General features: G+C 65.7%; 52 protein-coding genes and 2 tRNA genes (2 of these 54 cut by a window edge). 19 read left to right on the top strand and 35 right to left on the bottom strand.

The annotated features are described in order from the left end of the window. Positions 1 to 953, top strand: the 3' portion of a protein-coding gene (locus CMASS_RS01105; protein ID WP_156831817.1) for a hypothetical protein. Its footprint begins 154 nt before the window's first position; the window shows 953 of its 1107 coding nt (coding positions 155-1107); its start codon lies beyond the left edge, outside the window; the stop codon is at positions 951 to 953. A gap of 68 nt (positions 954 to 1021) precedes the next feature. Here the strand turns inward: CMASS_RS01105 and CMASS_RS01100 are convergent, their stop codons facing one another. The 5 genes from CMASS_RS01100 to CMASS_RS01080 form a co-directional block, all read right to left on the bottom strand. Beyond that, a complete protein-coding gene (locus tag CMASS_RS01100) occupies positions 1022 to 1642 on the bottom strand; it encodes an MBL fold metallo-hydrolase (protein ID WP_022863561.1) in 621 nt (206 codons plus the stop codon). 3 nt (positions 1643 to 1645) lie between these two features. Beyond that, positions 1646 to 2752 carry an S-(hydroxymethyl)mycothiol dehydrogenase gene (locus CMASS_RS01095; protein ID WP_027018783.1) on the bottom strand — a complete coding sequence of 369 codons (1107 nt, stop codon included), beginning with the start codon at positions 2750 to 2752 and terminating at the stop codon, positions 1646 to 1648. Between the two features lie 72 nt (positions 2753 to 2824). Further along, complete coding sequence (locus CMASS_RS01090) at positions 2825 to 3661, bottom strand: GDSL-type esterase/lipase family protein (RefSeq protein ID WP_084684443.1); 837 nt, start codon at positions 3659 to 3661, stop codon at positions 2825 to 2827. Positions 3662 to 3848: 187 nt separating this feature from the next. Continuing rightward, a tRNA-Thr gene (locus CMASS_RS01085) sits at positions 3849 to 3921 on the bottom strand. A gap of 123 nt (positions 3922 to 4044) precedes the next feature. Then, positions 4045 to 5301, bottom strand: a complete 1257-nt coding sequence (locus CMASS_RS01080; RefSeq protein ID WP_240482819.1) for a DNA polymerase III subunit delta' — start codon at positions 5299 to 5301, stop codon at positions 4045 to 4047. Between the two features lie 76 nt (positions 5302 to 5377). Here CMASS_RS01080 and CMASS_RS01075 point away from each other — a divergent pair, with 76 nt between their 5' ends. Together CMASS_RS01075 and CMASS_RS01070 are read left to right on the top strand one after the other, a co-directional pair. Further along, positions 5378 to 6910, top strand: coding sequence for an adenylate/guanylate cyclase domain-containing protein (locus CMASS_RS01075; protein ID WP_022863557.1), 1533 nt, complete (start codon positions 5378 to 5380; stop codon positions 6908 to 6910). Between the two features lie 59 nt (positions 6911 to 6969). Further along, positions 6970 to 8331: a DUF418 domain-containing protein gene (locus tag CMASS_RS01070; RefSeq protein ID WP_240482814.1), complete on the top strand. Its 1362-nt coding sequence runs from the start codon at positions 6970 to 6972 to the stop codon at positions 8329 to 8331. 21 nt (positions 8332 to 8352) lie between these two features. On the opposite strand, the gene topA is transcribed toward CMASS_RS01070, so the two are convergent. Continuing rightward, positions 8353 to 11358, bottom strand: coding sequence for a type I DNA topoisomerase (gene topA / locus CMASS_RS01065; protein ID WP_022863555.1), 3006 nt, complete (start codon positions 11356 to 11358; stop codon positions 8353 to 8355). Positions 11359 to 11648: 290 nt separating this feature from the next. Between topA and CMASS_RS01060 the strand changes: the two genes are divergently transcribed. After that, positions 11649 to 12278, top strand: a complete 630-nt coding sequence (locus CMASS_RS01060) for a DedA family protein (protein WP_022863554.1) — start codon at positions 11649 to 11651, stop codon at positions 12276 to 12278. Between the two features lie 9 nt (positions 12279 to 12287). On the opposite strand, the gene CMASS_RS01055 is transcribed toward CMASS_RS01060, so the two are convergent. Next, positions 12288 to 12491 carry a cold-shock protein gene (locus CMASS_RS01055; protein WP_022863553.1) on the bottom strand — a complete coding sequence of 68 codons (204 nt, stop codon included), beginning with the start codon at positions 12489 to 12491 and terminating at the stop codon, positions 12288 to 12290. 367 nt (positions 12492 to 12858) lie between these two features. On the opposite strand from CMASS_RS01055, the gene CMASS_RS01050 reads away from it, so the two are divergent. Beyond that, positions 12859 to 15258, top strand: a complete 2400-nt coding sequence (locus tag CMASS_RS01050) for a Zn-binding domain-containing protein (protein WP_022863552.1) — start codon at positions 12859 to 12861, stop codon at positions 15256 to 15258. A gap of 34 nt (positions 15259 to 15292) precedes the next feature. On the opposite strand, the gene CMASS_RS01045 is transcribed toward CMASS_RS01050, so the two are convergent. From CMASS_RS01045 to CMASS_RS01015, 7 genes are all read right to left on the bottom strand, one after another. Continuing rightward, entirely contained in the window at positions 15293 to 15646 is a 354-nt protein-coding gene (locus tag CMASS_RS01045; protein ID WP_022863551.1) for an Rv3654c family TadE-like protein, read from the bottom strand. Then, positions 15643 to 15984 (bottom strand): hypothetical protein, encoded by a 342-nt coding sequence (locus tag CMASS_RS01040; RefSeq protein WP_022863550.1) that lies wholly within the window; start codon positions 15982 to 15984, stop codon positions 15643 to 15645. Before CMASS_RS01040 ends, CMASS_RS01045 begins: the two co-directional genes overlap by 4 nt. Before the next feature lie 63 nt (positions 15985 to 16047). Next, complete coding sequence (locus CMASS_RS01035; protein ID WP_022863549.1) at positions 16048 to 16245, bottom strand: DUF4244 domain-containing protein; 198 nt, start codon at positions 16243 to 16245, stop codon at positions 16048 to 16050. A gap of 51 nt (positions 16246 to 16296) precedes the next feature. After that, positions 16297 to 16800 carry a type II secretion system F family protein gene (locus CMASS_RS01030; protein ID WP_051126870.1) on the bottom strand — a complete coding sequence of 168 codons (504 nt, stop codon included), beginning with the start codon at positions 16798 to 16800 and terminating at the stop codon, positions 16297 to 16299. Between the two features lie 114 nt (positions 16801 to 16914). After that, on the bottom strand, positions 16915 to 17763 hold the full coding sequence (locus CMASS_RS01025) for a type II secretion system F family protein (RefSeq protein ID WP_022863547.1): 849 nt from the start codon (positions 17761 to 17763) through the stop codon (positions 16915 to 16917). Continuing rightward, positions 17760 to 18929 carry a TadA family conjugal transfer-associated ATPase gene (locus tag CMASS_RS01020; RefSeq protein ID WP_022863546.1) on the bottom strand — a complete coding sequence of 390 codons (1170 nt, stop codon included), beginning with the start codon at positions 18927 to 18929 and terminating at the stop codon, positions 17760 to 17762. The genes CMASS_RS01025 and CMASS_RS01020 overlap by 4 nt, the downstream gene beginning before the upstream one ends. Next, the gene (locus CMASS_RS01015) at positions 18926 to 20236 is read right to left on the bottom strand and encodes a CpaE-like family protein (RefSeq protein ID WP_022863545.1); all 1311 of its coding nucleotides are present in this window, start codon (positions 20234 to 20236) and stop codon (positions 18926 to 18928) included. Before CMASS_RS01015 ends, CMASS_RS01020 begins: the two co-directional genes overlap by 4 nt. A gap of 287 nt (positions 20237 to 20523) precedes the next feature. Between CMASS_RS01015 and CMASS_RS01010 the strand changes: the two genes are divergently transcribed. Then, positions 20524 to 21408: an HAD family hydrolase gene (locus CMASS_RS01010; RefSeq protein WP_022863544.1), complete on the top strand. Its 885-nt coding sequence runs from the start codon at positions 20524 to 20526 to the stop codon at positions 21406 to 21408. Positions 21409 to 21418: 10 nt separating this feature from the next. Here CMASS_RS01010 and CMASS_RS01005 read toward each other — a convergent pair whose 3' ends face one another. Then, positions 21419 to 22141, bottom strand: a complete 723-nt coding sequence (locus CMASS_RS01005; protein ID WP_022863543.1) for a hypothetical protein — start codon at positions 22139 to 22141, stop codon at positions 21419 to 21421. A gap of 108 nt (positions 22142 to 22249) precedes the next feature. Between CMASS_RS01005 and CMASS_RS01000 the strand changes: the two genes are divergently transcribed. Further along, positions 22250 to 22753 (top strand): phage holin family protein, encoded by a 504-nt coding sequence (locus CMASS_RS01000; protein ID WP_022863542.1) that lies wholly within the window; start codon positions 22250 to 22252, stop codon positions 22751 to 22753. A gap of 113 nt (positions 22754 to 22866) precedes the next feature. Next, positions 22867 to 23784, top strand: coding sequence for an alpha/beta fold hydrolase (locus tag CMASS_RS00995; RefSeq protein WP_022863541.1), 918 nt, complete (start codon positions 22867 to 22869; stop codon positions 23782 to 23784). Positions 23785 to 23815: 31 nt separating this feature from the next. Here the strand turns inward: CMASS_RS00995 and CMASS_RS00990 are convergent, their stop codons facing one another. From CMASS_RS00990 to nth, 4 genes are read right to left on the bottom strand one after another with little or no spacing between them, the layout of a single operon-like run. Further along, positions 23816 to 25012, bottom strand: coding sequence for a MarP family serine protease (locus CMASS_RS00990; RefSeq protein WP_022863540.1), 1197 nt, complete (start codon positions 25010 to 25012; stop codon positions 23816 to 23818). A 19-nt stretch (positions 25013 to 25031) separates the two neighbouring features. Next, entirely contained in the window at positions 25032 to 25763 is a 732-nt protein-coding gene (locus CMASS_RS00985; protein WP_022863539.1) for an NUDIX hydrolase, read from the bottom strand. A 13-nt stretch (positions 25764 to 25776) separates the two neighbouring features. Continuing rightward, positions 25777 to 26397 (bottom strand): TlpA family protein disulfide reductase, encoded by a 621-nt coding sequence (locus CMASS_RS00980; protein ID WP_022863538.1) that lies wholly within the window; start codon positions 26395 to 26397, stop codon positions 25777 to 25779. A gap of 42 nt (positions 26398 to 26439) precedes the next feature. Then, on the bottom strand, positions 26440 to 27105 hold the full coding sequence (gene nth, locus CMASS_RS00975) for an endonuclease III (protein ID WP_022863537.1): 666 nt from the start codon (positions 27103 to 27105) through the stop codon (positions 26440 to 26442). Positions 27106 to 27418: 313 nt separating this feature from the next. Here nth and glxR point away from each other — a divergent pair, with 313 nt between their 5' ends. Then, positions 27419 to 28102, top strand: a complete 684-nt coding sequence (gene glxR, locus CMASS_RS00970) for a CRP-like cAMP-activated global transcriptional regulator GlxR (RefSeq protein ID WP_022863535.1) — start codon at positions 27419 to 27421, stop codon at positions 28100 to 28102. A 95-nt stretch (positions 28103 to 28197) separates the two neighbouring features. Here the strand turns inward: glxR and CMASS_RS00965 are convergent, their stop codons facing one another. The 4 genes from CMASS_RS00965 to CMASS_RS00950 are packed head-to-tail and all read right to left on the bottom strand — an operon-like array spanning position 28198 to position 30036. Continuing rightward, the gene (locus tag CMASS_RS00965; protein ID WP_022863534.1) at positions 28198 to 29013 is read right to left on the bottom strand and encodes an MBL fold metallo-hydrolase; all 816 of its coding nucleotides are present in this window, start codon (positions 29011 to 29013) and stop codon (positions 28198 to 28200) included. An 18-nt stretch (positions 29014 to 29031) separates the two neighbouring features. Beyond that, the gene (locus CMASS_RS00960) at positions 29032 to 29463 is read right to left on the bottom strand and encodes a RidA family protein (protein ID WP_033399677.1); all 432 of its coding nucleotides are present in this window, start codon (positions 29461 to 29463) and stop codon (positions 29032 to 29034) included. A gap of 27 nt (positions 29464 to 29490) precedes the next feature. Then, on the bottom strand, positions 29491 to 29646 hold the full coding sequence (locus tag CMASS_RS00955; RefSeq protein WP_022863532.1) for a Sp36 family protein: 156 nt from the start codon (positions 29644 to 29646) through the stop codon (positions 29491 to 29493). A gap of 51 nt (positions 29647 to 29697) precedes the next feature. Further along, positions 29698 to 30036: a WhiB family transcriptional regulator gene (locus CMASS_RS00950; RefSeq protein WP_022863531.1), complete on the bottom strand. Its 339-nt coding sequence runs from the start codon at positions 30034 to 30036 to the stop codon at positions 29698 to 29700. Positions 30037 to 30233: 197 nt separating this feature from the next. On the opposite strand from CMASS_RS00950, the gene CMASS_RS00945 reads away from it, so the two are divergent. Next, complete coding sequence (locus CMASS_RS00945; RefSeq protein ID WP_022863530.1) at positions 30234 to 32726, top strand: transglycosylase domain-containing protein; 2493 nt, start codon at positions 30234 to 30236, stop codon at positions 32724 to 32726. Between the two features lie 45 nt (positions 32727 to 32771). On the opposite strand, the gene CMASS_RS00940 is transcribed toward CMASS_RS00945, so the two are convergent. Next, on the bottom strand, positions 32772 to 33242 hold the full coding sequence (locus tag CMASS_RS00940; protein ID WP_022863529.1) for a GatB/YqeY domain-containing protein: 471 nt from the start codon (positions 33240 to 33242) through the stop codon (positions 32772 to 32774). A 60-nt stretch (positions 33243 to 33302) separates the two neighbouring features. On the opposite strand from CMASS_RS00940, the gene CMASS_RS00935 reads away from it, so the two are divergent. Both CMASS_RS00935 and CMASS_RS00930 read left to right on the top strand, forming a co-directional pair. Further along, positions 33303 to 34205 carry a metallophosphoesterase gene (locus CMASS_RS00935; RefSeq protein ID WP_022863528.1) on the top strand — a complete coding sequence of 301 codons (903 nt, stop codon included), beginning with the start codon at positions 33303 to 33305 and terminating at the stop codon, positions 34203 to 34205. 104 nt (positions 34206 to 34309) lie between these two features. Continuing rightward, positions 34310 to 34383, top strand: a tRNA-Pro gene (locus tag CMASS_RS00930). Between the two features lie 106 nt (positions 34384 to 34489). Here CMASS_RS00930 and CMASS_RS00925 read toward each other — a convergent pair. Further along, entirely contained in the window at positions 34490 to 35677 is a 1188-nt protein-coding gene (locus CMASS_RS00925) for an IS481 family transposase (protein WP_273665898.1), read from the bottom strand. A 68-nt stretch (positions 35678 to 35745) separates the two neighbouring features. Here CMASS_RS00925 and CMASS_RS00920 point away from each other — a divergent pair, with 68 nt between their 5' ends. Then, on the top strand, positions 35746 to 37095 hold the full coding sequence (locus CMASS_RS00920) for an IS256 family transposase (RefSeq protein ID WP_273665896.1): 1350 nt from the start codon (positions 35746 to 35748) through the stop codon (positions 37093 to 37095). 55 nt (positions 37096 to 37150) lie between these two features. On the opposite strand, the gene CMASS_RS00915 is transcribed toward CMASS_RS00920, so the two are convergent. The 3 genes from CMASS_RS00915 to CMASS_RS00905 form a co-directional block, all read right to left on the bottom strand. Next, positions 37151 to 38377, bottom strand: a complete 1227-nt coding sequence (locus CMASS_RS00915; RefSeq protein ID WP_022863783.1) for an Nramp family divalent metal transporter — start codon at positions 38375 to 38377, stop codon at positions 37151 to 37153. 326 nt (positions 38378 to 38703) lie between these two features. Further along, complete coding sequence (locus CMASS_RS00910; RefSeq protein WP_022863782.1) at positions 38704 to 40236, bottom strand: membrane protein; 1533 nt, start codon at positions 40234 to 40236, stop codon at positions 38704 to 38706. Between the two features lie 77 nt (positions 40237 to 40313). Next, on the bottom strand, positions 40314 to 41915 hold the full coding sequence (locus tag CMASS_RS00905) for a catalase (RefSeq protein WP_022863781.1): 1602 nt from the start codon (positions 41913 to 41915) through the stop codon (positions 40314 to 40316). 156 nt (positions 41916 to 42071) lie between these two features. On the opposite strand from CMASS_RS00905, the gene CMASS_RS00900 reads away from it, so the two are divergent. Beyond that, positions 42072 to 42650 carry an RNA polymerase sigma factor gene (locus CMASS_RS00900; protein WP_022863780.1) on the top strand — a complete coding sequence of 193 codons (579 nt, stop codon included), beginning with the start codon at positions 42072 to 42074 and terminating at the stop codon, positions 42648 to 42650. A gap of 44 nt (positions 42651 to 42694) precedes the next feature. Then, complete coding sequence (locus tag CMASS_RS00895; protein WP_022863779.1) at positions 42695 to 44017, top strand: YkvI family membrane protein; 1323 nt, start codon at positions 42695 to 42697, stop codon at positions 44015 to 44017. Positions 44018 to 44044: 27 nt separating this feature from the next. On the opposite strand, the gene CMASS_RS00890 is transcribed toward CMASS_RS00895, so the two are convergent. From CMASS_RS00890 to CMASS_RS00865, 6 genes are all read right to left on the bottom strand, one after another. Continuing rightward, positions 44045 to 45079: an aspartate-semialdehyde dehydrogenase gene (locus CMASS_RS00890; protein WP_022863778.1), complete on the bottom strand. Its 1035-nt coding sequence runs from the start codon at positions 45077 to 45079 to the stop codon at positions 44045 to 44047. Positions 45080 to 45206: 127 nt separating this feature from the next. Beyond that, positions 45207 to 46931 (bottom strand): phospho-sugar mutase, encoded by a 1725-nt coding sequence (locus CMASS_RS00885; protein WP_022863777.1) that lies wholly within the window; start codon positions 46929 to 46931, stop codon positions 45207 to 45209. 2 nt (positions 46932 to 46933) lie between these two features. Beyond that, the gene (gene deoC / locus CMASS_RS00880; RefSeq protein WP_022863776.1) at positions 46934 to 47596 is read right to left on the bottom strand and encodes a deoxyribose-phosphate aldolase; all 663 of its coding nucleotides are present in this window, start codon (positions 47594 to 47596) and stop codon (positions 46934 to 46936) included. Positions 47597 to 47622: 26 nt separating this feature from the next. Beyond that, entirely contained in the window at positions 47623 to 49008 is a 1386-nt protein-coding gene (locus CMASS_RS00875; RefSeq protein ID WP_022863775.1) for an MFS transporter, read from the bottom strand. A 24-nt stretch (positions 49009 to 49032) separates the two neighbouring features. Beyond that, positions 49033 to 49767: a purine-nucleoside phosphorylase gene (deoD, locus tag CMASS_RS00870; RefSeq protein WP_022863774.1), complete on the bottom strand. Its 735-nt coding sequence runs from the start codon at positions 49765 to 49767 to the stop codon at positions 49033 to 49035. Beyond that, positions 49768 to 51033 carry an aspartate kinase gene (locus CMASS_RS00865; protein ID WP_027018830.1) on the bottom strand — a complete coding sequence of 422 codons (1266 nt, stop codon included), beginning with the start codon at positions 51031 to 51033 and terminating at the stop codon, positions 49768 to 49770. Positions 51034 to 51190: 157 nt separating this feature from the next. Between CMASS_RS00865 and CMASS_RS00860 the strand changes: the two genes are divergently transcribed. Then, the gene (locus CMASS_RS00860) at positions 51191 to 52033 is read left to right on the top strand and encodes a DMT family transporter (protein ID WP_022863772.1); all 843 of its coding nucleotides are present in this window, start codon (positions 51191 to 51193) and stop codon (positions 52031 to 52033) included. Between the two features lie 27 nt (positions 52034 to 52060). On the opposite strand, the gene CMASS_RS00855 is transcribed toward CMASS_RS00860, so the two are convergent. Further along, positions 52061 to 53251: a mannosyltransferase family protein gene (locus tag CMASS_RS00855; protein ID WP_022863771.1), complete on the bottom strand. Its 1191-nt coding sequence runs from the start codon at positions 53249 to 53251 to the stop codon at positions 52061 to 52063. 386 nt (positions 53252 to 53637) lie between these two features. Between CMASS_RS00855 and leuA the strand changes: the two genes are divergently transcribed. From leuA to CMASS_RS00840, 3 genes are all read left to right on the top strand, one after another. Further along, positions 53638 to 55482: a 2-isopropylmalate synthase gene (leuA, locus tag CMASS_RS00850; RefSeq protein ID WP_022863770.1), complete on the top strand. Its 1845-nt coding sequence runs from the start codon at positions 53638 to 53640 to the stop codon at positions 55480 to 55482. A 43-nt stretch (positions 55483 to 55525) separates the two neighbouring features. Next, positions 55526 to 57013, top strand: coding sequence for a DNA polymerase III subunit epsilon (locus tag CMASS_RS00845; protein ID WP_022863769.1), 1488 nt, complete (start codon positions 55526 to 55528; stop codon positions 57011 to 57013). A 65-nt stretch (positions 57014 to 57078) separates the two neighbouring features. Then, positions 57079 to 57169 carry the start of a Mur ligase family protein gene (locus tag CMASS_RS00840; protein WP_022863768.1) on the top strand. It continues 1208 nt past the right edge of the window, so the window shows 91 of its 1299 coding nt (coding positions 1-91); it begins with the start codon at positions 57079 to 57081; its stop codon lies off the right edge, out of view.

The following is a 57169-nucleotide window of genomic DNA, read 5'->3' as shown; positions in this document are numbered from 1 at the left end:
CCGAGCTGCTGCGCATCAGCGCTGATGACACGACCGGCAACCGGCAGGCTCGTGTCTTCCGCGACGGCTACGCCGACGGGAACGCCGCCGGCAGCGCGGACGCCGACGGGAACGCCGCCGGCAGCGCGGACGCCGACGCGGTCATCCTGCACACCGAAATGCCGCGCCACGACGGCCAGGCGCTTATCGCCGTGGAGGAATTCCCCGACGAGCACGTGGCAATTGTGAGCAACCCGGTCTTCGGCGCCGCGGGCTCACGCAATCGGCTACGCGAAAGCCTCACCGAAGTCAGCAGCGCGCTGCTCGCACCCGATAACGGCCGCGGGGACGGCTCCAATGCCAATCACCGCGACGTGCACCAACGCTCCGCCTACCGCCGTTCCGGCCCCGGCGCGCTGGTGCGCACGATGGTGGGGATGGTGAAGCAAAACGAGCCGTGGTCGACGTTGCCCAAAATGTCCGGCGCGCTCGCCGCGGCGATGGGCACCGGCGCTTTCGGTGTGTTTTATAGCTCCATCTGGCAGATGGCGTCCTTTTTAAGCCCGCTGCGCATGGCGGTTATCACGGTGGTGTCCATCTGCATCATGGTCGCCTGGCTCATCGTGTCGAACAAGCTGTGGGACCGGCCCCGCAACGACTCGGCGAAAGCAGTCATCGCGCTGTACAACGGCTCGACGCTATTGACCCTCGGGATGCTGGTGGTGGGCCTGTACGCAGTGCTGTTCGTGGCCATCCTGCTCGGCGGCGTGGCGGTCATTGACCCGGAATTCCTCGCCCAGCAACTGGGGCAGCCGGCCGAGTTCACGCATTACCTGCGCATCGCGTGGCTGTCCACGTCCATGGGCGTGGTGGCCGGCGCGCTCGGTGCCGGCTTCGACTCGGATGCCGATTTGCGGCGCATCACCAATGGCGCCCGTGACCGGCAGCGCGAGTACGCCGCGTCCGCCGACTAAGCCGCGTCGACGGACTCACCTGGGAGGAGACGCTACCATCCTAAGCGTAGACGAGTATTCGTCTGCGCCTAGTAACCGCGCTCGATGTACTCATCGATACGCGCGGCCTCCGCCCCCACGGTGGTGGAGTCGCCGTGGCCGGGCAGCACCTTGGTGTCTTCCGGCAGCTTGAACACGACGTTCTGCAGCGACTGGATGATGGTGTCGAAGTCGGAGTACTTCCGGCCCGTTGCCCCGGGGCCGCCGGAAAACAGGGTGTCACCGGACAGCAGGGTGTCTTCGCTGGGGAGGTAGAACACCACGCACCCCGGCGAGTGTCCCGGGGTGTGCAGCACCTGAATGGGCTCGCCGGCAAGAAGGATGCGCTGGCGGTCTTCCAGTTCGGTGAACTCCGCGTCGCCGTTGGTCTCTTCCCACAGCTGTTTGTCGTCCGGGTGCAGGTAGATTGCGGTGTCGTAATGCGCGGCGAGCTGCGGGGCGATCTCGCAGTGGTCGTTGTGCGCGTGGGAGAGCAGGATGCCCTCGACGGGGCGGTTACCCACGGCATCGATAACCGCCTGCGGGTCGTGGGCGGGATCGACGATGAACACGCCGGTGTCGTCGCCCACGATGTAGACGTTATTGTCCACGTCCCATTCCTTGCCCTCGAGGCGGAACTTGCCGGACGTAGTGAAATGCTTGATGTCCATTTTTTACACCTCCACGACGGAGCGCAGGACCTTGCCCTGCTCCATGGTCTCGAATGCCTTTTCCACATCGTTTAAGCCGATGCGCTCGGTGACGAACTTATCCAGCGGGAACGTGCCGTTGAGGTGGAGAGCCACGTAGGCCGGGAAATCGCGTTCCGGCAGGCAGTCGCCGTACCACGCCGGGCGGATGGAGCCGCCGCGGCCGTAAAGATCGATGGCCGGCACGTCGATGTGGTCGGTGAGGTTGGGCACGCCGACCATGACGAGGCGGCCGGCGTGATCGCGGGAGTAGAAAGCCTGGCTCCACGTCGGCATGATGCCCACCGCGTCAATGGCCACGTCCACGCCGAAGCCGTCGGTGAGCTCGCGGACCTTGGCCACGACCTCGGACTCGTCGCCCTCACCGGACAGGTCCTTGGAGTTGATGGTGTGGGTGGCGCCGAACTCGCACGCGGTCTCCAGCTTGGCATCGTCGATGTCGACGGCGATGATCTTCGCCGCGCCGCGCAGCTTCGCGCCGGCAATGGCGGCGGTGCCCACGCCGCCGCAGCCGAAGACGGCGACGGATTCGCCGAGCTGAATTTCGCCGGTGTTCACCGCGGCGCCGAGGCCGGCCATGACACCGCAGCCGAGCAGGCCGGCCGCGGCCGGATCCTCGCGCTCATCCACCTTGGTGCACTGCTTTTCGTGCACGAGGGTCTTCTCCGCAAACGCGCCGATGCCTAAGGCCGGGGTAAGTTCCGTGCCGTCCTCGAGCGTCATGGCCTGCGAGGCGTTAAAGGTGTCGAAGCAGTACTTCGGCTCGCCCTTCTTGCAGGCGCGGCACTCGCCGCACACGGCGCGCCAGTTCAACACGACGAAATCGCCCTCGGCGACGTGGGTGACGTCAGAGCCGACACGCTCGACGATGCCAGCGGCCTCGTGTCCTAAAAGGAACGGGTACGCATCCTCGATGTCGCCGTTGCGGTAGGCGACGTCGGTGTGGCAGACGCCGCAGGCCTGGATCTTCACCACGACGTCGTTCGCACCGGGATCCGGAATGACGATGGGCGCGGATTCCACCTCCGCGCCCTTGGAGCGGGCAATAATTGCGTTCACTGTTTCAGTCATGGCGCCCAGCGTACCAGCATTCGTCGACACCATATGTCTTTTTTACGCCATCACATGTGCCGGCACGTGTGGCTAACTACCCGCTACAAGGTTGGCCAGATGTTCGTGGCCACGTTCGTTAACATGAATGGGAAGATTACCTGCGCCCGCATCAAAGTCAACCAGACCAGCGTATTTCCGGACGTCGTCGGCCCCGCACTGGCCCGCATCAGCAGTAGACGGTTTGGCATCGACGAATTCGGTTCCGGTAGCCACCGCTAAGTCAACTTGCATCCACTGCGCTTTATTTTCCCAATCCTGTACCCACGGCATGTACGTCGCATCCCACGCACGACCACCTGCATGGATTAGACAATAGGTCCCATTCGAACCAATGGTCGGGTAACCGACAATCTGAATACGTGCGTGTGGTGCCGCTGCTCGGATGCGGTCAATCTGAGGACGGTTAGCCCCTACGAAGTGATCACGCATCGACTGCATATCCCAATCAAGATGGTTGTACGTATCGTTAAAACCAGCACTGAGAACCACTCGATTCGTTTCTGAATTCAGAGCTCCCGATCCGAGCGCCTGGTCGATCTGCTGAGACAACTGGGGGCCAGGCGACATGGTCGCCATACCAGCGCACGAGAAATCACGAACCACCAACCCAAGTTTTGCCCCGGCCCGCTTGGCATAATTATTGGAAGTAGGACAGTTAACGCCCACGGAGCCATTCGGATCAAAACGATGGGCGAGATAAGTTCCCACATCCGGATCAGCCAGAACTGAATCCCCGAACGCAACCAAGTTACGTTCGTCGGCTCGTGCGGTAGGGATGTGCCCACTTGTCACAGAGGCACCAGCGATAAGAGCAAGTCCGGTAAGCAGGGAGGCACAGCGGGAACGCCAGGGACGACGCGACACAATAGTTCCTTTCTAGGAATGGGTACACAACTAGTTAACAAAGTTAACACTAGTGCACATCCGCAACACTTTACGAATGCGAGTAAGCAGGCCTACATCCTCATTCGAAAAATGGCGTTCCCCGTTACATACGGTGGCGATACCTCTACTACACGCGGTGTACCAACACGCGACCACCAGCAGTTAATTGAGCCACTTGCGAGAATCGAACTCGCGACCTTTCCATTACGAGTGGAATGCTCTACCGACTGAGCTAAAGTGGCACGCTGCACGCACGCAACGATTAGCAAGCTTAACTTAGGACCGCCGCCGCAACGAAATTGGCTGCCCGATCCGATAAACCCCGGCGGGATCCCAGCGAGGGTAGCTGTGGGATAACCAACATTTCACTTCGCCCCGCACGCGCGACGCAGGCGCCCCAGCATCCCGTCGAAAGCGACCTGCGGCGAGGCGTTTTGTACCAGCTGCTCGCGGCACGTGGTGATCGCCGCCTGGCACGCGATGAGCCCCTCCTCGCCGACGCGGCCGGCCAGTTCCTCGGCGAGCTTGGAGAAGTCGGGGTGGATGAGCTGCACGTCGGCGCCGCAGGCGAGCACGAGTGCGTCGCGGTAGACGCCGGCGAGATCAATAAGCGCGATGTCTAGCAGGTCGCGCTGGCGCCGGGTGGCGCGCTTTTTCTGCAGATCCTTTAGCTCTTTGACCGCCGAGTTCACGTCGCGCTGGATCTTCTGCGTGCCCTTGCCGCGCCCGCCGGCGCCGAAGGCCTGCTCGAGTTTGTCTATCTCCGCCTGGTCTTCCTCCGCGTGCGCGTCCTTGGCTTCCTTTTGCACCGCGCCGATGAGCGCGGAGGCGGACTGGAACGCCAGCGATCCACGGAAGACGTCCTCGGCCAGGTTGATGGACACCGCGCGGCGTTTTTGCGCCGCCGCGTCGGCGACGAGCCGGCGGGCACGCCCGATGTGGCGCTGCGAGGTGATGGCCGCGAGGCGGGCGTCGCTTTCCGATGCCCCGGCATCGACAAGCTCCTTCACAATCGCGCCGACCGAGGGCGCCGGGATGTAGAGGTGGCGGCACCGCGAGCGCAGGGTCTGCGAGAAGTCTTCCGGATCGGCGGACGGCGAGCACATGACGATGACGGTGCGCTCGGGCGGCTCCTCGACGGTTTTGAGCAATGCGTTCGCTGCGCCGTCGGTGAGCCTGTCCGCCTTGTCGATGACCACGACCCGCCACGCCGCCACCGTCGGCCGGGTGGCCGCGCGCGTGATGATGTCGCGCACCGAGTCGACCGAGATGGATAGCTCCTGCGGCTGGATGAACACGAGGTCGGTGTGGCTGTGTTGCTCGAGCACCTGGCGGCACGCCGCACACTCGCCGCAGCCTAGCGGCCGGCCCTCCTCTACCCCGGTGCACATCAGCGCCGCGGCGAGGTCGAGCGCCGCGTACGAGCGCCCGGAGCCCGGCGGGCCGGTGAACAGCCACGAGTGCGACATCGCGCGCGGATCATAGCCGGGAAGGCCGCGGGCGGCGCCGGCGGCGTTGAGGATGGCGTCGCGGACCTCCGGGGCATCGGCAAGCCGGTCCGCGACCCCCACGCCCCGGGAGGTGGCTGCAGGTGCGGCGGCGTTCGCTGGTGCGGCATTCACCTGTCCCACCCTACTGCGCACGCGGCGCCGAAAACTACACCCCCGGGCGGGGCGGGTGCGGTTAAAGTGTTGAATGATGAAACGACTTCTACGCGGCGTGCGGTGGCTCATGGGAACCCAGTGGCCGGTCTATGCCGCCTTGGTGCTCGGGGCGAACATCGTCGGCGCCATCGCCGTCATGACGTTCGTCTTCTACTTTTTGCCCATGCCCGAAATCGACGGGCTGACCAAGCAGCTGCCCAACCTGGTCATGGTGGGCGCGCTCTACCTGGTCTTCGCGGTCATCGTCGGCATGATTGTGACCTTCCTGCTGTTCCGCCCCGTGCTGGACTGGCAGCGCAACCCCCGGGCACACGACAGGAATATGGTGCGCAACCTGGTCATGCGCATCCCCGTCTACCAGGCGGGCGTGGCTGCGGCGGTGTGGCTTATCGGCATCATCATCGCCGTCTCCTCCATCGCCTCCTATTCGGGGCGGCTGTCTTTGGCCATCGGCATCTCCACGGTGCTGGCGGGCATGGTCGTGGTGCTCATTACCTACCTGCAGGCCGAGCGCCTCGTGCGCCCAGTTGCCGCGACCGCCATCTCGCGCCGCTACGAAGATTCCACCCTGGAACCGCCCATCAGGCAACGCCTGCTTCTGACGTGGGCCATGACCACCGGCGTCCCCGTGCTGGGAATCCTGCTGCTCGTTGCCGGGCAGCGGGCGGGCTACTTCACCCCGCACATCGAGGACCTCACCCCGGCGCTGGTGGCCCTGGCGCTGACCGCCTTGGGCACCGGTCTTTTGGGCACCGTGTTCGTGGCCATGAGCGTGGTCGATCCCATCGTGGAACTGCAGGAGGCCATCAACCGCGCCCGCCGCGGCGACGGCTCCGTCGAGGTGGACATTTACGACGGCTCGGAGCTCGGCGTGCTGCAGGCGGGCTTCAACGAGATGATGCGCGGGCTGGGCGAGCGCGAGCACATCCGCGAGACGTTCTCCCGGTTCGTGGGCACCGAGGTCGCCGACCGCGCGCTGGAGGAGCGCCCCCAGCTCGGCGGCGAGGACCGCAAGGTGGCGGTGCTGTTTATCGATGTCATCGGGTCCACCGACTTCGCCGTTAGCCACGAGCCGGAGGAAGTGGTCGAAGAGCTCAACAAGTTCTTCCAGCGGGTGGTGGCCATCGTGCACCGCAACGACGGGATCATCAACAAGTTCTTGGGCGATGCGGCACTCGCCGTCTTCGGCGCGCCGAGCAACGTCTACGACTCGACGTCCATGGCCCTGCAGGCCGCCCGCGAACTGCGCCGCGAGCTGCGCGGCCTCGAGCTGCAGGCAGGCATCGGCGTTGCCTCCGGGCACGTCGTGGCCGGGCACATCGGCGGCCACGACCGCTTCGAGTACACCGTCATCGGTGACGCGGTCAACGAGGCGGCGCGCCTGACCGAGCTGGCCAAGGACACCCCCGGCCGCGTGCTGACCAACGCCGCCACCTTGAAGACCGCGAACGAGGCCGAGCAGGCCCGCTGGACCTTCATGAAGTCCATCGAGCTGCGCGGGCGCCACCGCATGACCCAGCTGGCCCGGCCCATCCGCGCCACGCTCGCGGATCGCGCCGAACAGTAGCCGGAAATCCTCCCTGCGGAGGACTCCCCCGCCGAGCGGGTTGTCCTACGTTGAAGGGGATGAATTCTCCAGACTCCCCCTTAAACCCGCCCCACCGCCCCGAATTTTCCGAACGGCCAGTGCCGTCTGCGTCCCCCGCCGCCAATACACCCGCTCCCGGCAGCGAACGGGCCGTCGCACAGACTCAAAAGCGCCCGCGCATGGTGGTGCCCGACGTGGCCCGCGGCCTGGCGCTGCTCGGCATCGCGATGGCGAACCTGCCCACCGCGTGGGTGCCGGACGCGAACGACGGCGCCCCCGGTGACTACTTCGGTGGCGTGCTCGACGACAGCCTGTGGGACAAGGCCGCGGTCATCTTCGAGGCGATGTTCGTGCACGTGCGCGGCCTGCCGATGTTTTCCACGCTGCTGGGCTTTGGCATCGGGCTTATCACGATGAGCCTGTGGCGTCGGCAGTTCCCGCTCAAGCGCACCCGCGCAGTCCTCATCCGGCGCTACGCCTTCCTTGCCTTCTTTGGCATACTCCACGGGATTTTCCTGTTCACCGGCGACATCATGACGCTCTACGGCATTTCGGGTGTCATCATTGCGCTGATGGTCCCGCTGCGGGACAAAACGCTGCACATCATTTCCGGCATCATGTTGGCGTTGTGTGCCGGCCTCGGCTCCGTCGGCTCGCTTGTCTTCTTTTTCTGGCAGCCGGATACGGGCTCCGCGGGCGTGGATGCGGGCACGGGCTCAGCCGCGGACATGCTGCCCGCGGACACGTTCGGCCAGTTTGTTGGGGAAAACGCCGTGGACGTGGCAGGCACGATCCTTTTGTATGTCATCGTGGCGTTCCCGTTCTTTCCGCTCATGCTCATCGGTTTCACCTGGGCCCGCCGCGGGGTGCTCGCCCACGTGGAGCAACACCGCCGGGAGCTCAGCATCTGGGCAGGCGTGCTGGCGGCCATCGTGCTCGCCGTCGGCGTGCCGTGGGGCCTGGCCGCCCTGGACGTCGTGCCCGAAAAGTACGGAACCGCCCTGTTCTTCCTCAACATGTGCGTCGGTCCGCTCACCGGACCCGGCATCCTGGCGGAGCTGGCGTTGCTTCTCGATGCCGTGCAGAAACGCACCGAGCGCGGCGCCCCGCTGCCGGGGTGGCTGTACCCGTTTGCCGCGCTGGGCAAGCGTTCGATGAGCGGCTACTTGTGCCAGTCGATCATTCTCTTCGTTCTTGTTTACCCGTTCACCCTGCACCTCGGCCACGAGTGGAGCGCGGCCACCCAGATGCTCGTCGCCTTCGGCATCTGGCTGGTCACGGTCATCCTCGCCTGCGTGCTCGAGGCCGCGGGCAAGCCGGGCCCGTTCGAGTGGGTGCACCGCCGCCTGTCCTACGGCCGCACCGGCCGCGCGCAGCTTGATCCGAAGGCCAGGAAGTAGCGCCTCCACACGGCGCGCTAGCTACTTCCGGGAGCCTGCCTTTACCACGTTCTTGGTGCCCGGGGAGGGCTTCTTCCGCGCGGAAGTTTTCCGCGTGGATTTCTTCGCGGACGACTTCTTCGCCGTCTTTTTTGCGGTCTTCTTGGTCGTCTTCTTCGTCGCCTTGGACGTCGACTTCTCCGCGTTCTTGGCGCGGCGCTCGGACAGCAGCTCGTTGGCGCGGGCGTCGGTCATAGCTTCCGGCTTATCGCCGCGGCGCAGCGACGCGTTGGTCTCACCGTCGGTGACGTACGGGCCAAACCGGCCGTCCTTCACCGTCATTGGCTTGCCCGACACGTCGTTGTCACCGAGCTGCTTGAGCGGCGGCTGCGCGGCCGCGCGCCCGCGGCGCTTCGGCTCCGCGTAGATGCGCCGCGCCTCATCGAGCGTGATGGAAAAGATCTGCTCCTCGTTGGCCAACGAGCGCGAATCGTTGCCCTTCTTCAGGTACGGGCCGTAGCGGCCGTTTTGTGCGGTGATCATCTTCTCATCGCTCGGGTCGACGCCGACCTCGCGCGGCAACGAGAGCAGCTGGAGCGCCTCGTCCAAGGTGACCGACGCGGGATCCATGGACTGGAACAGCGACGCGGTCGCCGGCTTGAGCTTTTCCTCCACCAGCTGCGCGATCCGCTTTTCCTTCTGCTTCGCCGCGGTCTTGGTCTCCCAGTTCTTCTTGCGCTTGCCCTGCTCGGCGCGCTCGGCATCCTCGGCCTCGCGTTCCTGGGCGACGATCTGCTCGGCATCGGCCTCGGCGCGCTCGCGTTCATCGTCACGCACCTGCTCGGTCACATACGGGCCGAAACGGCCCTCCTTGGCCACGACGGTGCGGCCATTGGCCGGGTTCTCCCCCAGCTCGCGGCCGCCCTGCGGGGTGGCGAACAGCTTTTCCGCCAGCTCCTCGTTGAGCTCGTCCGGGCTGGTGGACTCCGCCAGGTTGGCGCGCTGGTAGACCGGCTCGCCGTTCTCCTCGCCCACGCGGCGCTCGATGTACGGGCCGTAGCGGCCCACGCGCACGAAGACGTCGCGCCCCTCGGAGTCGGTGTAGAGCTTCAGCGAGTTCACCTTGCGGGCGTCGATCTGCTCCAAGTTCACGTCGATGACTGACTTCAAGCCGCCGTGGCGTGCGATGGACACCGCAGCGCTGTTGTCGTCGTTGGAGCCGAAGTAGAACCCGTTGAGCCACTGGGTGCGGTCGCGGTTGCCCGTGGCGATAGCATCCAGCTCGTCCTCCATGAGCGAGGTGAAGTCGAAGTCCACCAGCTCGGAGAAGTTTTCCTCCAAAAGCCCCACGACGGCGAAGGCGACCCAGGAGGGCACCAACGCGTTTCCGCGGGAGACCACGTAGCCGCGATCCTTGATGGTCTTGATGATCGACGCGTACGTCGACGGGCGGCCGATACCCAGATCCTCCATCTTTTTGACCAGGGAGGATTCGGTGTAGCGCGCCGGCGGGTTGGTGGAATGCCCCTCGGCGGACACGGAATTGGCCGTAAGAGCAGCGCCCTCGGACAGCCGCGGCAGGCGGGCCTCGGAGTCCTTCTTCTTGCCACCTTTCGACCCTGTTGCCGAGTCCTCGTAGGCGCGCAGAAAGCCGGGGAAGGTGATGGTGCGGCCGGTGGCGGTGAACTCGACGCGCTGGGCGGAGTCATCGCCCCGCGCGGAGGTCTCCCCCGTGACCGTCACCTTCATGGACGTGCCCTTGGCGTCGGTCATCTGGGAGGCCACGGTGCGCTTCCAGATGAGGTCGTAGAGCTTGAATTCCTCGGCATCCAGCTGGCTGGACAGCTGGCCCGGGGTGGCAAAGTTCTCGCCCGCCGGGCGAATGGCCTCGTGGGCCTCCTGGGAGTTTTTGACCTTCCGGTCGTAGATGCGCGGCGAATCCGCCACGTATTCCGCGCCGTAGATGTTGGTCGCCGCGCTGCGCGCCGCCTTCAGCCCCTGCTGGGACAGCGAGGTGGAGTCTGTACGCATGTAGGTGATGTAGCCGTTTTCGTACAACCGCTGCGCGATGCGCATCGTGCGCTCGGACGTAAAGTGCAGGCGGCGGCCGGCGTCCTGCTGCAGCGTCGAGGTCATAAACGGCGCGAAAGGCTTGCGGGTATACGGCTTCTCCTCGACGGAAGCGACGGACATCTCCGCGCCCTGCAGCCCGCCGGCAAGTTGTTCGGCCTGCTGCTTGCCCACTACGACGACGTCGCCGCCGTCCCGCGAGGCCTTCAGCTCGCCGTCGTCGCCGAAGTCACGTCCGACGGCCACGCGCTTGCCGTCCAGGCCGGACAGGCGGGCCTCAAAGGTGCGCGGGTTCTCGGCGCTCGCGTTGGTGTTTCCGGTATCGAGCTCGGCGAGCAGATCCCAGTACTCGGCGCGCTGAAACGCCATGCGCTCCCGCTCGCGCTGGACGATGACGCGGGTGGCCACCGACTGCACGCGGCCGGCGGACAGCCGCGGCATGACCTTCTTCCACAACACCGGGGACACCTCGTAGCCGTAGAGGCGGTCGAGGATGCGGCGGGTCTCCTGGGCATCGATAAGATCGGCGTCGAGCTCGCGGGTGTTTTCCGCCGCCTCGAGGATGGCGGACTTGGTGATCTCGTTAAAGACCATGCGGCGCACCGGCACCTTCGGCTTGAGCACCTCCAGCAGGTGCCACGCGATGGCCTCGCCTTCGCGGTCGGGGTCTGTGGCGAGGTAGAGCTGATCGCACTGCTTCAGCTTCTTTTTTAAGTCGGCGACCTTTTTCTTCTTATCCGGGCTCACCACATACAGCGGGGTGAAGTCGTCGTCCGGATTCACGCCGAGGCGCGCCCACGACTCCTTCTTAAACTTGGCGGGCACGTCAGCGGCGCCGCGGGGCAGATCGCGGATGTGGCCCACGGAGGCCTCCACGATGTAGTCGTCGCCGAGGTAAGGCTGAATTTTCTTCGCCTTCGTCGCAGACTCGACAATGACCAGCGTCTTTCCCTGGCCGGCGTCGGATTCTTGCGCCACTTCGAGTTCATCCCTTCCCGATGATGCGAGCGTCAATGCCTTGACCGTTCAGAGGGCCGCGTTGTCCCAGCGGATGCAGCACCGCGGGAAGCGGGCACGCACGTATTTCCAGCGCAACGGCGAGCCGTAAGTGCCTACTATCGCAGCCCATTCGGTGATCAATTGCCACTAGGGTACACAGAACAATCACATTTTCTAGAACGCGGTATTAGATAGGCCCCACTGCGCGGGGTAGGCCGCGCAATTACACTGTGCAGTCTGGGAGACCAAGGGAGAAGGAGGACGCGCGCGTGGTAGAGGCGTTAACCGGATTCTTCGAGTCCTTGATGGGCACTCCCTGGATCTACCCGCTGGTCGCCCTTTTGGTCTTCATCGACAGCGTCGTGCCGGCTTTTCCGGCGGAGGTCTCGCTCAACCTCGCGGGCGCGTGGTCCGGCGCGCGGGGCGTACCCCGGCTCAGCACACTCATCTGGGTCACGTGCGCCGCCGCGCTGGTGGGCGACAACCTGTGCTTCTTGTTGGGCAAACGGCTGATGCCGCAGCTCAATCGGGTGCGCCGCGGCACCAAGGCGCATCGGGCCTTGATGTGGATCAAGCGCAACATGCGGCGCGGGGCGGGCCCCACACTCATCATCGCGCGGTTCATCCCGTCCGCCCGATTCTTCGTCAACATCCTTTTGGGATCAATGCGCTACCCGTGGGGGCTTTTCCTGCTGTTCGACACCGCCGCGGTGCTGCTGTGGGCCCTGCAGGCGCTTTTGACCGGGTATGCCGGCGGCGCGCTATTTTCCGATAACCCGCTCCTCGGGCTCATCACCGGCGTGGCGATGGCGTTCGTGGTCGGCGCCCTCATCCAGAAAGCGCAGAACCGCTTCTGGGACTGGCGGGACGCCTCGCGCGGATACGCGGAGACGCCCTAGAAAGGCGAACTACTCGCCGACGACGTTCTGCGCCTGTGGGCCCTTCGGGCCCTCGCCGACCTCGAAAGTCACGCGCTGGTCTTCGGTCAGGGTGCGGAAACCCTTGCCCTGGATTTCGGAGTAGTGGACGAAGACGTCCGCGGAGCCATCGTCCGGGGCGATGAAGCCGAAGCCCTTTTCGGAGTTAAACCACTTCACGGTTCCTTGAGCCATTTCTTTTACCTCGAATCTTGGTCGTTCCTGGGCCACCCAGGATGTATCTGTTGTGCCAATGTGGGCGGCTGATCTTCTGGAGGCCCTCGACAGGTCGCGGGCGCTCGCCGTAATCCCCTCGCGAGCACACCTGCTAGTGGTAAAACTGCGCTAAGAAACCATCAACCTCGCCCCACAGTCTGGCACGTTTTATTCCCCAGCGGTAGGCCGCCGCACTAACGTGACAAAGTTAATGAGCACCATCCGCACAGCTGTCACCTAGAAAGGGGGTAACCCGGCGGTGGCTTACGACCCGACCCCGGACCCCGCCCCTACACCAGCAGCGGGGACGGCGAGTGCTGCCGCGAACGCCCTCGCCGACGAGTTGATGGAATCGGTCGAGCGGCGCTTTTCCGAATCGGAGTGCACGTATTCGACCACGCTGCCCCCGCGGGGTTCGCAGACCACCGACTGGCCCGAGTGGGTGCTGCCGGAGCTCATCGCCACGCTTGCCGATGCCGACATCGCCCGCCCCTACACCCACCAGGCCGCCGTGGCGGAGGCCGCCTGGGCAGGGCGCGACGTCGCCGTGGCCACCGGCACGTCCTCGGGCAAGTCGCTGGGCTATCAGCTGCCCATCCTCACCCGGCTGACCGAAAACCCCACCGCCTGCGCGCTGTACCTTACCCCGACGAAGGCGCTGGGCTCCGACCAACTGCAGGCGGCCACGCGGCTCATCCAGGCGATGGAGCGCCAGCGCGGTGGGAACAAGCGCGGCACAGCGCCCATCGTTCCCGCCCCCTACGACGGCGACACCCCCACCGAAGCCCGCGCAGGCATCCGCGAGCAGTCCCGGTTCATCTTCACTAACCCGGACATGCTGCACATGTCCGTCCTTTCCGCGCACCAGCGGTGGGCACGGGTCCTGCGCCACTTGGAGTTCATTGTCATCGATGAGGCGCATTCCTACCGCGGGGTGTTCGGCGCCAACGTCGCCCTGGTCTTGCGGCGCCTGTTGCGGCTGTGCGAGCACTACGGATCCCATCCAGTGGTGATTACTGCCTCGGCCACGATGCGCGCTCCCGCCGCCCACGCGCGGCGGCTGACCGGCCGCGATGGCGCGTCCAGCGCCGGCGGCGCATCCGGCACTGAATGCGCGGTGGAGGTAACCGAGGACGGCGCCCCCACTGGGGCTCGCACCGTGGTGTTGTGGGAGCCGGGGTTTATCGAGGGCGCAGAAGGCGAAGGCGGCGCGCCGGTGCGGCGCGCGGCAACCACGGAGGCAGGCGGCATCGCGGCCATCTTTATCGCCCAGGGCGCGCGCACGCTAGCGTTTGTCCGCTCGCGGCGTTCCGCCGAGACTGTTGCTCTGCGCATGGCCGAGGAGCTGAGCTCAATGGGCCGCCCCGACTTCGCGCGCCGCGTGGCGTCCTACCGCGCGGGTTATCTGGCCGAGGACCGGAGACGCCTAGAGGCAGCGCTTGACGATGGCTCGTTGCTCGGCGTGGCCACCACCTCCGCGCTGGAGCTGGGGATCGATGTCGGCGGGCTCGACGCGGTGGTCACCGCCGGTTTCCCTGGCACAGTGGCCAGTTTTTGGCAGCAGGCTGGCCGGGCAGGCCGCCGCGGCCAAGGCTCCGTGGTCGTGCTCGTCGCGCGCGACGAACCGATGGACAACTACCTAGTCCACCACCCGGAAGCCCTGCTGGGCCGCCCGGTGGAGGCGAGCGTGTTCAACCCGTCCAACCCGTACATCTTGTTCGGGCACGTCTACTGCGCGGCGATAGAAAAGCCGCTCACCGATGCGGACGTAAACGCCCTGGGCGCGCGGGAGGTCATCGCGGAGCTGGAGCACCAAGGGTTAGTAAAGCACCGCTCGCGCGGCTGGTACCCCGTGCCTCGGCTGGACGCCGCGCCCGGGGAGCTCACTCCGGACACGGCCCACGCGCAGGTCTCGCTGCGCGGCGGGGCGGGCCAGGAGGTGATGATCGTCGACGCGAGCGATGGGCGCCTGCTCGGCACGGTGGACGCGGCGCGCGCCACCAGCCAGGTGCACCCCGGCGCGGTGTATCTCCACCAGGGCGAGTCGTTTGTCATCGAGGACCTGCAACTGGAGGACTGCGTCGCCCTCGCCCACCCGGAAGAGCCCGACTACACCACCGTGTCCCGGTCGACGACCTCAATCCGGATCTTGCACAGCCCGCCCGCCGACGGTCTAGTGAACTACTCACCGGGACTGTGGGCGGCGTACGTCGATGTCGAGGTGATCGATCAAGTCACCGGTTACATGGTGCGCTTTGCCGACGGGACCGTGGGCGAGGACGTTCCCCTCAACATGCCGGAGCAGCGCTTAGTGACCAAGGCGGTGGCCTACACCGTGGATCCCGCGGCGCTGAAGGAGATGGGGATTTCCGCCGGGGACATACCCGGTACGCTGCACGCGGCGGAGCACGCCGCCATCGGGTTGTTGCCGCTTATCGCCACCTGCGACCGGTGGGATATTGGCGGCGTATCCACCGCGTTGCACGAGGACACGCAGATGCCCACGGTCTTCGTCTACGACGGTCATCCCGGTGGCGCGGGGTTTGCGGAGGAGGGGTTCCGCCGCTTTCCTGAGTGGATTGAGGCGACCTTTGACACAGTGCGGTCCTGCCCGTGCGAGTCGGGGTGCCCGTCGTGTGTGCAGTCACCGAAGTGCGGCAACGGCAACAACCCGTTGGATAAGGCGGGCGCGATCAAGCTCCTGGGTGCGCTGGTCACGATGACGGCCGGCCACGCGGCCTCCTGAACCCGTACTGCGCCCCTAGCCGCGCTGCACGTCCCTAGATCCGCCCGGCCCGTGCGGCAGCTTCCCTCCCGCGCACGACGGCAGTGACCACCACGTCGTCGCCTTCCGGCACGCACGCTTGCAGTTGACCGTCGTTCATGCCGGCGGTGTGCCGGGCCGCGCTGCACGCGTCCTCGCCGTAGGCCAGCGCCCACGCCCCGGCGACCGCGGAGAGATCCGCGGCCACCTGAGTGCGGTGCTGGGCGACGGCCTGGCTAGACGCCGCGGCAACGACGAGCAGGAGCCCCGAAATCGCGGCGAGGATCCCGGCCGTCGCCACTGTGGCGTAGCCGGCCTCGGCGTCCGCGCCGCGGACTATTCGCACCTTGCCCGTCCACGCCTTTATCACCGGGTGCTCCCGACGTTTTCGGCGGGAAACAGTGCTTCGGCGTGCAGCGTGCCCACCATGGTCTTGACCCCCACTGTGGCGCGGACGACTCCGCCCTCTTCGCCCACGTGGACGTTCATGGTGTCGCGCGGCGGCTGGAACTCAACGCCGATGGCGTGCGCGCGGGCCGCCGCCCCCGCCGTGTCCACGGCGGAGATGTATGCGGCCAGCGTGGCAATGGCACCGATCACTGCAGCCGCCACGATGACCAGACTGCTAAGCGCCAGTGCCGCCTCGATGGTGACCGATCCTTCGTCGTTTCCCAGGCGCTCCAGTCGTTCCAGTCGCCGCACCGTCATGGTTCCTCCTTTCCCGCGCTTAAGCGCGCTGTTGCGTCCCGCCGCCGTGTGCGGAAGCGCGGTTTAGCGTGGCGTGTTGGACAGGGCGTCGGTGATGATGGACTCGATTGCGTCGGAGACGCCGCCGGAGTTGATAACGACGTACAACACCGCAGCTAGTGCGGCCGCCGCAAGCGAACCCATGGCGTACTCAATAGTGGACATACCGTCATCGTTGTTCAGTTCCATCATTTTCTGACGCAGGCGAACGTAGGTGTACATGGCAGATTTCCTCTCTCGATGTGTGTTTTTCGGTGTGTTTCAGGTCTGTTGTTAAAGCAGTTGTGAACTCAGGCTGATGATGATGGGGACAAGCCCCAGGACAATGAATGCGGGTAGGAAGCACAGGGCTAGCGGCAGCGAGATGAACACCCCGGCGCGCTCGGCGGCGACTGTCGCGGCGGCTTCGGCGTCATCGCGCAGCTTGTCCGCTATGGCCGCGCACCCGGACGCCACCGCGGCGCCGGACTGCCCGGAGAGCGTGACCGTGCGCGCGAGGTCTTCCAGCCCCGGGATGCCTTTGGCGGGAGCCCACGCTTGGTGGTCGGTGGTTCCGACCCGCAAAAGCGCAGCGATGTCCCGCCAGGGGCTGTGTTCGGGGTCTGCGACTTCGCTGACCGCCGCGGCCGCTTGCTGGGTAGACAACCCAGCCTGCAAGCATGCAGCGAACAAGGCGATGTCCGCGGCCGTACCCAGCGGATCCGAATTGGCGGCGCGGGTGCGCTTCAGCCACCCGGCCCATGGGCCGGCTCGTACCCGCGCCCACGCTGCGGCCATGAACCCTCCTTGCGGGGCAGGGCCGCGATTGCTCCGCGTCCGCGCCACCGGAGGCGGAACGGGGATAAGGAAAGTGGCGGCAACAGATAGAACGGCGAGAACACTGAAGCTCATTTATCCCGCCGCCTTCCGCATGATGGCCTGCGACCAAGCGAATCCACCGCAGCTCAGCGCCACCCCGAGGACCAGGAGCAGACCACCTATCCCGCCGCCGAAGAGCAGCGCGAACGGGCGAGCGCCCATCGCACCTCCCAGCGCGAGGCCCGCGAGCGGCAGCGCGGTGAGGACAAGCGCGGTAGTCTGCGGGCCCTGCAAGCTCGCGGACGTGGCCTGCCGGTGCCGCCGTTTATCCGCCAGCCGCTGTTGGTACTGCCCGATAAGCTCCGCCAAGGCGATGCCGTGGCTTTCCCCCATCGCGCACATGCGCGCGAACCCGTCCAGATATTCCCCTGCCCCAGTCAAGCTCTTAGCGAACGACCCGCCGCGGTTCGCCACGATGGCCGCGGTGTGCAGCTGCTCGTACAGCCGTGCTGTCGGACCGGCGCCACGGGAGCCGCGTTCCACCGGGCCCGCGTCGTCGGTCAAGACCTCTAGTGCGCGTGTCAGTGCGCGCGGCAGGCTCGTCCCAGCCCGCAGGTCGGAGCCCACCGCGCCCAAATAAGCGATCATCGCCCGTTCTTCCTGGCGCCGCTTCCGGTCGCGAGCGAATCCACGCACGGTCCACCCGATGGTGCCCACCGCGAGCGCCGCGGCCACCACGATGCTCACACGCCCGATGAGGAGGAAAGCGAAAACCACCACGAACACGGCTGTAATCACCACTGCCCCGCGGCCGGCGACACTGTCCGCACCCGTAAGACCGCGAGCCCGGTCGCGGGCAATGCTGCGCGCTGGTTGTCCGCACAATACCGCGGCGGCTAAAAGGCACAGCGCTATCACGGGCGCGGCTAACGAGGCGGTCATGACGCCACCTCCCCATCGGCACCTAACCCGGCTCGCCGAGCAAGCTCCGCGAACCCCGGCTGCGGCCCATTGTCGCGTGACCACACCACAGCCGCGGTGACCGGATTGCCCGTCAGCACCCCAATTTCTGCCAGGTGCCGCACCCCTTCCCGATCACGCTCCATCGTGAACACGACGTCCACCGCGGCCGCGAGCTGCGCGTGCAGCGCGTCCCTGTCCATTCCCCCGAGAGCGGCGAGCGCCTCCATGCGCGCGGGGACTTCCTTGAGGGAATTCGCGTGCAGGGTTCCAGCGCCGCCGTCGTGACCGGTGTTGAGCGCCGCGAGGAGGTCGCAGACTTCCCGGCCGCGGATCTCGCCGACCACGATGCGGTCGGGACGCATACGCAGCGACTGCCGGAGAAGTTCCGCCATGGTGATCTCCCCCTCGCCCTCCGCATTCGCACCGCGCGAGATGAGTGAGACCGTGTGCGGATGCTGTGGGCACAGCTCCGAGGTGTCTTCGATAATGAGGATGCGCTCGGTATCCGGAACTGCGCCCATAAGTGCTGATAGCAACGTCGTCTTCCCCGAACCGGTTCCGCCGATGACGAGGAAGGAGATGCGCGCGCGGACTATGCCCGCGAGCAGTTTGGCGATGTCGTGGGGAACCGTCCCGTTATCCGCCAGCGCCTGCAAGCTCGCCCGCTGTTGGCGCAGTACGCGCACGCTCAGGCACGTCCCGCCTTCCGCGGGTGGTGCCAAGACTGCGTGAATGCGCAGGCTCGTCCCGTCGGGCCGCGGCATGCGCCCGTTCGCGAACGGCTGGGCATCGTCAAGCCGGCTCCCGCACCCCACCGCAAGCCGGGTGGCCAAGCGGCGCACCTCCGCGTCGTCCTGAAAGGTCACCCCGGCCGGCTGCAACCCCTGCCCGCGGTCCACGAACACGTTCTTCGGCCCGTTGACCACGATGTCGGTCACGCCGGTGCCAGACAGTAAACCGTCCAGCTGCCCCAGCCCGTGCGTCTCGTTGCGCAGCTGCCGGAGGATGGAAAGGACCTCCGCGTTGCTGATGACCCCGGCTTCTTCCCGGATGCGGGCGACTAAATCGTTCGGCGAGTCAGCCAGCTCAGGCTCCGCGGCGAGGACGTGTTGCAGCCGGTCGAACAGCTCAGTGGAGGTGGTCATGCCGCGTACCCCACCGTCTCCAGGACGCGCTGGGCGGCAGTGTGCAACCCACGCGGCAGGCGCTCCGGCAGGCCCGCAGTCTCCATCGCTTTGGGCAGACGTTTGAAGTGCGGGATGACGGCGACCGCATCGACCCGCGTGAGCTCTTCTACTTCGGCAACGCTCATGCCCGACCATCCGCGGTGCCGCACGACCAGGCTGCACGGGATCTTATGGGCTTCTAGTTGCGCGATGAGCTGCGCGGCCCGGGCGGTCGGGCGCACCTCACTCGCCGTGACAACGATGACGTGCTGGCACGCTCCCGGCACCATCGACCCCACTGCGGCCGGATCGAGCGCGGGCATATCGATCACCGCTCCGGCGCCACCTTCAGCCAATGAGGTCACCACCGCGTCCACGGCGCTGCGGTCCAGCCGGAAAGAGTCGGCCACCCCGCCGCTCGCCCGCGCGGCGGAGAGCACCGCGATGCCATCGGCAGTCGTGGGCAGGGCAGCCCGTAAGTCCGCCGCGCTGATAGCGGCTCCGCCGGACTTTGCTTGCCCGCCCACGTTGAGATCCGGCCACCGCGCGCCGGCGGCGTATTCGACCCCGAGCAGCAGGTCGAGGCCGCCGGAGGCGTCGACCGCGTCCACCAGCGTGACCGTTGACTGCCGGGCCATCACGCGAGCGAGCGCCGCGGCGAACGTGGAGGTTCCCACCCCACCGCACGCGCCGACGACTGCCACCGGGCCGCAGGCAGCAGCGCGCCACGCCGCGGGCTCCGCGCCTGCCGCACCCGCAGCTTCCACACGTGCGGAGCAAGCACCGGCAGATGCCCCGCCTTCTCCACGCTCCCCGCCGCCGAGCCGCGCTCTCCCGGGCCTCGCACCGTCCGTCACGCCGCTGGCGTTCGTTCCCCGCCGCCCCGCCGCGGTAGCAGCGGCGAGTCCTGCAGATCCGCCATCGGCCCTTAAATGCTGGGCGCTACCTAGCTCTTTGAGAAAGTCCTCCGACTCGGCCGGCAAGAGATACGCCTCCTGTGCATGGGCGCGCATGGCGGCCTCGAAGTCGATCGCTTCCGCGTCGGTGGCGACGAAGTAGATGCCGTCGTGCCGTCCAAGGCTGGATACGTGCGCGGCGGTGTTTTTATCCACCACGACGGCGCCCGCGCGCGTGACAAACGCCGCGATCTCCCGCGGGTCCTCACAGGCGATGACCTCCTGGCCCGTCGCGGCAACGACGTGGGAGGCCTCCGCGCGCAGACTCGCGTCGGTGACTGCGACGAGAGCGAACTGCGGGCTGGCGGTGGCGAAGTGTTGTGCGTTCATGTCTCACAGCGTTGCCTACTCGGCCCGCCCTGCCTAGGCTTCCCGCGACTGCCTGTGGATAACCCTCCGCAGGACTCACTTTTTTATTGATACATCACCTAAAACCGGCGGTTTTCGGCCAACTTATCCACAGGGCGTGACAAATCCGCGCCCCACAGCGATAGATCCCTACAGAAGCCTCCCCGCCTCACAGCCAGCAGCGTCCAGCACACGCCAATGCCACATTGGCCACATTAGTAACTTGAGACAACCTACGACCCAGGATTTCGGTCTAGAATTCGACACGTATGAACCCCCAGAACGAAAACGCCACCACCGCCGGCAGCGCCGCGCCTGCCCCCTCACGCGGTGACGCCTCCACGCGCGTTGGTGCCTTTTTCGATCTGGACAAGACCATCATCGCCACCTCGTCGGCCTACGCCTTCGGCCGCGAGTTCCTGCACAACGGCCTCATCACCCCGACGGAGGCCCTGCAACTGTCGCTGGCCAAGACGAGCTATATGTTCGCTGGCCAGTCCAGCGAGCAGATGGACGCCACCCGCGATCAGCTCATGTCGATGGTCGCCGGCTGGTCGGTGGAGCAGGTCCGCGACATCGCCAAGGACACGCTCCACAACGTGGTCACCCCAGCGATTTACGCGGAAGCCCGCGACCTCATCGCGCAGCACCAAAAGGCGGGCCACGAGGTGGTCATCATCTCCGCCTCCGCACGCATCTTGGTCGAACTCATCGCCCAGGAACTCGGCGTGGAGCACGTCGTGGCCACTGACCTGGAGACCGCCGATGGCCGCTTCACCGGCAACGTCCTCTACTACTGCAAGGGGCCGGCGAAAGCGGCGGCCATCGCCACGCTTGCCCGCGATCGGCACATCGATCTGTCCGCCAGCTTCGCCTACTCCGACTCCGCCACCGACATCCCGATGCTCGAGGGCGTGGGCCACCCCGTGGCCGTCAACCCGGATCGGGCGATGAAGAAGCATGCCTTAGAACACGGCTGGGCCATCGAGAGCTTCCGTAACCCCGTTCCGCTCTTTACGATGCCGAACGCCAAGGAGGTAGGCATCGGCGCCTCCGTTCTCGCCGGCGTCGCGGCACTCATCGCCGGTGGCATCTGGCTCGCGCGCAACCCGCAGCACGCGGTTCTGCCGTGGTTTAAGCAGCGCCCCGCGTAGACGGGAGAACTTACGCAGCCTTCGCGATCCCGTCGGCCTCTTTCGCACCCGCCGCCCAGGCGTCGAGCTGCTGGGCGAAGAAATCGACCTGGTGTCCCGCCACATACCCGGCGAGCAACCGGCGGTACTCCGCGCGGTGGCGGTTGAGGTAGGTCTCCGGGACCGCGATGCCGCGCGGGTCGAAACCGGTGGCCACCGCGGCCAGGCGTGCCGCCGCGTGCGCAATCACCACGCTGCGCGGGCCGAACAGCTCCCCGCCGGCGATCTCGGCGTGCACAACCGCCGGCAGCAGCGCATCGTAGGCAGGCCCATCCGGCCGCGTGACGATGATCCGCGCCACCTCCTGCAACCGCCCCGTCTCCCGGCTGGGCAGCCCGGTTCCGCCGGCGAGCACGTCGAGGCGGGCGATTACCTGCAGTGGCGCGCGCACGAACGTCCGCACGCTGTCGTCGAGGCGATCCGGCGCCAGCACGCTGTAGGCACTGATCGCCCGCGCGAGGGAAGAATCGGCGGCTGGCTCGGCATCGGCAAGCGGAATGCCCCCGCCCTCACCGAGGGCGACCGCGGCCCGCGCTCCCCGCAGCACCGACTCCGAAGAGACCACATCCCCGCGGCGCAGAACCGCCGGGCGGCGATGCGCACGGGCGATGGCGCTGCGGGCGGCATCGACTCGGTCCTGCAACTCCGGGAACGTGAGTAATGTGCCGAACGGATCCTTTCCTGACATATCCATTAGGATATCCGTGTATACCCCTAACGGCCGTGTCCTTATCGGCCGCGTGAGCGTGGTCGTTATGCTGTAAAGCGCGAGAGTTTATTTAACGCGAGGAAGGTTTTACCCGTGAGCAACGACGGACTTTTCACCGACGGTTCGGACAAGTTTGCCCCGAAGGTCGACGCGATCCCGCTGAGCGACGTCGATACGTCCAAGGCCGGTGAAGCTTCCATCGGCCAGCTGGTGTCCAACGCAACGGAGCAGATCTCCAGCCTTATCCGTTCCGAGGTGGAGCTGGCCAAGACCGAGCTGGCCGAAAGCGCGAAGAAGGGCGGCATCGGCGCAGGCCTCTTCGGCGCGGCCGGCACCATCGCTTTGTACAGCACCTTCTTTTTCTTCTGCTTCCTCGCAGCCCTGCTGGCTATTTGGCTGCCGCTGTGGGCCGGCTTCCTTATCGTCTTCGCCATCATGATCCTCATCGCCGGCGGCTTGGCGATGATGGGCCTCAAGCAGGTTAAGCAGGTCAAGAAGCCGGAAAAGACCATCGAGTCGGTCCAGGAGCTCAAGCAGCTGAAGCCGGGCAAGGCCCAGCGCGCCGTGGAGAAGACCGACCACGGGCTGTACACCTAAGCCCGCCGCGCTTACTTAGCCTTAACACTCCCCCCTCCCCGCCTTCCCACACTGCAGAAAGTGTGATGGGGAGGGGATTTTTTCATCTCCCCGCAGAAGGAAGGTCACACGCGATGAGTACTGGCTCCGCGCCGCTGCCGCCCTCCGTGGTGGAGCTCGCCGGCCCCTTCGAGCACACCTTCCTCCACGTCCGGGGCCTGCGCCTGCACGCCGCGACCGCCGGGGATCCGAGTGACCCGCTGGTGGTGTTGTTACACGGTAGCTTCGGCGGCTGGTTCGACTACCGCCACGCAATCGGCCCGCTGGCGGAGCGCGGCTTCCACGTGGCGGCGTTGGACATGCGCGGATTCGGCATGTCGGACAAACCCCCGGTGGAGGCCGGCCAGGACATCCGCACCCTTACCGGCGATGTGAGCGGGGTGATCACTGCGCTGGGCCACTCCGCGGCGTTTGTGGTCGGCGCCGATACCGGAGCGTCCGTCGCCTGGTCGCTGGCCACCGAGCACCCCGAGCGTGTCCGCGGGCTGGTCTCCGTCTCCGGCGCGCATCCGGTCGATCTCCGCCGCGCCATCGCCGCGCGCCCGTGGGACTTCATGTGGATCCTGCTGCGCTCCGGCCTCGCGCGCCTGCCGCGCCCCGTCGTGCGCGCGCTCCCCAGCCTCAAACAGTGGGCCTTCCACACCTACGTCAACCGCAACTGCGCGCCGGCCACCGCGAAAGACGTAGTAGACGACGAACTCTTACTCCGCCTCCGCGCCGCGGCGATAGGCAAGACGCAGCGTGGGTTCCTCTGGAACAACCGGCAGCTCCTCGCCGCGACCCCGCTGCGATGGGCCGATGCACTTATCGATGCCCCCGTGCTCTTCCTCACCTCCAGTCAGCGCCTCTGGCGGCCGGTCATTCAACGCGCGCACGCCCGCACCGCCGGCGCTTTTGCCGCCTCGAGCATCCCCGGGGCGAAGAACCTGCCCATGGTGGAAAACCCGGCTGCGTTCACGGAGATGCTCGCCAGCTGGTTCACCTCGCCCTAGGTGCAAGTTCGGTGCACCTTACGGCCGGGTGCTACTGGGCCACGCACTCGCCGGTGTCGGCCGGCGCGGTCAACTGGGTGAAGTCGCCAATATGGCTGCGCACCTCGTCGGCGGTCAGCGCGTAACCGGTGTCGGCATCGTCCACCGCGGCGCCGAAGACGACGCCGATGACGTCACCGTGGGCATCGAAAAGCGGACCGCCCGAATTGCCCTGCTGGATGTGGCCGCGCAGGGTGTAGGCCTCGCGCTCGATGCGACCCGCGCTGTAGATGTCCGGGCCGGCGATCGTGATGCGGTCGCGCACCCGGGCAGGGCTCGCCTTGAACGGACCGGACTGCGGAAACCCCATGACGATCGCGTCGTCGCCGGTCTGCGCCGGGCTCGGCGCCCACTGCAGCGGCTTGAGACCCAGGCCGGGGCTGTGCAGCACCGCGAGATCCACGTCCGGGTTGTAGTAGACAACGTCCGCGTTCTTGATCCCCAGGACGGTGTCGAGGTTGACCGTCTCCGTGCCGGCCACCACGTGCGCGTTGGTGATGACGTAATCGTCTGCGGCGACGAACCCGGATCCCAGCAGGCGGCGGCGGCACTCGCTGGCATCGCCCAACACGTGGATGACCGACGGACGAATCGCATCGACCATGTCCTTATCGGCCACGTCCACGTCCGGGGCGTCCACCTCCGCGCCGGTGTCCTGGCCGGGCACGGGCGCAACCAGCGGGGGCAGACCAGACTCGTTGAGCATCGCGCCGATGGAGCGCGGCAGGCGCTGCAGTGGCGCGGGCGCGGCCTTGTTCAGGTTGCGCAGGATCGTCGAATCCCGCAGCCCGTTGCCCACCGGACCGGTGATGCTCGCCGATAGCGGGATGGACACCAGCCACACGACGAGCAGGAGCGCAACCGCCTGGAACAGCGCGCCGATGAGCGAATCCACCCGCTGCGACGAGCGCTGCCGCATCCGATCGCGCAGCTGGGCCCCGAGCACAGAGCCGACCAGGTGGCCTACCCCGACCAGCAGCACCAGCACGGCGGTGACCAGCAGGAAGCGCAGCCCGATGTTGTCGGTGACGCGCATGAGTGCGGGCGCGATGCCCAGCCCCAAGATGAGCCCGGCGACGACGCCGACGAACGACAGAAACGACGACACCGCGCCATACCTGTAGCCGCTCCACAGGCCGAGGCACACTACCCCGATGATCACACAGTCAACAATCAACGCGGCAGTCACGGGCAAATATCCTACCCGCCTAGTCCATGCGTTCCCGGTTCCGGGACTGCTTAAGGGTGTCGTAGAGGTCGACCGGTTCATCCATACCCCACGGCTTGGCCCACCTCGCCGCGTCGAGCAGCGCGTCGAGCACGCTCGCGGTAAACCCCCAGACCACGTAGCGCTCCACCGCAAAGGCCGGCCCGACCCAGCCGCGTGCGTGGACACGCAGCCGGTTCGCCGGATCCGCGAGGTGGCTGATGGGCACGCTGAACACGTGGTCGGTCTCCGCGGGGCTGGCCACGCCGAAATTGTCCGGGGAGGGCGCCGCCCAATGCGCAAGTACCGGCACCACGGCCTTCTTCTTGGACCGCACGCTGATTGCCGGCCATACGGCCAAGGGAGTGACCTGCGCGCGGTTAAGTCCGATCTCCTCCCACGCCTCGCGCAGGGCGGTATCCACCGGACCGCGGTCGCTGGGTTCCACGTGCCCGCCGGGGAAGGCGATCTGCCCGGAATGCGATCGCAGCGAGGGCGAGCGGTGGGTGAGGATCACGGCGGCATCGGCGAGCGTGTGCCCCGTTACCACCACGAGCACCGCCGAGGTGGCCGCCCCATTCACGCGGCGGGAGGGATCTACCGCGTCCCCGGCGCGCAGGGCGGGCCGCAGCCACGCCGGCGCAGCGGTGGGGCGCAGCGTGACATTCGTTCCCGGCGCGTCCTCCCACGGTGGGTGGAACACGTTCGAGCTGGGCTCCTTCGGCGAAGTCATGACCCTTCACATTTTAGGAGGCGATGGCTCCTTCAACCGCATCCGTGATGTCGGTGGCCTTCGCAAACGGCTTGGCGATGGTCTCTTTTACCTCACCGTCGACCAGCACCACCGTGATAGGCACGACCCGGGGCAGTTCTAGGGCGCTGGCGAAGGCGTTGGAATCGTCCTGGTAGCTGGGGAGATCGACCCCGAGATCGTTTAAGAGGTCGGCGCCGGCCGCCGCGTTCTGGTCGGCGTGCACCCCCACCACGGTCCAGTCGGGGTGGGTGTCCGCGACCTCCTGCATGGCGGGGAGCTCGGTGCGGCACGGGACGCACCACCACGCCCACACGTTGACCACCGTGATGCCTTTGTCGGCGGCGTGGTCGTCCGTGTCGTCGGCGCCGAGGCACGGCAAGTCCACCCCGGCGACGGGGCCGGCGGGGCACTCCGGCCGCGGCGCGGTATCGGTCTCGGTCTCGTTATCGGAATCGGGGCTGGAGTCAGCGCCACCCGCTCCAGTGGCTTCGGCAGATTCGCGCGTTGGTGTAGCGTCTTCTGCTCCGCCGCGGAGCAGAAATAGCGCGCCCGCCACCACCGCGATGGTCAGCACCACCGCTACCGCCGCGGAAAGGACGATAGACTTTCGCATTTCGTATTCTCCTTACTTTGCCCCGGCTTATTTCGCCCCGTCTTACTTCGCTTCGGCCGTCTCCGCGGTGGGACACAGGCTCGCGACCGCGCACTCCGCGCACCGCGGCGACCGCGCCCGGCAGACTCGTCGGCCGTGGAAAATCAGCCGGTGCGAAAACATCGTCCACTCGTCCGCGCTGATCAGCGCGGTGAGGTCCTTTTCCACCCGCAGCGGGGACTTTGCGGCGGTGAGCCCGAGGCGGCGGGCGACCCGCCCGACGTGGGTGTCCACCGGCAGCCCCGGGATGCCGAAGGCGTTGCCGAGGACCACCAGCGCCGTCTTGCGGCCGACGCCGGGGAGGGCGACCAGGGCATCGAGATCCGCGGGCACCTCGCCGTCATGGTGCGCGCACAGGGCCTCGCCGAGCCCCAGCAGGTAGCCCGCCTTGGAGCGATAGAAGCCCAGCGGGCGCAGGATCCGCTCGACTTCTGCCCTCTCCGCCCGCGCGTAGTCCGCCGCGCTGGGGTAGGCGGCGAACAGCTCCGGGGTGACCTGGTTGACGCGCTCGTCGGTCGTCTGCGCCGACAAAATGGTCGCCACCAGAAGCTCCAGCGGGGACTCGAAGTGCAGCGCGCAGTGCGCATCCGGGTGCTCACGGGCGAGGATCTCGTTGATGCGCGGGGCGCGAAGTGCCGCGGCGGATGCTGAGGTCGACGAATTCGCCATAGCCGCAGCTTAGTATCCTGGGCAGCATGATTTCACTTGTGCCGTTTACGCCCATCACCCTCGCCCTGTTTGCCATGCTGATGGAAAAACTCGAGACCGCGGTCTTGGGCGACTAGCCCGCGCTGACGCGGGTAGCACGAAAACGGGAAACTACGGACAAAAGTGACGAACTCCACGGTAGAATAAATCCCGTTCGCTATTGACTAGCAGCATTGTCCGTGCTTATGGGCTCTTTGCGCAGGCTTATGCGCAGCGATTACACCTTTCGGTTAGCCCCTCCCACGGACGGCTAGAACAGACCAAGGAGTGAGTAGTGGAAGGCGTTCAGGACATCCTCTCCCGCGCTGGAATCTTCCAGGGTGTGGACTCGGAAGCCGTCAATAACCTCATTGAGCAGATGGAAACGGTCCGCTTCCCGCGCGGCACCACGATCTTCGATGAGGGTGAGCCCGGCGACCGCCTCTACATCATCACCGCGGGCAAGATTAAGCTCGCCCGCCACGCGCCGGACGGACGCGAGAACCTGCTCACCGTCATGGGCCCGTCCGACATGTTCGGCGAGCTGTCCATCTTCGACCCGGGCCCGCGTACCTCGTCCGCCGTCTGCGTGACCGAGGTGCAGGCCGCGACGATGAACTCGGACATGCTGCAGAAGTGGGTCGAAGACCATCCGTCCATCGCACAGCAGCTCCTCCGTGTCCTCGCCCGCCGTCTGCGCCGCACGAACGCCAACCTCGCGGATCTCATCTTCACGGACGTGCCGGGCCGCGTGGCTAAGACGCTCCTGCAGCTGGCCAACCGCTTCGGCGTCCAGGAGGGCGGCGCGCTGCGCGTCAACCACGACCTGACGCAGGAAGAGATCGCCCAGCTGGTCGGCGCCTCCCGCGAGACCGTGAACAAGGCGCTCGCCACCTTCGCTCACCGCGGCTGGATCCGCCTCGAGGGCAAGTCCGCTCTCATCGTGGACACCGAGCATTTGGCTAAGCGCGCCCGTTAAGCAGCTCCCCCGCTAAGCAGCGCGCGTCAAATAAAAATTAACCCCGCGGGAGGGCCGCACTATGGCCTCCCCGCGGGGTTAATTCGTATCCGTTGTTAGTCTTCCTCGCTGTCGAGGTAGCGCAGCGCGACGCGCGTGGACTGCTCGGCGGCATGGCGCAGGACCGGATCGACGTCGTCGTACATCTCATCGATGAGCGTCTGCAGGTCGACGTCCTCGCCCTTTTCTTCGCGGATGGACCGAATCTGGTCCAGGCGGTAGTGGCGCCGCTCGATGTACTTGTGCGCCATCGCAGCGACGTTCTCCAGGTCCGGGCCGTGCCCCGGGAAGAGGGAGACGTTGTCGCCGCGGCGCTCGAGCACGTCGAGGGAGTGCAGGTAGTCGCCGACATCACCATCGGTCTCGGAGATGAGCGTGGTGTGGCGGCCCGCGATCGTATCGCCGGTGAGGATGCCCTCGAGCGTGGACTCTTTCGGCACCCCGGACCAAACGAAGAACGAGGTGGAGTCCGCAGTGTGGCCCGGGGTGTGTACGACCTCGAGCTGCGGGGTGACGCCTTCGACGGCGATGGTCTCACCATCGACAAGCGCGTCTGCCCCAGCGCAGTAATTCGGGTCGAATGCGCGGACCGGCGCCCCAGTCAGCTGGCGCAGGCGCAGCGCGCCGTCGGCGTGGTCGCCGTGACGGTGGGTCAAAAGAATAAGGCCAACCTCGCCCGCGTGAGAGTTCACGACGTTGAGGTGGCCTTCATCCTCCGGACCCGGATCGACGACGATGGATCGCTCGTCTTCACCGGAGCGAATGATCCACGTGTTCGTGCCCTCAAGCGCCGTGTAGCTGGGGTTATTGCACAGCACAACGCCCACCGAAGGGCTCGTTGGGCGCAGTTGACTATAAGCGGGGTGCTCCATGCGTCTTACCCTATCTGATTAACGTGCAGTTTCCACGACGAGCTCCAGCTCAACCGGAGAATTCTTCGGCAGAACTGCGACGCCAACTGCGGAACGAACGTGCGTGCCGGCATCACCAAAAAGCTCCCCGATAAAGTCGGAAGCACCGTTGATGACGGCCGGCTGCTGGGTGTAGTCGGGCGCGGAGGCCACGAACCCGGTGACCTTGAGCACCTGGGTGACGTTGTCCAGGCCCACCTGGGAGTCAATCGCGGCCAGGGCGTTCAGCGCCGCGGTGCGGGCGAGCTCCGTCGCCTGCTCGGTGGTGACCTCCGCGCCGACCTTGCCCGCCGCGGGCAGCTCGCCGTCCACGAAGGGAAGCTGGCCGGAAGTCCACACCTGATCGCCCACGCGCTTAGCGGGGACGTAGGAGGCCAGCGGGGCCGCCACGGACGGCAGGGTGACCCCCATTTCCTGAAGCTTTTCTGTAACCGTCACTTACTGCACCTCGCGCTTGAAGTAGGCGACGAGATTCTCCGGGTTCGGACCCGGGATGACGGTGACGAGCTCCCAGCCGTCTTCACCCCAGGAGTCGAGGATCTGCTTCGTCGCGTGCGTAAGAACTGGCGCAGTAGCGTATTCCCATTTAGCCATAGGGCCAGTTTAACGAATTGCGCAGAGCGCGATTACAGAGTGGAAAAGTTCTTAAATGCCAACTAGTTCGCCACCGCGCGCGAGGTAGCCCGCCCAATCTTTAATGTGCGGGTTCTTGCGCAGAAGGGCGCGACGCTGGCGCTCCGTGAGCCCGCCCCACACGCCGAATTCCACGCGGTTATCCAGGGCATCGGCGCGGCATTCCAGCTGCACCGGGCAGTGACGGCAGATGACCGCGGCCTTGCGCTGTTCCGCACCGCGCACAAAGAGCGCGTCGGGATCTTCGTGGCGGCATTTCGCCTGCGTGATCCACTCACCTCGCTCGAAACGTGTGCGATCTACTGTGTTATCCGCAGCAGGTTTTTTCGTTGCCTGCACGCTGACAGTCATGCGGAATAAGCTCCTTCCGTAACGCCAACCACGCTTTGACGTTAGTGTATTCACACGCATAGTGGGTTGTCTAACTGGTCACAAGATCGGGGGAATGCGACGAGTTCTGGTATAAGCCCAGTTCTTGCCGTACTCCAGTCGAATTCGTGCCAGGCCACTCATTCCATTCACGGACCCCACCACGTAGGGTGATGGGGGTGAATGCATCGAGGTCTCTAGGAAAGATCGCGCTCGCTACCGTGGTCATCGGCGTGCTCATCGCCGTCGCCCTTACCCCACTGGCGGGTGTCTCGGGCGCGGCCATCGCGCGCACGAATGCGACGATGGCGTCCGACGTGGAGGACCTGCAGTCGGGCAAGGCCCCGCAGGTCACCACCGTGGAGGACGCCGCGGGCAACACGATGGCGTACCTGTACGAGCAGCGCCGCCACCCGGTCGAGCCGGATCAGATCTCGCAGCCGATGAAGGACGCGATCGTCTCCATTGAGGATCGCCGCTTCTACGAGCACGAAGGCGTCGATTTCCAGGGCAACTTCCGCGCCATCGCCTCGAACCTGGCGCACGGCGGCGTGACCCAGGGCGCATCGACCCTCAACCAGCAGTACGTCAAGAACTACCTACTGCTGGTCTCCGCGCAGGACGACCAAGAGCGCGCCGCGGCGACCGAGCGCTCCATCGGCCGCAAGCTGCGCGAGGTGCGCATGGCGGCCGAGATGGACAAGAACCTGTCCAAGGACCAGATCCTGACGAACTACTTAAACCTCGTCTCCTTCGGTAACCACGCGTTCGGCGTGGAGGCCGCCGCGCGGACGTACTTTGGCAAGCCCGCCAGCGAGCTCAGCGTCGCGGAATCCGCGATGCTCGCCGGCATGGTGCAATCCTCGGAGGCGCTCAATCCCTACTCCAACCCGGACGGGGCCAAGGACCGCCGCAACACGGTCTTGAACGCAATGGCGGCAAACGGCTACATCTCGCAGGAAGAGGCCGACGCCGCCGCGGGCGAGGAGCTCGGCGTTTTGGACGAACCGGACACTCTGCCCAACGGCTGCATCGGCGCCGGCGATCGCGGGTTCTTCTGCGACTACGTGATGCAGTACCTCGATGAGAAGGGCATCGACGCCGACCAACTCAAGCGCGGCGGCTACACCATCAAGACCACCCTGGATCCCCAGATCCAAGACCAGGCACAGAACAACGTTGCGGGCCAGGTCAACCCCGATGCCCCGGGGGTCGCCGGCGTCATGGACGTGCTGCGCCCTGATCCGGAGAACCGCGACGTGCTCGCCATGGTCTCCTCCCGCCGCTACGGGCTCGACGCCGAGAAGAATGAGACCACCCTGGCCCAGCCGTACTCGATGGTGGGCAATGGCGCCGGTTCCGTGTTCAAGGTCTTTACCGCCGCCGCGGCGCTCGAGGCCGGCTACGGCATTAAGAACCAGGTGGACGTTCCCTCGCGCTATGAGGCCGAAGGTTTGGGTTACGGCGGTGCAGACGGCTGCCCGGCGAACAAGTACTGCGTGGAAAATGCCGGCTCGTACAAACCGACGATGACGTTTGAAGATGCCCTCGCCCACTCCCCGAACACCACCTTCATCAAGATGGAAGAGCAGGTCGGCGTGGACGCGACCGTGGACATGGCCGTGCGGCTGGGGCTGAAGGAGTACGGCCGCAAGGGCAGCTGGGACAAGGACACCTCGCTTGCCGATGCCGCGAAGTCCGGCCCCATGGGTTCCTTCGTCCTGGGCCCCACCGGCGTCAACCCGCTCGAGCTGTCGAATGTGGGCGCGACGCTGGCCTCCGGCGGCACGTGGTGCGAGCCGAACCCGATTGATGAAATCACGGACCCGGACGGCAACGAGGTCTACGTGGAAAAGACGCCGTGTGAGCAGGCGGTCAGCCAGGGGGTCGCGGACGCCCTGTCGAACGCGATGACCAACGACACCGACCACGGCACCGCCGCCGGCGCCGCGAAGGAAATGGGCTTCCACGGCGACAACATGGCCGCTAAGACGGGTACCACCGAGTCGCACCAGTCCGCCGCCTTCCTCGGCTTTAACTCTGGGGTGGCCGCCGCGCCGTATATCTACAACGACGGCACGAGCACCACCCCGCTGTGCACGGGCCCGGCCCGGCAGTGTGGCGAGGGATCGATGTACGGCGGTGACGAGCCGGCGCGCTCCTTCTTCGGGTTCGCCAGCGCGGTGCCGGCCGCCTCCGGCGGCTCCATCCCGCCGTACGACCACTCCTACGACGAGGGCCGGACGGATCCGGCGCTCCAGAACGTCATCGGGTTGTCGGAGAACCAGGCCCGCAAGCAGCTCGAGTCGAGCGGCTACGACGTCACGGTCACCGAGGTAGCCGGCGATGGCGCAGCCCGCGGCACCGTCGTGCGCGCCCTGCCGGGAGCCGGCGGGCTGAGTAAGAGCAAGCAGGTGATGCTGCAGGTCTCCGACGGCGCCGCCCCGGTTCCGAGCGAGAAGGATTCCAAGTCAGATAGCGGCTCGTCGAGCTCTGACTCCGCCAGCGGCGACGAGGGCGATAACCAGTCGGGTGGCGGCCAGCCTGGCGGCGGTCAGACTGGCGGCAATCAGCCCGGAGCCCCGGGCCGCGGCGACGAAGACAAGCCGCTCATCACGCAGGATGACATCGACAGTTTCGCCGATTCCCTGCGCGGGGTGTTCGGGCTGTAGCCCATCGCCCGCAGCCCATCGCCCGTAGGCCGTACGGTTTAGGGGTTAGCCCTGCAGCTTCGCCTTCACCGCGCTGGATAGGCGCTTGCCGTCGGCTCGGCCGGCGGCTTTTTCGTTAGCAATCTTCATGACCTGGCCCATCTGCTTCATACCCACCGGGCCGTCCGACTCGGCCTCGACCTCGGCGATGGATTCGGCGACGAGGTCGTCCACGCCGGCATCGTCAAGCTGCTCCGGCTGGTAGGACTCGAAGAACGGCACGTCCTTGAGTTCCTCCTCCGCCAGCTCCGGGCGGTCGTTGTCCGTGTACACCTCGGCGGACTCGCGGCGCTTCTTGATCTCGCGGGCGATGACCTTCAGCACGTCTTCGTCGGTGAGATCGTGGCGGGAGCCGCCATCGGTTTCGGCCGCCTGGATGGCGGCCAGGAGGGCGCGGATGGCCGAGGTGCGGGCCTTGTCGCGGTCCTTCATTGCGGTCTTCAGGTCTGCTCGAATCGTCTCTTTCAATTCACTCATGAGGGACAATCTACCCCTGCAAAGCGAAAAGAACCGCCAGGTAGGCTAGACGCCGTGAATATGCTGTTGCGTGGAACGGCCGCAGCCTTGGGTGCGTTCACCGCCGCTGGCGCGGGCACCCTTGCCTGGGGCTTTAACGAACTGACCAACTTCGAGCTCAAGCAGCACACCGTGCCGCTGCTGCCGCCGGGCACGCTGCGCGGGAAAGATGAGTTCCGCTTGCTGCACGTCTCGGACCTGCACATGATTCCGGGGCAAGAGGAGAAAATCGCCTGGGTGTCGGCGCTCGATTCGCTGCGCCCCGACTTGGTGGTCAACACCGGCGATAACCTCTCCGACGAGCACGCGGTTCCCGATGTCCTGCGTGCCCTCGGCCCGCTGCTCAACCGGCCCGGCCTGTTCGTCTTTGGCACCAACGATTACTGGGCGCCGCAGCCGGTCAATCCCTTTAAGTACCTGATGGACAAAAAGCGGGAGCCGTCCTACATCGACCTGCCGTGGCAGGACATGCGCGCCGCCTTCATTGAGCGCGGCTGGAAGGACGCGAATCAGAAGCGGCATGAGTTCAAGGTGGGCGACGTCCGTCTCGCCGTCGCGGGTGTCGATGACCCGCACCACGACCTCGACGACTACCCGAAAATCGCCGGCGCGCCCAACCCCGACTCGCAGCTGCGCCTCGCCCTCCTCCATGCGCCGGAGCCGCGGGTGCTGCGCAAGTTCGCCGAGGACGGCTATCAGCTGGCGCTGGCCGGCCACACCCACGGCGGGCAGATCTGTCTGCCGGGCTCGAAGGCGATTGTCACCAACAGCGGCATCGACCGCGCCCGCGCCCAAGGGCTGAGCTCTTTCGACGGGATGGCGCTGCACGTTAGCAACGGCCTGGGCACCTCGAAGTACGCCCCGGTGCGCATCTTCTGCCGCCCGTCTGCCACGCTGCTGCGTCTGACCGAGCGCTCGCGCTAGCCCACACAGCGGGGGTTTATGTGCCACACCCTGCCGTTTTGGTGGCACTCGACCCCGTCCCCTATAGTGTTTCAAGTACCGCACAGAGCGGTGCGCACCTATTACGGGATATAGCGCAGCTTGGTAGCGCGCCTCGTTCGGGACGAGGAGGTCGCAGGTTCAAATCCTGTTATCCCGACAATGTCCTGTGTCGCGTCATAGTTGACAAAACTGTCGCGACATCGTTGACAGATGGGCGTCCGCCGAGTTTTTGTTCTCGGTGGGCGCCTTTTGTTTTCTGGGGGTTAGTTGAGTGGGGGTTCGCCGTGTTTCCAGATTGGGGCTTGGTAGTTGCGGCTGGTGTCGATGTAGTGCTCGGTGATGATGGCGCCGGTGTCTTTGAGTGATGTGGTGATGTGGCGGTCTCTGATGATCATCAGGACGTGGTGGCCGGTGTATTTTCGGCCCATTCCTAGGTGGTAAAGCCTGCCTGCGTAGCGGATGGTGCAGCGGCCGGCTTTGTCGACTTTGTCGTTGCGTGTACGCCATTCGTCGGTGGGGTTGTCGTCGGGGCTGGCTTTCGTGGATGCGTTGTAGACCTCGTATGGGGTGCGTCTGCCGAGGGCTCGGTGTGGGCGGTTGGTGTTGTAGTAGGCGGCGAATCGGTCGAGTTGTTGTTGTAGTTCGTCGATGGTGTTGACGGTGGGTTGGCGCGATAGCCACCGTTTGAGTGTTTGGTGGAATCGTTCGATTTTTCCTTGGGTTTGTGGGTGTCCTGGCCTGCCGTTTTTCTGTTGGATCCGGTGGTTGCGGATGAGTTTTTCGAAGGCGTTACGGCCGCCTTTTGCCCCGGCGTTGCGGGCGGTAAACACCAGCCCGTTGTCGGTGAGGGTGGATTGTGGTGGGCCGAAGTCGCTGATGAGGTGTGATAGTTCGTCGGCGACGGCAGGCCCAGAAAAGGACCGGCTGGCTGTAATGGACAGCAGCAGTCGGGAGTGGTCGTCGATGAAGTCGAGGATTTCGACGCGTCTTCCGCCGGTGAGATATGCGTGTGTGATGTCTGCTTGCCAGCATTCATTGGGGCGGGATGCTTCGAAGCGGATAAATGAGGTTCTCGGCCGCTTTTTTGGTTCTGGCTGCACGAGGCCGTGGTCGCGGAGGATGCGCACGATCGTCGAGGTAGATGGGGCATACATACCTTGTTGTTCCAGGTGGAACTGGATGGTTTCTGCCCCGGAATCCAGCCCGGAGTGGTCGAGCTGTTTGCGCATGTTGATGATGGTTTTCTTGAGCTTTTTGGATACTGCGCGTGGGTTGGAGTGCGGTGCTTTCGACTTCGGCTTTACCGCTTGTGGACCGCCAGTGTCGTAGCGGCGGAGTAAGGCGTAGACCCACTGGCGGGACACGTTGAAACGCGTAGCGACTCGAGCGACTGGTTGGTGTTGCTCACGGACAGCTTTGATGATCGCGAGATTGCGGTTCGGACTATTCATGCTGTCAACGATGAGGGTGTCAGGAAGTTTGTGTGTGAGGCTCTGATCTAGAAGGAGTTTCACCGATAATGACTACGGTGTCACCGAAGAAAAACCATGACCCGGCAAAGGTCAATGAGATCAGCGAGAAGCTGATGGAAAATCCTGAGCTCGCCAGCTTGATCAGCGAGCTGTCGGCTTCCGCTGATGATGCAAGCGAGCTGGTCAAAGGCCTGCTACAGGCATCAATCAACGCTGGTCTGCAGGCGGAGATGGATGCGCATTTGGGCTATAGCCATTCTGACCGCAAGACCAAAGCCCAAGTCGAATCCGCACAGGGCAACAATCACCGCAATGGGTCGTACACCAAGACCGTCAATTCTGGCTACGGCGCGGTGGAAGTGACCGTGCCCAGGGACCGTGCCGGCACCTTTACTCCCCGGATGGTGCCCAAGGGCGCACGCCGACTCACAGAACTCGACGACATGATCGTCTCGCTATACGCCGGCGGGATGACAGTGCGCGATATCCAGCATCACCTCGCGACCACGCTCGGGGTGGATATGAGCCCGGATACGATCAGCACCATTACCGATGCGGTGTTAGACGAGGTCATGATCTGGCAAAACCGCCAGCTCGACGAGTTCTACCCGGTGATCTTCCTCGACGCGCTACGCGTGAAAATCCGTGACGGCCACCGCGTGGTCAACAAGTCCTGCTATATGGCGGTTGGCGTCGACATGGACGGCATCAAGCACATCCTGGGATTGTGGATCGCTGAAAATGAAGGTGCCGCATTCTGGGCATCGGTCTGCGCGGATCTGGCCAACCGCGGTGTCCAGGACGTGTTCATTGTCTGCTGCGACGGGCTCAAAGGCCTGCCGGAAGCCGTGGAAGCCACCTGGCCGAATTCCATGGTGCAGACCTGTATCGTGCACCTGATTCGGGCTGCGAACCGGTGGGTGTCCTACCAAGACCGCAAAGGGGTCTCCCGGGCGCTGCGTGAGGTCTACACGGCCGCAAACGAGGACACCGCCCGTGCCGCCTTGGATGCGTTCGAAGCCAGTGAACTGGGCCGGAAATACCCGCAATCGGTCAAAGTCTGGCGCGACGCTTGGGAGCGGTTCGTGCCGTTTCTACAGTTCCCGCCGGCGGCACGCCGGGTGCTCTACACCACCAATTCGATCGAGTCGCTGAATGCTGAACTGCGTAAAGCTACCCGTAACCGCGGCCAGTTCCCGAACGATACCGCGGCGTTGAAAACGCTGTGGCTGATGATCTGCAACATCGAAGACAAGCGCGCCGCCCAGCGAGCCAAGAAAGCGAAGCGCGATATCGAATGCAACGGCTATATTGAAGGAGCGAAAGCCACCGGGTGGAAACAAGCCATCAACCAACTAGCCGTGGCTTACCCCGACCGATTCGCGGACTACTTGTAAACCAAACCCCCGCACACAAAGAATCGGACACTCTCTCGGAAGGCACCGGCTTTTGCTATAGCTCGCCCAGCGCTAAAAGCGCGAAGTTCAGCAGCACCACAACAACACAGACAACAATCCCTGCGATGACAGTGCCCCGGCTATCGCGGTAGCGGCCCATCGTCACGCGGGAGCCCGTTAGTAGAAACAGCGGCACGATGGCGAAGGGGATCCCTACGCACAACGCCGCCTGGCTCCACACCAACGCTGTCGACGGGCTAATTCCGGTGAAAATGATGAGCAATGCGGGGACGAGAGTCACCACGCGTCGCGCGACGAGCGGCACGCGCACCCGCAACAGGCCGTCCATTACCTCGCTTCCGGCATATGCTCCAACCGACGTGGATGCGAGTCCGGACGCGAGAAGCCCGATGCCGAAGACCACGCCGACGATGCTGCCCAAGTGGCCATCAATAGCTGCGTAAGCACCTTCGATGGAATCGGTGCCCTCCGCACCGAAAAGCGAGTTCGCGGCTAGAACCAGCAGCCCAATGTTGACAAGCCCGGCGAGGATAAGCGACCACGTGACGTCGTGCTTCGTCGCGCGGAGAAGCCGCGGCACCGCGCTCGGTGAGCGCTGCGGGAAACGGTGATTGACCAGGGACGAGTGCAGGTAAATGGCGTGCGGCATGACCGTGGCGCCCAGCATTGAGGCCGCGACAACCACACTGTCGCCTCCGGACAGGCGCGGGACCAATCCGTTGCCGATGTCCACTGCGTCCGGCGGGTCCACCGCGAGGCCCGCGAGGAACCCCACCGCGATGATGAGGAGCAGCCCGGTCACCACCATTTCAAAGACTCGCTGGCGCCGTCCCGCCGTCTGCAAAGCCAGCAGGACGGTGGATATCACTCCGGTAATCACACCGCCCGCAAAAAGCGGCAGGCCGAACAGCAAGTTAAGTGCGATTGCGCCGCCGATGACCTCAGCCAGATCAGTCGCCGCGGCGATGAGTTCCGCCTGCACCCAGAAAGCGATGCGCCACGGCCGGGAGAGCCGCTGCCCTATCAACTCAGGAAGGCTGTGGCCGGTGACGAGACCGAGCTTGGCCGACTGGTACTGAATGAATACCGACATTGCCGATGCCGCGACCAAGACCCACAAGAGTAGGTAACCGTAGCGAGCGCCGGCGGTGATATTCGCCGCCACGTTTCCGGGATCAACGTAGGCAACCGCAGCAACGAACGCGGGGCCCAGGAGCTTCGGGAGAGCAAAGCGCTTATCAGAGAGACGAAAGATCAGCATGGGGACGAATCTAACACGGGCCTTTTGCGAGGTGATACTCGGAGTTCAGACCATTGAACTCCCGCCAGAGTAAACCTGCCTAAAACAGAGAAAACGGCGCCGCACCCCTACAGTGCGGCGCCGCCCCTATTCCCTATCACTCACAACGGATTGGAGAACCGTTTGCCTACCCCCTAAGTAGGCGACGTGAGCAAGGCTCAGCGTAGCACCCAGATTTTTGGCCACGCCAGCACCAAAAGACCGAATACGAATGTTCCCAGCCACCTATTAACTGCGCGAATAAAAATCGCTGGGGCTTCAGGGGAATGACAGGTGTGCGCTGCGGTTTAGGCGATCTCTGTACGCTCAGACGTTTCTGCAAGCGCGGCGTCCTCGCCCGCGCGAGCCTGTCCAGCCCGCGCGAGGGCAAGCGCTCCCAGTCCGCACACCACAGCCGCGGCCAGCAGGCCGGCGGGGATCCAGAACGCGGGCAACTGCCCGGCGTTGCCCGCGGTCGTGGCCGCAGAGGTGGCCCAGTGCAGCGGGAAGAGGCCGGCGGCGGCCTGCCACGCGGTGGAAACGTCCTGCGTGGTCGCCGTCTTCCACACCCAGCCGACGATCCCGAGCTGCGCCAGCGAGTACATGCCGGCCACAATTAGCCCGACCGTGGGGCCCGCCGCCCGCAAGGTACCGCGCGTAAACACGCATCCGGCCAGGGCGGAGAGGAAGAAAATCACCCCGGCGCCCACGGCGCCGAGCGGGCGCACGCCGCTGGCGAGTACGAACAAGAGGATCTCGCCGGCGGCTGCCACACCAAAGGAGCCGGCCAGGGTGGTAGCGACACCGCGCTGTGCCTGCATCTTCGCCTGGGCCCAGCCGAGCATTGCGCCGCCGACCATGGCCACAGTGCTGATGAGCAGCGCCACGATGGGAGACACGGCGGAGCGCTGACCGCCGTCTGCGTCATCGCCTTCCTGCACCGCCGGCAGCGCGCGCTGAATGGACTCGAGGCGCGTGCGGTTATCCTCCGCCATCTTCTGGATCTTCGCCGCGCCCTCGTCGAGCTGGTCGATGCCGCTCGTGGCTTCCCCGGCCTTGCCGGTCGCGCCCTGCAGCTCGGAGTTGAGCTGTTCTGCGCCGCGCGTCGCCTCGTAGATCCCGTCGTGGTAGGCGTACCCGGAAACCGACAGCTGGTTGGCCAGCTCCCGCGAGCCGTCTTTGAGGCGCTGCAAATCGCCCTTCATGGCGTCGTCCACTTGGAAGGCATCCACTTGGTCGCGCAGGCCGTGCAGCTGGTCCTGGGCCTTCTTCGCGTCCGGGCTCTTGTTGCCGTCGAGGCCGCGGAGGGCATCATCAATCGCGGCAAGCAGTTGCCCGCGCACCGCGCCAATGCCGGCAACCTGATCCACCGCGCCACCGACCGTGTCGGCCACCTCGTTCGCCCCGGAGCCAAGCTCTCCCGTGCCTGCCTGCAACTCCTTCATGCCGGCGGCCAACTCGTTCGCGCCGTTTGTCAGCTCATCGAGCCCGCCGCCAATGCCGTCGGCGCCGTCTTTGAGCTTGTGGGTGCCATCGGCAAGCTGCTTGGCGCCGCTGGCCAAAAGGCTGGCCTGGGATTGGGCGTCGATGGCGGCGCGGCGGGCATCGACAAGCTCCTGCGTGCTCGGCCCGGAAGTCTCTGCCGTGGCCACGCTGGCGGGCGCAGCCCCCGGCTCCTCCCCCGCCGGGGTCCAGGACCGGGCCGGATCGAGGTTGGCCACGGCCGCGAGCACGGCCCCGGCGACGAGGGGGATAAGCAGCACGAAGGCCGCCAAAGCGGCGTGCTTTGACGGCCCTTGGCGGGGCGGGCGAACAGGGGTTGCGATGCGGCTATCGGTCATATCCGAAACATATCGACCCTGTTCCCCGCCGCCGGAGAGGCGCACCGATAAAGGCGTGCCGGGAGTTCACGCGAAGCTTACTTCTCCGCCATCTTCGTATCGTCCTGCTGGGAGGTGTAGAGCTCCTTGACGCGCTTGCCCAGGTTCTCGTCCACCTTGGTCCAGTACTCGTAGACCTGCTGCTCAACCTGCTCGGACACGCCCTGCATGGCGCCGGCGATGTTGTTGGCCATGCGCTCCTTGGCGTCATCGTCCAGCACGTCGCGGTACAGGGTGCCCGCCTGGATGAAGTCGTCGTCCTCCGAGTGCTGGACGTACGGCGCGCGCACCAGGTCGGTGCCGTGCGGATCCGGGTTGACGTAAAGGTCCGCGGCCTGCCCGTAGTTGTCGTGCGGGTTGGAGGTCTCGCCGTCGTCCAAGTAGCCGCCGCCCTTGGCGTAGCGGTTCGGCGAGTAGGTCGGGTCCTCCGGGGCGTTGTGGTAGTACGTCATCTGGCCCTCGTGGTTGTAGGAGTTGACCTGATCCTGCGACAGCGGCTGGTTAACCGGCAGATGCTTGTAGTTCACGCCGATGCGGTAGCGCTGCTGGTCGGCGTAGGCCACCGCGCGGGCGAGCAGCATGCGGTCCGGGGACAGGCCCACGCCCGGTACCAGGTTGCCCGGGTCGAAGGCGAGCTGCTCGACCTGCGCGTGGAAGTTCTCCGGGTTGCGGTTCAGCACGAAGTAGCCGACCGGGATGAGTGGGTAGTCCTTCTGCGACCAGACCTTGGTCAGATCGAACGGGTTGAAGCGGTAGTCCTCCGCCTCGTCGAACGGCATGATCTGCACCTTGACGTCCCAGACCGGGTAGTCGCCGCGCTCGATGGCGTCGTGGAGATCCTGGCGCATGAAGTCCGGGTTCTTGCCGGAGACTTCCTTGGACTCATCGTCAGTAAAGCAGTCCCAGCCCTGGCGGGTCTTGAAGTGGTACTTGATCCAGACCGGGGTGCCTTCCTCGTTCACCCACTGGAAGGTGTGGGAGCCGAAGCCGTCCTGGTGGCGGGAGGTCTTCGGGGTGCCGCGGTCGCCCATGAGGTACGCCACCTGGTGCGCGGACTCCGGGGTGCGGGTCCAGAAGTCCCACTGCATGTCCGCGTCACGCAGACCGTTTTTGCCCAGGCGCTTCTGGGAGTGGATGAAGTCCGGGAACTTCATTGCGTCGCGCATGAAAAACACCGGGGTGTTGTTGCCCACGATGTCGTAGTTGCCGTCCTCGGTGTAAAAGCGCAGGGCGAAACCGTGCACGTCGCGCAGGTTATCCGGGTAGCCCTTCTCACCCGCCACGGAGGAGAAACGGGCCGCCATCGGCGTCACGGTGCCCTTCTGGAAGAGCTTCGCCTTGGTGTACTTGGACACGTCCTCGGTAATGTGCAGCTCGCCGAAGGCGCCGTGGCCCTTGGCGTGCGGGATGCGCTCCGGGACCGGCTCGCGGTTGAAGTGCGCGAGCTTTTCCATCAGGTGCATGTCACTCATGACGGTTGGCCCCTGCAGGCCCTGCTGCACGGAGTGGTTTTCCGAGGCAACCGGGTTGCCGGACTCGCTGCGGACCGGGCCCTTGCCCTGGGCGCGCTCGCCCTTCTTCAGTACCTCGTCCGCGGCGGACTCGTTTGCCTGTGCTTTATCAAATTCATTGTTAGCCATATGGGAGCCAACCTCCTGAAACTAATGGAATAGAGCTATTGGCGCTCGGCCACCACAAGACTAGATACGCGCCTGTGACCCGGCAACGAAAGCAAACCTAAACCAGCCATGTCAGGGGCGGTTGGGCGCGCAGCGGCGACTGGTAAGTTTTTAGAGGTGAATTACCACTCCCCGGGCGACGACGCCTTCGTCACTGAGCTGGCCTTAAAGGCCGGCCGCGGCGACCGCGCGGCGCTCACGGAGTTCATCCGCGCCACCCAGGACGATGTGTGGCGCCTGCTGGCGCACCTTGGCGATGCCGACTTGGCCGACGATCTCACCCAGGAGACGTACCTGCGGGTCATCGACGCCCTGCCGCGGTTCGCCGCCCGCTCCTCGGCACGTACCTGGCTGTTATCGCTCGCCCGCCGCGTGTGGGTGGACAACATCCGCCGCGATATGGCCCGGCCCCGCAAGTCCCACACGCAGTACGAAGAGGCGGCCGCGCACACCTCCACCCCGGAGGATTCCGGGACCTGGAGCGAGTGGATTGATACGCGGCAGCTTCTCGATGCCCTGCCCCACGACCGCCGCGAAGCCCTCATCCTCACCCAGGTTTTGGGCTACACCTACGAGGAGGCGGCGAAAATCGCCGGCGTGCGCATCGGCACGATCCGTTCCCGCGTGGCGCGCGCCCGCAAAGATCTCCTCGCCGGCGCCGACAGTGAATCGCCGCAGCACAACAGTCGTGATTAAACTAGCGCGATGTAAGTCACTGCAATGATCGGAGCACTTTCCATATGGTTAAACGGGCTGTGGCAATTTCACTGGCCTTCATCGGCGTCGTGGTCGGCGCCGGTTTCGCATCTGGACAGGAAGCGATGCAGTACTTCGTCGCTTTCGGCGAAAAGGGCTTTTTCGGCGTCGTACTAGGCGCCGCCCTCATGATGATCACCGGCATCGCCGTCCTGCAGCTGGGATCCTACTTCCAGGCATCTGAGCACACCTCGGTCTACGAGCAGGTCGCGGGACCGGTGGTATCGAAGATCCTCGACTGGTCCACCATCCTCACGCTCTTTTCCGTCGGCTTCGTCATGTTCGCCGGCGGTGGGTCCAACCTGAACCAGCAGTTCGGGTGGCCCGTCTGGATTGGCGCGGTAGCTATGCTCGCGCTCGTCCTGCTGGTCGGGCTTTTCGACGTCGACCGCGTGACCGCCATAATCGGCACCATCACGCCGTTCCTCATCATCTTCGTCGTCCTGGCCACGACGTGGACCATCGTCACCAACGACATCGACCTGGCGTCGATGAACGACTACGCGCAGGCCAACGTGGATACCACGCTGCCGAATTGGTGGATTTCCGCGCTGAACTACACCGGCCTAAACGTGATGACCGCGGTATCGATGTCCATCGTCATTGGCGGCAACTTCTTGGATAACCGCGCGGTGGGCCTGGGCGGCATCATGGGCGGCATCGTCTACCTCGTGCTGCTGGCGCTTTTGGTGGTCTCTCTCTTCGTCGTGGCCCCGGCTGTCAACGGCACCGACATGCCGGTGCTGCAGCTAATGGAGGAAATCCACCCGACGTTGGCGTACATCATGACCTTCGTGGTCTACGGCATGGTGTTTAACACCGCGGTGGGCATGTTCTACGCGCTGGGCAAGCGCCTAACCCGCAACCACCCGCGCCGCTTCTACCCAGTCTTCGCTGCGACCTGCATCATCGGCTTCATCTTGTCCTTCATCGGCTTCCAGGACTTGGTCGGCTGGGTCTACCCCATCCTCGGCTACCTGGGCATCATCACCATCGTGGTCATGTCCATCGCGTGGCTGAAAAACCGCAATAAGCTCACCGACGAGTCCGACCGCCGCATGCGCGCCCGCACCCTGGTCAAGCGCCGCATGGATCCGCGCGAGCGCTTCACCAAGAAAAACCAGCGCGAGCTGCGCAAACTCGCCGCCGCGTCCAACATGGACACCGACGAATTCATCGATGCGGTGAAGGAAGAAATCGTCGAAGAGCTGGAAGAAGACGACGAGGTCGACTTCGACCCGGAGGACCCGGATCCGTCCGTGGTCTACGTGCAGCACACGGAACCGACCGGGCGCCAGGCCGAGTAGGCCAGCAGGAGCTTCGGTCTCACCCTCTTAGCGCAGCAGCAGCTCCGCGATCTGGATCGTGTTGAGCGCTGCGCCCTTGCGCAGGTTGTCGCCCGCCACCACGAACACCAGGCCGCGGTTGTCGTCCACGGTCTGGTCCTGGCGGATGCGGCCGACCAGCGAGTCATCGATACCCGCGACGTCGAGCGGGGTCGGCACCTCCACCACGCGCACGCCCGGGGCGTCGTGCAGCTTCGCCGCGGCGTCCTCAGCGGTCAGCGGGTTGTCGAACTCCGCGTGGATGGCCATGGTGTGGCCGGTAAACACCGGGATGCGCACGCAGGTGCCCGCCACTTTCAGCTCCGGGATTCCCAGAATCTTGCGCGATTCGTTGCGCAGCTTCTGCTCCTCGTCGGTCTCGTAGGAGCCGTCGTCGACCACGTTGCCGGCCAGCGGCAGGGCGTTGTAGGCGATGGGCGCGACGTACGGGCCGAAGTCATCGGTGTCCATCGCAGACCCGTCACGCACCAGGTCGACGTTGTATTCGCCCATATCGGCGATCTGCTTGACCAGCGCCTCCACGCCGGCCATGCCGGAGCCGGACACGGCCTGGTAGCTGGCCACGTGCAGGCGGTTGAGCCCGGCGGCGTCGTGCAGCACCTTGAGCACCGGCATGGCGGCCATGGTGGTGCAGTTCGGGTTCGCGATGATCCCCTTGGGGACCTCGCGGACCGCGTCCGGGTTCACCTCGGAGACCACCAGCGGCACGTCCGGGTCGCGGCGGAAGGCCGAGGAGTTGTCCACCACGGTCGCGCCCGCGGCCGCGAAGACCGGCGCCCACTCCTTGGACGTGGAGCCGCCGGCGGAAAACAGCGCGATGTCGACATCGGCGACGGATTCCTCGGTCACCTGCGCGAGGTCTTCCACCGTCACCTTCTCGCCGCGGAAGTCCAGCTCGGTGCCGGCAGAGCGGGCAGACGCGAAGAAGCGGACCTTGTCGGCCGGGAATTCACGCTCTTCGAGGATGTCGCGCATCACGCGGCCGACCTGTCCGGTTGCTCCAACAATGGCGAGGGTGGTCATGGGGAATTCTCCTGTTCGAATCAACGTTGTGCACTTCCAGCGTAGGCCGCAGGCGGCGGAAAATACACGAGATTACCGGGCCAGTCGCGCGCGACTGAGGCCATAAAGCCAGGGGCGTGGGAGCTCGTTACGCGCCGAGGAAGCTCTGGAGCTCGTCGGCGATGGTGCCAAGCCGCGCCGCCGCCTCATCGCGGGGCACCTGCCCATCCGCTACGGGCAGCACGACCTCGAGGTAGCACTTCAGCTTCGGCTCGGTCCCCGACGGCCGGCAGATCACCCGATCGTTATTCGCGGTGACAAAGACCATGCCATCGGTCGGCCCGATGCCCAGCTCGTCCGCCAAGAGATCGCGCGTTTCCACCACCGGCGAACCAGCGAAGGAGGTCGGCGGGGTTTCGCGCAGGGTGCGCATGTGCTTGGCGATGACCGCGGTGTCCGTCACCCGGAACGTCAACGGCCGGGTCTGGTAGAGGCCGTAGCGCGTGGCGATGCCCGCCAGGAAGTCGGCGAGTTTTTCGCCGCGCTCCTTGAGCTCACGCACCAGGCCGGCGACGATCACCGCCGCCGAGATGCCGTCCTTATCGGCCACGGCCTGCGGGTCGCAGCACAGCCCGAGCGCTTCCTCGTAGCCGTAGACCAGCCCCGGTGTCCGCGCGATCCACTTGAACCCGGTCAGGGTCGTGCGGTGTTCCAGCCCGTGCGCCGCCGCGATCTGCCCCAGCACCCGGCTGGAGACGACCGAGCTGGCCAGTACGCCCTCTGCCGTGCCGACATGACGGGAAGCATGGCGAGACGCGATGAACTCGCCGACAATCGCGCCGGTCTCGTCGCCAGTGAGCTGCCGCCAGCCGGTTTCCTCTTGGGTTCGTCCCCGGTTCGGAAGCGAACCGGGAACGGCCACCGCGCAGCGGTCCGTGTCCGGGTCGAGCGCGATGATGACGTCCGCGCCGACCTTGCTGGCGTGCGCTTTCGCGAGGTCCAGGGCGCCGTCTTCCTCTGGGTTGGGGAAGGACACGGTGGGAAAGTCGCCGTCCGGCTCGGCCTGTTCGGGTACCAGCGACACGCGCACCCCCGCCTGCGTGAGGGCACGCTCCGCCAGCGCCGCGCCCACGCCGTGCATGGCGGTCAGCGCCACGGTGACTTGCGGATCCGCTTGCGCCGAATCTGCGCGGCCGGTGATCTCCGCAGCGCGCTCCAACACCCGCGCGACATAGGCGTCGCGGGTGTCTACGTTCTCGATGCCCGCGGTCGCAGTGGGCACCTCGTCGGCGAACGGCGCGGCGGAAATAGCGGCCGCGATCTCTTTGTCCGCCGGGGAGATAAGCTGCACGCCTGCGGCGTTGCCGGTGGCGATGCGCCCGCCGAGGTAGACCTTGTAGCCGTTGTCAGCGGGCGGATTGTGGGAGGCGGTGACCATGATCCCGGCATCGGCACCCAGCTCGCGCACGGTAAACGCGGTCAGCGGCGTTGGGTTCTGCGGCGGCAGGACGAGGGCGCGCCCGCCCGCCCCGGCTACGGCGCGGGCCGCGTCGCCGTAGAACTCGGCAGATCCGTGGCGCGCGTCGCAGCCGATGACGACGACGGGGCAGTCGACCTGCTCGTTCAGCCACGCCATGAGCCCCGCGGTGGTGCGCAGGACAACCGCGCGGTTGAGCTGCGACTCGCCCGGCCCCACCGCGGCGCGCAGCCCGGCGGTGCCAAAGGCAAGCGGGCCCGCGAAGGCGCGCTGGAGGGATTCCTGGTCGTCGCACGCGATCCAGTCGAGCACCGCCGCGCGCGTGGCCGGATCGGGATCGTGCTCCGCCCACTGACGCGCCGCGCGTACCGTCGCGGCCGCCGCCTCCGCGCCCATGGCTAGGACTCGTCCAGTTCGCTGAGGATAGACACCGTGGCGGATAGCCCCAGGCGGGACGCGCCCGCGTCCACCATCTCCTGGGCGGCCGCGGCGGTGCGGATGCCGCCGGAGGCCTTGACGCCCAGGCGGTCGCCCACGGTCTCGCGCATGAGGGAGACCGCGTCCGTCGTCGCGCCGCCGGCCGGGTGGAAGCCGGTGGAGGTCTTCACAAAGTCTGCCCCGGCCGCCTCCGCGGCCTTGCACGCGGCGACGATCAGGTCGCGGTCCAGCACGGCGGTTTCCAAGATGACCTTGAGCACCACGTGCGGCACCGCGTCGCGTACCGCCTGAATGTCTTCCTGCACCTCGTCGAAGCGCCCCTCCAGGGCCAGCCCGAGGTTCATAACCATATCGATTTCCTGCGCGCCATCGTCCACGGCGCGGGCGGCCTCCACGGCCTTGACCTCAGACTTCACCGCGCCGGACGGGAAGCCGACGACGGTAGCGACGTGCACGCCCTCCGGCACGTCGACGGACAGCTGGGACGGCGAGACGCAGATGGAATAAGTGCCCCACTCCCCGGCTTCACGCGCCAGCTGCTCGACCTGCTCGCGCGTTCCTTCCGGCTTGAGGAAGGTGTGATCGATCATCTGGGCGAGCTCATCGCGCAACAGTTGAGACATTTGGCAATACTCCTGAAATACAAGCGTTAGTGGTTAGCCACCGAGTCGACACCGGCGCGCTTTTCGCGGCCATACATTACTCGGTCGGCGAAGAAGTAGACGAGTGCACCAGCCAGGGCGATGAACGCAAGCACCCACAAAATGGCGTTGAAGCTCATGGACGTGCCCATCATGAAGAAGGTGTAGGCGATGCCGAGCGGGATGCCGATGTTGATGGTCAGGTTGTAGAAACCGATGGCCACGCCGGACTTTTCAGGCCGGATGTTGGACAGCGCGGTGTTGACCAGCGGGGCGTAGATGAGCGAGAACCCGGAGGCGAACAAGGTGATCGACACGATGGCGATGGCCAGGTGGATCTGGATCGCCAGCGCGCCCATGACCAGCGCGCCGATGATGAGCCCGAGGGCGGTGAAGATGGTGGCGCGGGAGGACATGAGCTTGCCGATGCGCCCGGAGAAAATGCCGACCAGGATGGCGCAGGTATACCCCGGGATCATCAGGTAGGCGGAGTTCGCCTGGTTGAGCCCGTGGAAGTGCTCCGCCGCGAACGGCAGCAAGACGATGTAGCCCAGCTGCGTGGAGTAAACAATAAGGACCATCGTGATGGCGAAGACGTAACGGCCGTTAGCGAAGAACTCCGGCCGCACCAGCGGCTTGCGGGCGGCCTTGATCCACATCGCGAACAGGCCAATCATCACCGCCGCGGCGGCGAGCAGCAGCCACCGCGCCCATGCCGGCAGGAAGTCCTGCAGGCAGAGGATGAGCCCGGTGGTGGCCACGCCGATGAGGAACAGGCCGACGATATCCAGCGAGGAACCGCGGGTGTAGTCGTTGGGCACCTGCTTGACGATGAAGGGCACCGCCACCAACAGCAGCAGCGGAACCAGGAACATCACGCGCCAGCCGATGTAGGTCGAGATCGCGCCCGAGGTCAGCGCGCCGATCAGGAGTCCGGCCTGGAAGGCGGCTGTGGAAAAGCCCAGGTACTTCTTCTGTTCCTTCTCCGGCAGGTTCTTTGTCACGTAGATGACGTACAGGTTTTCCGCCGCGGCGAGCCCGCAGGTCTGGATGAGGCGGCCCAGCAGTACGAGCCAAAAGGCCGTGGCCACAAAACCGAGCAGTGAGCCCACCGTCACCAGCACGATGGAAAAGAGCATGAGTTTGCGCACCGAGAAGACATCGGCAAGCGCGGCGTAGACCACCGCGAAGATGCCGATGATGACGCCGGCGAGCGACGCCTGCAGGGACGCGGTCTCCCCGTCGACGCCGAGACCCGCGGCCATGGGGCCGGTCATCGTCTTGAAACCGTTGTCCACGATGAGGCTGAAGACCATCGTGAACAGCAGGACCGGTACCGCTGCCTTGATGGTGTCGAGGGATGCTTTCTTACCGGTGCCGTTCAACTCGGCCATGTCCACACGCTTTCTCTTCGGGGTTTAGACGGTGACGTCCGCCAGCGGTAGCGCGAGCTCCATCATCTCGGTGAAGGCGTTCTGCCTCTCCTCGGCGGTGGTCTGCGCTCCGGTGTACAGGTTGTCGGACACGGTGAAGACGCCCAAGGCATCCACACCCGCGTACGCGGCGATGGAATACAGCGCTGCCGACTCCATCTCCACGCCGAGCACGCCCATGCGTGACCAGCGGTCGGTGGCGGTGTCGTCGGCGTTGTAGAACATGTCGGAGCTCAAGATGGTGCCTACGTGCAGCTGGGCGGAGAGATCCGGGGACTTTTCCGCGCCGTCCATAAACGCCTTGAGCAGGCGCCACGACGCGGTCGGGGCGAACGTGCCCGGCAGGTTGTACTGGCTCAAGAAGTTCGAATCCGTCGACGCCGAGGCGGCCACGATGATGTCGTAGAGGTCAATGTCTTTTTGCATCGCGCCGATGGACCCAACGCGGATGACCTTCTTCGCGGAAAAGAAGTTGATGAGCTCCGAGGCGTAGATGCCGATGGACGGCATGCCCATCCCGGACCCCATCACCGAAACCGGGGTGCCGTTGTAGGTGCCGGTAAAGCCCAACATGTTGCGGACCTCGTTGAACTGGACCGCGTCGTCCAAGTACGTGTCTGCGATGAACTTCGCGCGCAGCGGGTCGCCGGGCAGCAAGACGGTCTCAGCGATGTCGACGCCGCGGGGGTTGATGTGGGGCGTGGAAGTGGTGTCCGCCATTTAGCGCCCCGTTCCAGCGTAGACCTTGGCCACCTCGTCGCCGCCCAGGTCGAACTTGTCGTGCAGGGCGCGCGCGGCCTCGTCGATGCTCGACTCGCGGGTCAGCACCGAGATGCGGATCTCGGAGGTGGAGATGAGCTCCATGTTGACCCCGCAGTCGCGCAGCGCCTCGGTGAAATCGGCGGTGACCCCCGGGTGCGACTTCATGCCGGCACCGACCAGGGACACCTTGCCCACCTGGTCATCGTAAAGCACCTCGCCCCAGTCGTTTTCCTTCTGCAACTCGGTGAGGATCTCCACGGCACGGGGGCCATCGCCCCGCGGGCAGGTGAAGGTGATGTCGGTGCGGCCGTCCTCCACGGAGGAGACGTTCTGCAGCACCATGTCGATGTTGATTTCGGCGTCCGCGATGGCGCGGAAGATGATGGACCCTTCCCCCGGCTTGTCCGGGATGCCCAGGATGGTGACCTTGGCCTCGGAGTTATCGGTTGCCACGCCAGTCAGTACTGCTTCTTCCACGGGAATATCCTCCATCGATCCGGCGACCAGAGTGCCGGGGTCATTGCTGTATGAAGACCGCACGCGCAGCGGAATGTTGAACGCGCGGGCGTATTCGACGCTGCGCAGGACCAGGATCTTCGATCCCACGGCAGCCATTTCGAGCATTTCCTCGAAGGAAAGCTTCTCAATCTTGCGGGCGTTCGGCACGATGCGCGGATCGGCGGTGTAGACGCCGTCGACGTCCGAGTAGATCTCGCACACGTCCGCGTTCAGCGCTGCGGCCAGCGCCACCGCGGTCGTATCCGAACCGCCACGGCCCAGGGTGGTCACGTCGCGCGATTCCTTGTTCACTCCCTGGAAGCCGGCGACGATGCACACCCGGCCTTTGTCCAGCGCCTCGCTGATGCGGCCCGGGGTGACATCGATGATGCGCGCGTTACCGTGCCGGTCGGTGGTGAGAACGCCGGCCTGCGAGCCGGTGAATGAGCGCGCCTCGGCGCCCAGGGATTCCACCGCCATGGCCACCAGCGAGTTGGAAATGCGCTCGCCGGCGGTGAGCAGCATGTCGAGCTCGCGCTGCGGCGGGACCGGATTGACCTGCGCGGCCAAGTCCAGCAGGTTGTCCGTGGTGTCTCCCATAGCGGAGCACACCGCGACAACGTCGTTTCCTTCCTTCTTTGTGGCCACGATGCGCTCTGCTACAGCACGGATGCGTTCTGCGGATTCCAGGGAGGATCCGCCATATTTCTGGACGACGAGCGCCACGCCACCAACCACCTCTCCGGGGTAGGTCAATCGAAGTTCTTTCGGTCTTTGACGGGTATCAATCGTAGCGCGCGTCACGTCCCGGCAAGGCCAGCGCGCGGAAATTTCTTTCAGCCGATGCCGGGTTTTGCTCCCCGCGGCGCTACGGTGGACAACCGTGCTTTCGAATTTCGTCGCCGTGGCATTCGCGCTGGCATCGGCGGTTGTCATCGCCTGGGGCACCGTCGTGCGCCACCGCATTGCTCTCGACGCGACGTCGGCGGTCTTGCGCACCGCCATCCGCCAGCCTCTGTGGTGGGTAGGCACCCTAGCGGCGGTGGCGGGCTACACCCTGCAGGTCGTGGCCCTAGGTTTTGGCACCCTGCTCATCGTGCAGCCGGTGCTCATGCTCTCGCTCATGTTCACCCTGCCGCTGTCCGCGTGGTACGCCCACCGGCGCATGGCCCGGCGCGACGTGGCGTGGTCGCTGGCGCTCACCGTTGCGGTGGCGGTCATGGTCGTGTTGGGCCGCCCCTCGCACGGGCTGGTGCAGCCGCCACTCGACCGCTGGCTGCCCGCCCTTGGGGTGGGGCTCGTGGTCATGGCCGCCCTCATCGGCACCGCGCAGCTGGGCAAGGGCAACCGCGCGCTGCTGTTGGGCACGGCCTGCGGGTGCCTGTACGGGTACGTCGCGGTGCTGAGCAAGGCCGTGGTGGACATCTTCACCTCGGCTGGGCCTGTCGCCCTTCTGGGGTCGTGGGAGTTTTACGCGCTGGTGATAAGCGCCGGCGCGGGTACCGTGCTGCAGCAGTACTCGTTCAACGCCGGCCCGCTGACGTATTCGCTTCCCGCCATGACGATCGTGGAGCCCATCGTCGCGTTCGCGCTGGGATACGCGGTGCTGGACGAGCAGTTCGCGGTGGAGACCACGCTGGGGTGGTGCGTCATGGCCATTGCGTTGGCCACGATGATCGCCGGGACCATCGCGCTGTCGCGCCAGTCCGAAAAAGCGGCGGTCTAGGAAAAGCGGCGGTCTAAGCGGACCGTTTTAGATCGCCCACTCGAAGACCGCCAGCATGTAGGCGGAAAACCACGCGCCAAATAGCACCCACGCCGCCACCGCGCACCAGGCGCCCCGGCGGACGCGCCGCGGCCCGGTGACTGCCTGGGCAACGTAAGGGATGGCCAGCACCACCGCGGGGAGCAGCAGCCGCGGGCGCGAGTGCATAATCCCGTCGGAGAGCAGGACGTTGGCGATAAGCGCTGCCACAAACAGCCACACCGGCCACGGGACGCGGCGCCAGGTGGCGGCGAGCAGCAGCGGCGCGGCGACGATGGCCAGGCAGCTCAGCAAGTAGCCGGCGTTGTCCGCCGTGGTCGCCTGCGTCCACACCCACTTCACCGTGGACACCCCGAAGTCAAAGCTGGAGTTCCAATGCTCCTGCTGGGTACCGAAGTAACCGCCGACATCGCCAAGGTGCGCGTTCGCCCACGCGAGGTATCCCACGAGCGGCAGCGGGGAGATGACCAGGCCCGCCCAGGCCCGCCACTCGGTGCGCCCCCACATGAGCACCGTGACCGCGAAGGCGGCGATGAGGTCCACCGCGGTCAGCCGGGTGGCGGCCGCCGCGGCGGTCAGCAGCCCGGCCAGAAGCCACCGCCTATCGCACAGCGCCACCAGGGCCCACAGGCACAGCGCGCCGAAAAGCGCCTCGGTGTACGGCATGGCAAAGACGATTGCCATCGGGGCGCTGGTCACCACTACCGCCGCCGCGGTCTGCGCCGCACGATTGTCGCACCACTGCGGGCGCAGGCGGGCTGCCAGCGCCATTGCCGCGCCCGCGAGCGCGACCGTCGCCGCGATGCTCACCAGAACGGCCGCGACCAGTGGCGGGACACCCAGCCACGTCACCGCGCGGACCAAGAAGGGATACCCAGGGAAAAACGCCATTGTGTAGTGGTGCACGGGCCCGTCGACGGCGAGATCGTCTGGGAAGTAGCCGTGCTCCGCGATGGCGAGGTAGTACCGTGCGTCCCACTTGGTAAGCAGGCCCCGCGTCGCATCGTCATTCGCGTGCGCGAACAGTGCCAACATGAGGATGCGCAGCACCGCCCCGGCCACGGCCACGCCGGTGGCGATGAGCCAGCCCTCCGCGCCCAGGCGGGATGCGGTGGTGCGCGGCGAGGCTAAGGCCGGCTCCGCCGACCGGGTAGCTGGAGGGGTAATCGGGGTCTTCACCCGGACAATCGTAGCGGCGCACCCAGAAACGCCCCACCCCGCAAAAACCAACCCATTTCCCACCTTATGAAACAAAATCGGCGATCGGTTGTCACTGTATGGAACCGACTGTAGGCTGTGCCACATGATTTCGCGGTACAACGTTTCCACCCTCCTCCTTATGTGCCGCGGCGGGAACCCATCCCGGGACTGAAACAAAAAGCCGTTGCCGGATCCCACGCGGTCCGCGCACACGCAGATTTCGGTTCCGCGCACTAGCGGTCGGCATCCCGTCGCGGAGAGCAGCCACGTCGCGCCTTTCCCTTGCGCGGCCTCGCTGACTGCGCACACACACCCGAACACACACCTGCCGAATGCTCACCGAAGTAAAGGAGCCGTGATCTGCCATGCCCCCGAGCGATTCCTATATCTCCGCCCCGCGCGAAATCACCACGCCGACCGGCCCTCCCCGGCCCGATCAGCCCGCGTGGAACAAGCAGCGCGGATCCCAGATGCCGGTCGACCGCTACCAGCCGTTCGCGGTTGAGGTGGAAGACATCACCCTCCCGGACCGCACGTGGCCTGATAAGAAGGCGACCCATGCGCCACAATGGTGTGCGGTGGACCTGCGCGACGGCAACCAGGCCCTCATCGACCCGATGAGCCCGGAGCGCAAGCTGCGCATGTTCCAGCTCTTGGTCAAGATGGGCTACAAGGAAATCGAGGTCGGCTTCCCCTCCGCCTCGCAGACGGACTTCGACTTCGTGCGCGAGATCATCGACAGGGATCTCATCCCAGACGATGTGTCCATTCAGGTCCTGGTCCAGTCGCGCGAGCACCTCATCCGCCGCACGTTTGAGGCCTGCGAGGGCGCGAAGAACGTCATCGTGCACTTCTACAACTCCACCTCGAAGCTGCAGCGCCGCGTGGTCTTCCGCAAGGACAAGCCCGCCATCAAGAAGCTGGCCACGGACGCCGCGCACCTGATCAAGGAGATCGCGAAAGACTACCCGGACACGAACTGGCGCTGGCAGTACTCGCCGGAATCGTTTACCGGCACCGAGCTGGAGTTCGCCGCGGAGGTCTGCGACGCGGTCGTCGACATCATGGCCCCGACCCCAGAGGACCCCATCATCATCAACCTGCCGTCCACGGTGGAGATGATCACCCCGAACGTCTACGCGGATTCCATCGAGTGGATGCACCGCCGCCTGGCCCACCGCGAGTCCATCATCTTGTCGCTGCACCCACACAACGACCGCGGCGAAGGCATCGCGGCGGCGGAGCTCGGCTTCCTCGCCGGCGCCGACCGCATCGAGGGCTGCTTGTTCGGCAACGGCGAGCGCACCGGCAACGTCGACCTGGTCACCCTGGGATTGAACCTGTTCACCCAGGGCGTGGACCCGCAGATCCACTTCTCCGATCTGCCGGAAATTAGGGAGACGGTGGAGTACTGCAACCAGATCCGCGTCCACGAGCGCCAGCCCTACGGCGGCGACTTGGTCTACACCGCCTTTTCCGGCTCCCACCAGGACGCCATCAACAAGGGCTTGGACGCGATGGCCGACCAGGTCCAGCCCGGCGCGATCAACACCGACGTCACGTGGGAAGAGCTGCGCGACACTGTCTGGGAGGTGCCGTACCTGCCCATCGACCCGAAGGACGTGGGCCGCGATTACCAGACGGTCATCCGCGTCAATTCCCAGTCGGGCAAGGGCGGCATCGCCTACATCATGAAGACGGACCACGGCATGAACCTGCCGCGGCCAATGCAGGCGGAGTTTTCCGCCATGGTCCAGGAGGTCACCGACTCCCAGGGCGGCGAGGTGAACGCGCAGCACATGTGGGAGATTTTCTCCCGCGAGTACTTGGAGCGCACCACCCCGCTGGATGACTTGTGGTTCCGCGTGGACACCACGGTCACCGAGGGCGCGGACATCGATCTGCGCGCCGAGGTGGACTTCCACGGTGAGCGCACCGAGATCACCGGCCACGGCAACGGCCCGATCGCCGCCTACGCCAACGCTCTGGAGTCGCTGGGCATCGATGTGGAGGTTCGCGACTACTTCCAGCGCGCCCGCACCGCCGGCGACGACGCCGAGGCTGCCTGCTACATCCTCGCCGATGTGAAGACCTCCGGGTCGACGACGGGGACGACCACCGTGTGGGGTGCGGGCATCGCCGGCTCCACCACGGCGGCCTCTCTGCACGCCATCAATTCGGCGGTCAACCGCGCCGTGGCCGACAACTAGACCGTCGCCGATAACGTGCTGGTGGTGCACTAAGCTGTAGGCGATGACCACGACGACCGACTCCCCCGCGGGCAACGGCCCCGCAGGCTCCAAAGGCTCCGAGCTCCATCCCAAGGAGCAGGAGCGTCGGGCTGCCGTTGCCGCCTTTCCGTATGCCGCGGTCACAGTGCAGACCACCGGCATCCACCCCGCGACGGGCCGGATGGTCTCCATCGACATCGTCACCTGCACCGCCAGCGGTGAGACCGGGGAGGTCTTCCACGCCGTCTTCGATCCGAACTGCGATCCGGGGCCGAAGCACCAGCACGGCCTGAGCCGGGAGGAGATCTCCGACGGCCAGCGTTTCTCCGCGGTGCTGAAGACGCTGGACCGGCTTCTCGATGACCGCGTGGTCCTCGTCCACGACGCCCCGTATACCTGGGGATTTATCGTCTCCGAGGCCCGCCGCGCCTTGACGGCGGCCGCCCGCCACAACCGTTCGCGCTCCCGCGGGCGGGGGCGAGGCCGGCGCCGCCGGCAGAAGGTCGGCCACGTGCCCGCGCCGGAGCGCATCATCGACACGCTGGCCAGCGCCCGCCGCCACGCCGTTAAGCTCGACGACACCCGCCTGGGGTCGGTCGCCCGGCACTGCGGGGTGCTCGTTCCCAGCCCCGTGGCCACCCGGGAGCGCATGGGCGTACCGGAATCGCAGACCTCCCGCGAAGACTCCGAAACGCTCATTAAGCTGTGGCTGTGCCAGCGCGACAAGGGCGCGGACACCCTCGCGCAGCGCTCCCCGGATGAGCTGCGCGCCGATCGTTTCGGTCTGCAGCGTTCCGCCGTGCGTGTCGATGCCGCCGAGGCTCCCCGCATCCACACCAACCCGGGGCGTTACGAGCCGGGCAAGGAGCTGCGCCGCGGGATGGAATTCGTCGTGGCCCCGGAAATCAGCATGGACCCCAACGACGTCATCGAGCCCGCCATCCGCGCGGAGCTCAACTACTGCGAGAAGCTTTCGCGGGAAACCTCCGTGGTGGTGTGCAACCAGACCACCGAGCTGACCGGAAAGGCCATGCACGCCCAGCGCAAGGGCATACCGCTGCTTTCCGATGCCGCCTTTATCGCCGCCCTCGAGCGCATCAAGGAAGCGCTCCCCAGCGATGAGGACGATCCCGCCACGTCCCGCACGGCCCCGCGGGCGCCCCACCGTCGTTCCTCCCGCGCGCAACCTAGCGGTAATCAGGCTGCAGGCAACAAGCCGGCCAGCGATTTGGACAGTAAAGAGGACAACGGCGGCCCCGGGAACCGGCCCAACCACCGGCGCGGGAAGCGCAACCGGCGGCGCCGCGGCAAAAACCGCGGGCGCCCCCAGGCCCAGAAGGGTACTCAGCCGCAGGGAGACAACGAGGGCAACGGGAAGAAGGATTCCCGCGGCGACGACAACGCGCCACACTCCCCTAAGCCCAAGCGGCGTCGGCGGCGCCGCGGCGGCCGGCGCAACCGCGGGGGCAAAGGCCAGCACCACAACCGGGGTACGCAGCACGGCGAGTAAACCGATCGTCAGCGGGGCCTAGGGAAATACCGGTGTTGCGGCGTCACGTCGCTACCCTAAGGGGCATGAGTTTTCACCTTCCTGGTCCGCTGCGCCGACTGCGCACCCAGACCGCGACGACTGCCGCGCACCTAGCCACGAAGGCATCCCGCGCTA

It is taken from the genome of Corynebacterium massiliense DSM 45435, from assembly GCF_028609805.1.
GTDB lineage: Bacteria > Actinomycetota > Actinomycetes > Mycobacteriales > Mycobacteriaceae > Corynebacterium > Corynebacterium massiliense.
This window is presented reverse-complemented; position numbering and strand designations above follow the sequence as displayed.

Bases quoted from the DNA above. Each gene is read 5' to 3' on its own strand.
- CMASS_RS01100 (WP_022863561.1), bottom strand. From the start codon at position 1,642: ATGGACATCAAGCATTTCACTACGTCCGGCAAGTTCCGCCTCGAGGGC.
- CMASS_RS01095 (WP_027018783.1), bottom strand. From the start codon at position 2,752: ATGACTGAAACAGTGAACGCAATTATTGCCCGCTCCAAGGGCGCGGAG.
- CMASS_RS01075 (WP_022863557.1), top strand. From the start codon at position 5,378: ATGAAACGACTTCTACGCGGCGTGCGGTGGCTCATGGGAACCCAGTGG.
- CMASS_RS01070 (WP_240482814.1), top strand. From the start codon at position 6,970: ATGAATTCTCCAGACTCCCCCTTAAACCCGCCCCACCGCCCCGAATTT.
- CMASS_RS01055 (WP_022863553.1), bottom strand. From the start codon at position 12,491: ATGGCTCAAGGAACCGTGAAGTGGTTTAACTCCGAAAAGGGCTTCGGC.
- CMASS_RS01050 (WP_022863552.1), top strand. From the start codon at position 12,859: ATGGAATCGGTCGAGCGGCGCTTTTCCGAATCGGAGTGCACGTATTCG.
- CMASS_RS01040 (WP_022863550.1), bottom strand. From the start codon at position 15,984: ATGACGGTGCGGCGACTGGAACGACTGGAGCGCCTGGGAAACGACGAA.
- CMASS_RS01035 (WP_022863549.1), bottom strand. From the start codon at position 16,245: ATGTACACCTACGTTCGCCTGCGTCAGAAAATGATGGAACTGAACAAC.
- CMASS_RS01030 (WP_051126870.1), bottom strand. From the start codon at position 16,800: ATGGCCGCAGCGTGGGCGCGGGTACGAGCCGGCCCATGGGCCGGGTGG.
- CMASS_RS01025 (WP_022863547.1), bottom strand. From the start codon at position 17,763: ATGACCGCCTCGTTAGCCGCGCCCGTGATAGCGCTGTGCCTTTTAGCC.
- CMASS_RS01020 (WP_022863546.1), bottom strand. From the start codon at position 18,929: ATGACCACCTCCACTGAGCTGTTCGACCGGCTGCAACACGTCCTCGCC.
- CMASS_RS01015 (WP_022863545.1), bottom strand. From the start codon at position 20,236: ATGAACGCACAACACTTCGCCACCGCCAGCCCGCAGTTCGCTCTCGTC.
- CMASS_RS01010 (WP_022863544.1), top strand. From the start codon at position 20,524: ATGAACCCCCAGAACGAAAACGCCACCACCGCCGGCAGCGCCGCGCCT.
- CMASS_RS01005 (WP_022863543.1), bottom strand. From the start codon at position 22,141: ATGGATATGTCAGGAAAGGATCCGTTCGGCACATTACTCACGTTCCCG.
- CMASS_RS00995 (WP_022863541.1), top strand. From the start codon at position 22,867: ATGAGTACTGGCTCCGCGCCGCTGCCGCCCTCCGTGGTGGAGCTCGCC.
- CMASS_RS00985 (WP_022863539.1), bottom strand. From the start codon at position 25,763: ATGACTTCGCCGAAGGAGCCCAGCTCGAACGTGTTCCACCCACCGTGG.
- CMASS_RS00980 (WP_022863538.1), bottom strand. From the start codon at position 26,397: ATGCGAAAGTCTATCGTCCTTTCCGCGGCGGTAGCGGTGGTGCTGACC.
- nth (WP_022863537.1), bottom strand. From the start codon at position 27,105: ATGGCGAATTCGTCGACCTCAGCATCCGCCGCGGCACTTCGCGCCCCG.
- CMASS_RS00965 (WP_022863534.1), bottom strand. From the start codon at position 29,013: ATGGAGCACCCCGCTTATAGTCAACTGCGCCCAACGAGCCCTTCGGTG.
- CMASS_RS00960 (WP_033399677.1), bottom strand. From the start codon at position 29,463: ATGGGGGTCACCCTGCCGTCCGTGGCGGCCCCGCTGGCCTCCTACGTC.
- CMASS_RS00955 (WP_022863532.1), bottom strand. From the start codon at position 29,646: ATGGCTAAATGGGAATACGCTACTGCGCCAGTTCTTACGCACGCGACG.
- CMASS_RS00950 (WP_022863531.1), bottom strand. From the start codon at position 30,036: ATGACTGTCAGCGTGCAGGCAACGAAAAAACCTGCTGCGGATAACACA.
- CMASS_RS00940 (WP_022863529.1), bottom strand. From the start codon at position 33,242: ATGAGTGAATTGAAAGAGACGATTCGAGCAGACCTGAAGACCGCAATG.
- CMASS_RS00935 (WP_022863528.1), top strand. From the start codon at position 33,303: ATGCTGTTGCGTGGAACGGCCGCAGCCTTGGGTGCGTTCACCGCCGCT.
- CMASS_RS00925 (WP_273665898.1), bottom strand. From the start codon at position 35,677: ATGAATAGTCCGAACCGCAATCTCGCGATCATCAAAGCTGTCCGTGAG.
- CMASS_RS00920 (WP_273665896.1), top strand. From the start codon at position 35,746: ATGACTACGGTGTCACCGAAGAAAAACCATGACCCGGCAAAGGTCAAT.
- CMASS_RS00915 (WP_022863783.1), bottom strand. From the start codon at position 38,377: ATGCTGATCTTTCGTCTCTCTGATAAGCGCTTTGCTCTCCCGAAGCTC.
- CMASS_RS00910 (WP_022863782.1), bottom strand. From the start codon at position 40,236: ATGACCGATAGCCGCATCGCAACCCCTGTTCGCCCGCCCCGCCAAGGG.
- CMASS_RS00905 (WP_022863781.1), bottom strand. From the start codon at position 41,915: ATGGCTAACAATGAATTTGATAAAGCACAGGCAAACGAGTCCGCCGCG.
- CMASS_RS00895 (WP_022863779.1), top strand. From the start codon at position 42,695: ATGGTTAAACGGGCTGTGGCAATTTCACTGGCCTTCATCGGCGTCGTG.
- CMASS_RS00890 (WP_022863778.1), bottom strand. From the start codon at position 45,079: ATGACCACCCTCGCCATTGTTGGAGCAACCGGACAGGTCGGCCGCGTG.
- CMASS_RS00885 (WP_022863777.1), bottom strand. From the start codon at position 46,931: ATGGGCGCGGAGGCGGCGGCCGCGACGGTACGCGCGGCGCGTCAGTGG.
- deoC (WP_022863776.1), bottom strand. From the start codon at position 47,596: ATGTCTCAACTGTTGCGCGATGAGCTCGCCCAGATGATCGATCACACC.
- CMASS_RS00875 (WP_022863775.1), bottom strand. From the start codon at position 49,008: ATGGCCGAGTTGAACGGCACCGGTAAGAAAGCATCCCTCGACACCATC.
- deoD (WP_022863774.1), bottom strand. From the start codon at position 49,767: ATGGCGGACACCACTTCCACGCCCCACATCAACCCCCGCGGCGTCGAC.
- leuA (WP_022863770.1), top strand. From the start codon at position 53,638: ATGCCCCCGAGCGATTCCTATATCTCCGCCCCGCGCGAAATCACCACG.
- CMASS_RS00845 (WP_022863769.1), top strand. From the start codon at position 55,526: ATGACCACGACGACCGACTCCCCCGCGGGCAACGGCCCCGCAGGCTCC.